Below are 57,671 nucleotides of genomic sequence, written 5' to 3'. Positions count from 1 at the left end.
TTCACTCCGGACGGCCAGTTCTTCGACCACGACACCACGCACGGCAGGCTTCGGGCCCACATCAAGGAGCTGCTGCGGCACCAGTACCGGATCAGGCTCGGCGGGGAGGAACTCGTCGTCGGCCTCGACCTGGAACGTGCCGACGTCCTGCACCAGCCGGACGGCCCGCCGAACACCCCGGCGATCAAGCAGCGCGGCTACACCCAGACGGACGAGGAGGAGAAGCGGGAGACCGAGCGGTCCAGCGGCCTGAGGGTCACGCTCGGCCCGGAGGCAGGCGGGGAGTCCGACGAGGCCAGGACCTCCGGCGCCGCACCGGTAACCCTCCACGACCGGGAGCACGGCCGGAAGAGTTCGGCGCAGTCGGGCTCCACCGACGAACGCAATGCGGAACGCCCGAAGGGCACGTTCCGGAACTACCGGTTCCAGGTCAGTGCCGTCGTCTACGGCCCCTACGGCACGGTCAGGATCCGGGTGCCCGACGGCCTGATCGGCATGCTGCCCGTCGACCCGAGGACGGGCGCACTCGAGGGCGGACTGGAGATGGCACTCCAGCACCGTGGGATGCCGTCGGCGGCGGCGGACGAGAGGCGTCACCGCACGCCGACCGGAATCCACACTCGGCATCCGGAGATACCGAACGAGGACCTGCGCAAGGCCGTCGACGGGCTCAGGCACGCTCCCATCGCCGCGGCGCTGGCGGCCAACGGGCCGACGACGCCGAGGAGAAGCCGGGATTCGGCCGAGTCCGACGGCAGTGGACGGTCAGCAACGGTTCCGGCCGGTGCATGGGCCGCGAGGAACGCACCCCGGGCACGCAATCGCCAACGCCGTGGCTGACCGGTCCCCCAGTGCCCAGCCGTGGACCGTGATCCCGTTGGTGTGGCCCCTTCCACGGCCGGACCGGCAGCAGCACGACCGGCCGTCGCAATGTGCCGTCGCCCGGACGAATCGACAGCACGCACTTCGATTACGTCGAAACGCACTGCACGGTTCAGTCCTTCCTGGAATTCAAAAGTAAAGGCACGCACGGAACACGGCCGAGTACCTGGAGTACCTGGAGCACATGTGAATTCCGTCGTCTGCGTCGGGACCCGGAGGAGTGGATTGCCTGCGCCCTTGCCGGTAGTGCAGGCTGTACTTCCGTTGGACGTGTGGGCTTCATCCCCATGGCCGACCGGTGCACTTAGGTTGGCCGTATTCGAGAACGTGAGGCTCAACGTTCGTATGCGATGACCACTATCCCCCCACGGAAGCATCTCGATACAGGCGCGGCGCGTCCTCGTATGACGGTCTCGACTGATAGCGATGTCCGTGCTTCCCAGTCCCACGGAGCTTTGATGACGCGTCAGTCGATTTCAGTCAGGACGGACCCCGAAGGCGATGCGTACTCCGACGGCGTCCGGCACCGGATGTCCGAGGCAGTGATCGATCTCTCCGCGGTCGCCCACAACACCCGTGTTCTGGCGAAACGTTCGCGCGGTGCCGCCCTGATGGCGGTGGTGAAGGCCGACGGCTTCGGTCACGGCGCGGTGCAGGTGGCACGCACCGCGCTCGCCCACGGCGCCACCTGGCTGGGCGTCGCCTCTTCCCCGGAGACGCTGAGGTTGCGCGAGGCGGGGATCACGGCACCGATCCTGGCCTGGATGCGGCTGCCGGGCGAGGACGTCACCGAGACACTGCGACGGGACGTCGATCTGTCGGCCTCCTCCCCCGCGCACCTGGCGGGGATCGCCGCCTGCGCGGAGAAGGCCGGGGTACCGGGCGTCGTCCACCTCAAGGTGGACACCGGACTGGAACGCAATGGCGCCGGTTTCGCCGACTGGCCTCAACTACTGGAATCCGCGGCGGATTTCGAGCGCCGGGGACTGCTGCGGGTGCGCGGTGTCTGGTCGCATCTCGTCCACCCCGACGATCCCCGCCACGCGAGTGTGCCCGGTCAGATCGAGGCCTTCGAGACGGCGGTGTCCCAGGCCCGCACCGCGGGACTGCGACCCGAAGTGCTGCACCTGGCCAACTCGGCCGCCGCGCTGGCGGCACCCGCCACCCACTACGACCTGGTGCGCGCGGGACTCGGCCTGTACGGGGTGGAGCCGGTCAGGGGCGAGAGCTTCGGGCTGCGCCCCGCGATGACCCTGCGCGGCCGCGTCATCATGAGCCGGCGCGTCGAAGCGGGCACGGGCGTGTCCTACGGGCACGAGTACGTCGCCGAGCGCCCGACCGCGCTGGCCCTCGTGCCGCTGGGCTTCGCCGACGGGCTGCCCTTCCGGGCGTCGCGCTCGGCGGAGATCCTGGTCGGTGGGGTCCGTCGGCGCGTGGCGGGCCGGATCGCGATGGACCAGTGCGTCGTGGACACCGGGAACGAGCGGGTCGCGATCGGCGAGGACGCGGTGGTCTTCGGCCCGGGAGAGCACGGCGAGCCCACAGCCGTCGAGTGGGCCGAGTGGGCCGGAACCGTCCCGCACGAGATCCTCACCGGCATCGGCCCCCGCGTGCCGCGCCGCTACCTGCATGCCGAGGCTCCGGCCGCCGCGCCGCGGGACACCCGTATCCGCGTCGTGGTGCTGTTCGGCGGGCCCGGCGGCGAGCACGAGGTCTCCTGCGCCTCGGCCGCGGGCATCGTCGGCAAGCTGGACCGTGCGCGCTACGCGGTGCAGCCGGTCCGGATCACCAGGGCCAGGGAATGGGTGCCCGGCCCGGCGGACTTCCCCGAGGGCGCGTACACGGCCTCGGACCTCACCGACGTCACACCCAGCCGGGGCATGAGCGCCGGGGACAGTCTGCGCTCGGTGCTGCCGCACCTGGCAACCGCCGACGCCGTCATACCGGCGCTGCACGGTCCCTTCGGCGAGGACGGCACCGTGCAGGGTCTGCTGGAGGCCGCGAACGTGACCTACGTGGGCAACGGCGTGAGCGCGAGCACCATCGCCATGGACAAGGACGCCACCAAGCGCATCCTGCACTCCGTGGGCCTGCCGGTCGCCGACTGGACGCTGTTGCGGGGCGGGGGCGGCACCCCGTCCGAGGCGGAGCGCCTGCGCCTGGGACTGCCCGCCTTCGTCAAACCCGCGCGCGCCGGCTCCAGTATCGGCGTCACCCGCGTCGAGACCTGGGAGGGTCTGCCCGCGGCACTCGAATCGGCCCGCGCCTGGGACACGAAGGTCCTGGTGGAGGAGGCGGTGTCCGGCCGGGAGATCGACATCGCCGTGCTGGAGCATCCGGACGGCAGGCTGGAGGCCGGGCCGCCCCTGGAGATCACCGTCCACGGCGGACAGCCGTTCTTCGACTACGAGGCCAAGTACGAGGACGAGGCGACCAGTTTCACCATCCCCGCGCGGCTCGACGACAGCGTCACGGCGGAACTCCAGCGCATGGCCGTGGACGTCTTCGAGGCACTGAACTGCTCCGGCCTCGTCCGCGTCGACTTCTTCCTGCGCGACGGCACCCGGCCCGTGGTGAACGAGGTCAACACCTTCCCCGGCTTCACCGCGGCCTCGCAGTACCCACGCATCTGGGCTGCGGCCGGCCGGTCCTACGAACAGCTCCTGGACACCCTGGTGGGAACCGCCATCGCCCGGACCACCAGCGGTTCGCAGTGACCGCACCCCGACCGTCCGTCCCGGCGCCGACCGCGAGCGCGCCGGGACCGGGCCGCAGGTACGAACTCGACGCGCTGCGCATCGTCGCGGCCGTGTCGGTGGTGCTCTACCACTACACGTTCTCCGGCCCGGCCGGCGGACTGAGCGACCTCTCCTTTCCCCGGATCGGCCGGGTCACCCGCTACGGATACCTCGGCGTCGACGCCTTCTTCATGGTCAGCGGCTTCGTCGTCCTGCTGAGCGCGTGGAACCGCACCCCGCGCCGGTTCCTGGCCTCGCGAGCGTCGCGCCTGTACCCCGCCTACTGGGCGGCGGTCACGCTCACCGCGACCGTGTGCGTCGTCCTCGGCGCGGGCCGCTTTCCCGTCTCCGGCATCCAGTACCTCGCGAACCTGACCATGTTCAACGCCCCGCTCGGGGTCGAGAACGTCGATGTCGTGTACTGGACGCTCTGGGCGGAGCTGCGGTTCTACGGTGTGGTCCTCGCGCTGATCCTCGTCGGACTGACCCGACGGCGTGTCACGGGTGCGCTGTGGCTGTGGCTGGGCGCGGCCTGCGTGACGGCCTCAGGGGTCCTTCCCGCACCCCTCTCACGGCTGCTCGAGGTGCCGGTGCAGTCCTCCTGGGCGCACTACTTCGTGGCCGGCATGGCACTGTGCCTCGTCACCAAGTACGGCCCCACCCGCTCCACCGTCCTGCTGGTCCTCGGGTCCTACGCCCTCGCCCTCCACCACGCGACCGGCTTCGCCGCCACCGTGGCCGACCGCTACGACGAGCCGCTCAGCCCGGCCGTGGTCACGCTCGCCGTCACTCTGGTCTTCCTGGTCATGACGGGCATCGCGACGGGCTGGACCCGGCGACTGGGCAGAGGGTGGTTCGTGCACGCCGGGGCCCTCACCTACCCGCTCTACCTGCTCCACGCCCACACGGGCTTCATCCTGTTCAACCTCTTCGCGGGCACCGTCGAACCCCACGTCCTCCTCACCGCCGTGATCACCGCCATGTGCGCCGCCGCGTACGCCCTGCACCGGCTGGTGGAGAGGCCGCTGACGGGCGTGCTGCTGGACCGGCTCCAGGGGAGTCCCGGACGGCGGAAGGCTCGGCACAGTCGCGGGTGAGGGCGGCCGCACGTAGTCAGCTCACACACCCTACGAGAAAAGAAACTTCGCACCATGCATGTGACGGTGATCGGGTCGGCGAGCGGAGTCTCTCCGCAGGAACGCGCTCTGCGCGACCTCTACCTCGTACACGGCCCGGCGCTCTACGCCTATGTATTGCGCCTGCTGGGCGGCGATACCCATCACGCGGAAGACATCATCCAAGAGACCCTGTTGCGCTGCTGGAAGAACGGATACCTCGCCGACGACGAAAAAATGGCCGTACGCCCCTGGATGTTCCGGGTGGCCCGCAACCTGGTCATCGACATGCGCCGTATGCGCGCGGCACGCCCGGTCGAGGTAGGCGGAGCCACCTGGCTCACCGAGTTGGCGGGCGATGCCGACGAGAAGGAACAAATACTGTCCTCGATAGTGATCCACGACGCGTTGAAGGAACTTACGCCGGCACACCGTGAAGTGCTCCAGGCGACGTTCTTCGCGGACCGCTCCGTCCAACGGGCGGCCAAAGTGCTCGGAATTCCACAGGGTACGGTCAAGTCCCGCGTGCACTACGCGTTGCGCAGCCTGAAGGCCGTGTTAAAGGAACGAGGCGTGCACCCGTGAACGCCGAGACGGTGACAGAACAGCCAGTGGCACCCCCTCTCCATCCCTTCCGGCACACTCTCTTCCCGCACTCACTCATCCACCTCAACGGCCCCCGCCGGACAATGGTTCAATCCGTCACCCCGGAGTCAGGGGGGTCTGCCCGTCACACTCGCCCTTGCGACAGGAACACATGTGAAGACAGCAGTCGTCCCCCGATTCGAGGTGTACCTCTCCGACGACGGCCTGGCCGAGATCGACGGCGAACGCATCGTTCCCGAACCCGGCCACGCCGTCCAAGAGGCCGTGCTGAACCGGCTCCAGTGGCTCGCTCAGCAGCACGCCGCTCCTGTGACAGCCACGGTGAACGGCAGCGCCGACACCGTCCACTTCGTACTGGAGATACTCCCGGACGGCTCCAGCCGCCTCATCGACGACCAGACCGAAGAAGCGCCGACACCGGAATCCGAAGCCGCTCCGGCCAGTGCCGTCGCGGCAGTGGACGCTGCGGTCCGCGGCCCGGACTCCTCGGTCGTCGCGGCTGCGATAGCGCGCGCTCGCGCCACGGCCACCGCCAGTCGGGCCTCCGCCGCGGACCGGAGACTCGCACGTGCGGCAACCGGCTACCTCTCGCAGGAGCACACAGCGCAACTCGCGCACATCCACGGATTGGAAGCCGAGGGAAGGGTCCACGAGGCGTTCGCCGGCGCCACAGCCCTGCGTGAAGCTCTGAGCGATTCGCTCGGGCCCGAACACGCGGGCACGGTCGAGGCACGTGCCGTCGAGGCCTACCTCGCCCATCTCCACGGAAGCCATCGCGAGGCGACGATCCTTGCCCTCGGCGTGGCAAGGATCCGGTGCCGCTCCGGCGATGAACGGGCGCCGGCGGATGTGGCACGCGCGACAGCCGCCTGGCGACGGCTCGACGACCGACAGGCACTGCTCACGCACGGCACCGAGCTGCTCCACATGTGGGACGCGCTGCAGTCCCGGGACCAGCTCGCGCCCGCCTACGAGGAAATCGCGCAGCACGTCCGGGACCAGGTGGCTCACTTGTCCGGCGATCGGACAGACGGCAGCGCGGGCGCCGGCGAGTCGTCGTTCCTGTGATCACGTGTCGTACGTTCGGAGGATCCTGAGTGCCGACCGCGGCTGCCGGAGAGGGCCGAGCGGGTGCGGGCGGAGACATGCATCGGGCTGGCCCCAGACCTCCCGCGGCGTCGCGACAGTACGGTGGGGCCGGCCGACCAGATCGCCCTCGATCTCGTCGAGGCGATGCCGGTCGAAGGCCAGGGTCTGCTGCTCTGCTCTGCGATGTGTGTGGGCGGGAGGTCCGTCAGCTCCGCGTTCAATCCAGCCATTTGGTCATGGCGTCGAACACTCTGCTGCCGTCCAGGTCCGCGAGGGAGAGCGCGGCGAGCTCGGTCGCGGCGTCCGACGTCTGCCAGCGGAAGCGGGGCGTATCGGTCGTCGCGGCCTCGATCACGACGTCCGCCGCTGCCTGGGCGGCCTGCCCCTGTGCCATGCTGGCGCTCGCGGTGTCGAAGAACCTCCCCAGCAGTTTGCTGTAGGGGCCGTCGGAGTCGGACAGCGCCCGGGTGTCGAGGTTCACGAGGATGCTCGTCAGAACGGATGCGGGCTCGACCACGCTCACCGTGACCCCGAACCGCGCCGCCACCGGCGCGAGGGACTGCATCAGACCTTCGACGGCGAACTTCGAAGCGCAGTAGGCGTCGAGGAACGGCTCGCCGTGCACGGCGCCGTTGCTGGTGACGCTGACGATGCGCCCGGCGCCCGCCGCCCGCATCGACGGCAGCACGTGCCGCGTGAGTGCCGCGGGCCCCAGGAAGTTGACGTCGAGCTGCTGCTGGAGGGCGGCATGGTCCAGCTGCTCCAGCGTCCCGACCACCGCCCGACCGGCGTTGTTGACGATGACACCGATGGGTCCGACATCGGCCGCCACCGTGTCCAGGCACCGACGGGCGCCGTCGAGGTCGTTGAGGTCCAGCTGCCGTACGATCAGGTCGACACCCTGATCAGTGGCCTCATCCAGCAGGGCTTCGGCCTTGTCGGTGTCCCGCATGGTCGCCACGACACGGAGGCCCTTCCGGGCCAGCCCCACGGCCGTATGCAGGCCGATTCCGCTGGACGTTCCGGTCACCAGCGCGACTTTCTCACTCACTTCGAATTCCCCATTCATTATCACTGGAGCCAACGTTAACGGGCACAAGGAGGCGTGCGGAGTGGGAGTTCTTCTTAACACTGCCAGGTGAATTGGGCAGCCTGCGGCCGAGGGCACGAAAGAACGGGACCAACTCGGTTGCCCGCCGTCCGCATTCGGCATGAAACGGCCCAGCCTCACGACCCATGTAAACCACACGTAGTCTGTCCGTCTCGGCGGCCACGAATTGGCTGCGCGTACCCATAACCCACTCGCCCGGCTCGGTGAACTCACCTTCCAGGCCGACGACGAGACCCTCGACCGGGAAATTCGTGCCCATACTGCGGCTACGTGCGGCCATGGAGCACGGCACGATCACCGTCGTCGACGAGGTTCGGGACAGCCGTGGGCCGCGCGCTCCTCGCCGTACGCGTGGTGGTCCGCATGACCGGCAAGGACGGGTCTGTCACCAACGGAGAGTCCCATCTCGTCGGTCGTCTCGGTGACGACGGCCGCCTCGTCAAGGTGGCCGAGGTCTGACCGGGGCCGGAGCGGCCGGGTGCTCCATCGCCGCGGGTGGTCGTAGTCGAATCCGGTCCCGGTCCGGAGCTTGGCCACGGCCACCGGCGGCGCGGGCCGCGTCGGGAATCGGTGGACGGGATCTCACCGGCGAACGGGCTGAGTGGGTGGTTCGCGAGCAGTTTGACCGGCACCGGTCGAACGAGGCGTCCCACATGGCAGCCCTCGCGGAATCCTGACTGGGCCCGAGCCGGTCCAGGCTCGGCTCAGGCGTCAGGGCGGACCACTCCGAGGATGGCCATGGAGGCCACCGGCGAGACGTACACGTTCCGTCCGGGTCGAGGCGCCTGGATGATTTCCCCGCCTCCGATGTAGATGCCCACGTGGCTGGCGTCGGCGAAATAGATGATCAGGTCACCCGGACGCATGGACTTGATGGGTACACGCTCAAGACGGCGCCACTGCTCCTGGGATGTGCGGGGAATGACGACACCGGCGTGCAGCCACGCCTGAGACGTGAGTCCCGAGCAGTCGAACCCGTCCGGACCTTCCGCACCAGACGTACGGCTTGCCGATCTGCGCTGCGGCGAAAGCGATGGCCCTCCTGCCCGCCGGGCCGGCTTCGGTACCGGCGTGCCGAAGGTTCCCGGCCTGTACCCACTTCGCCTGTGCCTCGGCTGCTTCCTGCCGCTCCAGCGCGGCGAGATCCCTACGCTGTTCAGCGGCGAGCCGGGATTCCGTCAGCTTCGCGTCGGCGATCCGCTTCTCGATCTTCTTGCGCTGCACGCTCAGCGTATGACGGCTCGTCTCCACACGCTTCAGCTCTACCGCGGCGGCCGCACGTCGGTCACGGACCGTTTGACGGGTGGTGGCCAACGTGCTGATCAGCTTCGCGGTGGAATGCTGGGCCTGCCGCGTCCGTGAGGCGGCTTCCAGCGCGCGCCGGAGATCGGGCGTCAGGACCAATTGGATCTCGGCCGGCAGGCCACCTCCGCCCCGGTACTGAGCGCGCGCCGCAGCTCCCGCCTTCTTCCGTAAACCGGCCAGTCGTGCCTCAGCCGTCTTGACCTGTGCATCGAGTTCGCGGAGGCGTTTCCGCTGCCGACTCAGTTTCCCCTCGACGGCGTTGTACTTCTCCGTGGCCACTTCCGCGTCGTGGTACAGCCGTTGCAGTTGTGCATGCACCTCGGTGAGTGTCGCCGGCGGTCCCGGTTCGGCCCGTGCGGGAACCTGGACCGTGGCAGTGAGCGCGCACGCCATTGCGATGCCTCCCATCGTGCGGAGACCACGTCCGCGCTGTGTCCGAGTCATCTGGGGCAGCTCCATGTCGCGATGAAACCAGTACCCGCACAACGGGCCGGAGCACTGACTGGTTCAGCACTCAACTGTGGAACATGTCAACACGGGATTGGTGAACCTCCCGGCGTGTGGATCCGTTGAAGGGCGAGCAAGCGCGCGGACATCCACCGCACCTCTTCGGCCAGTCCAACTCCTTGGGGAGACACGCCTATGCGCAGACGTACCTCACTTCTGCTGGCTCTTCTGTTCGTCATCGCCGGCGTGACGGGCACCGCCCTCGCCGTGCGGACGGACGGCTCCGGCGGAGCCGCCACCGGGGGGTCACCCGTCGCGGCCACTGCCGACCACACGGTTACGTTTCAGAACAAGTCGAACAGTCGCATATGGATCGGCAGTACGGTGAACGCCGACGGTTCAGCCGCTCTGTCCGGACTGCCCACGCTGGGCCCCGGCCAGTCCGCGACCATCACCATCCCCGAGCATCAGGGTGCCGGGCACTGGCGCGGGAAGTTCTTCGCCCGCCAGGGGTGCAGTGGCGAGGAGGGCAGCACCTTTCACTGCGACGTGGGCGACTGCGGTCCTTACGCCGACCGCTGTTCAACCGGGGAACAGCCCACCAGCCTCGCGGAGTTCAACTTCGACCCGGCCGAGGCCTCCGCACCCTGGTACAACGTCAGCTACGTCAACGCGGTATCGACAGCGGTCACGATCACACCCGACAACGTGGCGTCCCCGACCGCCGGCGAGTGCGCGGCTGTCGGCTGCGCGAAGGACTTGCTGTCCGTCTGCCCGCCCGACAACCTGGTGAAGGCGCAGGGGACCGGTAAACCCCTGGTGTGCGTGAGCCCGAACCGGGACGCGAAGACGCCCTACAGCGACGCGCTCAAGCGAGCATGCCCCACCGCCTACGGGTGGTCCAAGCATGACGCCGAACCGGGCAACACGGTGGTGCGCCAGTGCTCGCACTGCACCGGCCTGACCGTCGCCTTCCACGGCGGCGGCGCGGCTCCGCAGGACTCCCCCAAGGCGCAGGCGCCTGAACCGGCCCCGGCCGAAGGCGACGGCACTGAGCGGCGTCTCAGGGACGTCACGGGTAAGAAGCGGAGTCTCACCAACGTCTCCGGAACCGGAAAGGGAGTGGGGGTCACTCCGGGCGACGGGGTGACGCAGGCGCTGAAGGACTCGGGTGTGTCCTGGTACTACAACTGGTCGTCCACCACGGGGCCGATCACCAGGCCCAAGAACGTCGAGTACGTCCCGATGATCTGGGGTGCCGACGCGGTCACCGACTCCGCTCTGGGCCAGGCGTCCCGGGAGGGGAAGGCACTGCTCGGATTCAACGAGCCCGACCTGCCCGCGCAGGCGAACCTGACTCCTGAGCAAGCCCTCGACCTCTGGCCCCGCCTGCAGTCCACGGGCCTGCGCCTGGGCGCGCCGGCGGTCGCTTTCGGGGGCGACGTCGCCGGAGGCTGGCTCGACCGCTTCATGCGCGGAGCGGCAGAGCGCGGACTGCGCGTGGACTTCATTCCGCTGCACTGGTTCGGCGGTGACTTCGGCCCCGACGCCGCCAATCAGCTGCGCGGCTACCTGAAGGCCGTGCACGACCGCTACCACAAGCCCATCTGGCTCACCGAATACGGTCTGACCGACTACACCCGGGGCGAGCCCCGCTATCCCACTCAGCAACAGCAGGTCGACTTCATCAAGTCGTCGTCGAAGATGCTGAACGAGCTGGACTTCGTCGAGCGCCACGCGTGGTTCGCGCTGTCCACCGCCACCAGCCGGACCGGCCTGTACGACGGGAAGTCCGCGAACGCCAGCGGCCGGGCCTACCGCGAGACCGGCTGAACGAGCGGCCGCTCGACGGCCACGGCCCGTTCTCCGCAGGGCACCCGCGCTCCTGCGCCCGCCGAGGCTCGGCGCGGGTGCCCCAGGGTCCGGTGGGCCGCCCGCCCCGGGACCCGGAATTGAACCCCGGTCCGGTGGCCGTCGTTGTCGTACTGCGAAGCCTTGACGACGTAGGCGAGTCCGGTCGTGCCGCAAGACGAGGAATGTCAGGAAGGAAGCCGACATGAGCCTGGACGACGAACCCATCCGGGACGGTCACCACGCCGAGCCGACTGAGGAACCGGCGTACATGAGTGAACAGGAGCCTCCGCGAGAGGTCCTCGACCAGTCGGGGCACTTTTCCGTGGTCGTCTCCGACGACGGTTCAGCCACCCTCAACGGTCAGCCGGTTCCGGTCGCCGAAGGAGAGCCGGCCCACGCGGCGATTCTGGACATTCTGCATAATATCGCCAGTGACTTGGGTGAAAGCGTCACCGCGGCTATATCCGATCCAGGCGCGGAGTACACGGCCTTGGTGGAGATCTCCCCCGACGGCTCGAGCCGGCTCCTGGACCAGGAGGAACCCGCGCCCGAGGCAGAACCTCCGCCCGCACCCGTCGTCAGCCCCGGCACTTCGTCCGAGCGATACGAGGACGAGGAGGATCCCGCATCGGCGCCTTACAAGGACGGCATCGTCCCCTCTCCGGACGACGGGCCGGACAGGGAGGAGCCACGAGCCGCTCCGTCCTTCCTGGGGATCCGAAGGCCCGGCAGCCCCGATGGCGTCCGAGGGGCGCGACAGTCGGGTGACGAGTACAAGCATCAATCACTGCTCAACAAGCCGTTTGTGATGGGTCCCGCGGCACTGGTGGCCGCCGCCATCGTGATTGTTCCGATTCTGGTGCTGGGCAGCGATGGTTCGGACGAAGACGGCGGAGCCCGGAAGGCAGAGGCAGGGACGAGCAGCGAGACGGGAACCCCGCTGGCCGCGGAGGAACCCCCTCCTACCGTCTCCCTGACCCCCAGCACGCCGTCTGCGTCACCCAGCCCTAAGGCGTCGGCATCGGCGTCCGCGCCCACGCTGAAGGAGTCGCCGCCCGCGCCCCCGGTGAAGGCTCCGGAGCCCACTGCGGACCGCCGCCCGACGACCACCACCGCCACCAACGAGCCGCCTCAGGACACCGCCGCTGCCGCCGTGCGGCGCCTGGCCAAGAAGGCCTCCTCCAGCCCGCACATCTGCTACCGCGCGTACGTCGCCGGGCAAGGATGGCAGAAGCCCGTGTGCGACGGCACGATGGCCGGTGGTGACCTGCCGATCAAGGCCCTGAACATCGCGACAACGGGTGTCGGCGGCACTGCCGCCAACGCCTTCACCTACAAGTCCGGCTCCGCCGACGGCCGCGGAGAGTGGAACCAGTGGACACGTGTGGTGGGTGACGGCAGGGACAACTACATCGGCCGCCCGAAAGCCGACGCTCCGAACATGCTCGGCTTCGCCATCAACATCGGCAAGGGGCAGCTGTGCCATGTCGCCCGTTCCCGCGACAGCGACGGGGGCAAGCGTGCCTGCGTCAAGCCACGTCCGGCCTTCACCTACAGCGGTTCCCTGCTCAACAAGGCATGGCTGCGCGCCGTCGAGTTCACAGTGTGACCTCCAAGATCACTGAACCCGCTGGAGACCTGAACCGTTGGGGTACACAGCACCACCAATCGCCAACAGGAAGGTGGAACTGAGCGTGCCCCCTCAGCAAAGGCATCCCGCGGGACACAACGAGTGGCAGGGACCCCACGGCGGGTATCCGTCCTCGCAGATGGCAACTGCCGAAAGCAGGCGTCGCCAACAGGAAGAAGGGCTACACGCGGCAGAGTACGCAAATCCCGGATGGGACTTCCACGGGCCGCGCACCGACTCACCGCGTAGGGGACAGTCCGGCAATCCGTCCGCGGGACAGCCGGCAGTGGGCACTCCTGCGGCCGGCTTGGCCTCGCAGTACGCAGGACCGCGCAACTCTACTGCCCCTGCCGCAACTCGCCCCACGCCCTTGTCTCCCCTTGAGCGCATCACCCGCGCGGCGTTCCCGCCGCAGGGGCCGGCCCGTCCCGAGGTAGGAGTCCCTCAGGCCCTGCCCGTCAACCCGGCAGTGAGGGTGACCGCACCCACGGCAAGGGCCACGCGTCACCTCCCCCCGCCACTGCGGATAGGCATCCCGCAGGCCCGACCGGGCAGCCACGTTGATCCGACCTCGAACAGGCCCTCGCCCGTAGGGGACCAACCTCTCGTATCACCCCTGGGTTCAGCACCCAGCAGGGCGTCAGGCGAATGGAGTGACTCACCCGTCTCACCCCTGGAGACGTCAGCCAGGCAGTCGCCAGACGCTCGCGAACCCCGGCCGGTCGCACGACGCAACCCCGTTGCCGGCGCACCGGCAGGGGCCCTCACATCATCGACTCCGGCACGGCGGGGAGGGTCTTCACAAGGAGGGTCCGTGCCAAGCCTGCCTCGCTTCTACGCACAACAGTCGACACATCGACGGGGTCCCACCGGATCCTGAGTCACCGGGTGCGTCGGACCAACGACTCGGCCGGACCACGACACTCATGAAGGACCGCGGTCATGCCAACGATGCCAACGGAGCCTTCCCAGAGCCCCCAGGGTGAGGCGGAAGCCATGCCCCCGGGGGACGCGGGTTCGGCACCGCAGTTCATCCTCTATCTGGACGGTGCCGAATACGGCCGGGCTCTGCGCCAGCTGACCCTGTGGGTCCACCACGTGCTGCTGCCCGTGTACGGGGGCGAGGTCACGTCCTCGTCCCTGTGGTGCTCCACGTGGTGGGAACACCCGGAGGCCATCGCCAGGCTCCACGGGCTGTGGCTCGCCTGGGGCGACCTGACCGGTCCGGGTTCCGACACTTCGGGTCCCGCCGTGTGGCACCGCGACCATCTCGGGCCGGTCATGCAGACCCTTCGAAGCCCAGAGGGCACCTTCGCCGGGTGCAAGCCCGGGAGTCACCGCAGAGGAGATCCCTTCCCCATCGGGGAGGCGGACCCCTTCGCACCGGGCCCTCCCATCAGGGAGGGATGAGTCCGTCCACCGTCCGCCGATCCGGACCTGACAACGCTGAGCCCTTGCTTCCTGGCACCGGTGCCAGGAAGCAAGGGCTCAGCCGCTGCCCGGGTTCCCACCCGGCCGAGGCTCACCTGGGTGGGGCTGCCTCTCTCTCCCAGACCGTCCGCCCTCGGGGCGACCCCGAGGTGTCCGCGCCCCGGGTCCAGCGCCGTGCGGCGCGTTCGGTGATGGCCGCCGTCTCGGCCTTGGCGGCTGCCGAGATGACGTCGGCGCCCGGCTCCTTGTACCAGGGGCGCAGCCGGATCAGGGCCGGTTTGACACCCGTCGCGAGGAGCAGCGCCGTGCCCTTGGGCAGGGCGCGGATCCTGTCGGGCGGCAGAATGGACTCCTGACGGTAGGAGTACGAACGCGACGTGCCGTCCTTGCTCTTGGAGACGCTGGGCGTACGCACGTCGTGCTGGCCGACCAGTGTGGAGATCTTCTGCACGAAGTCGGCGTCGTCGAGTCCGGCCCCCAGCAGCTTGACGGTCGCCGCGCTCCACAGGGCGTCCATGCCCACGTCGCCCCACACCCGGGCGCCCTGTCGGTAGCTCTGCAGCAGGGTGACCACGTTGATGCCGCGGGAGCCGAAGTGGGAGTAGAGGTCGGGCAGGTCGGAGATGCGGCAGACGTTGGCGGCCTCGTCCAGGACCGCGGTGAGCGGGGGGTCGAGCCGGCCACCCATGCGCTCGGCGGCGACCACTCCGGCCCGCATGGTCGCGTCCGCGATGCCGGCGATGACGCCCGCCGCGGAGCCGCCGCCGTCCTTGGAAAGGAGATAGAGGGTGTCGGTGCCGGTCACATGGTCCGCCGGGCGGAACTCCGGCGTGCGGGGGTCCGGCGTGACCCAGGCGAGGATCTCCGGGTCCAGGAGGCAGGAGACGGTCTGGCGGGCGGTCTCGTAGATGCCGTCGCGTGTCTCCACCGCGCCCCGGACGGTGCCCTGCAACTGCTCCGCCATGGCGGCGAGGTTCCCGTCGCGCAGCAGGTCGACGGGGGCGCGGTCGGCGGGGTCGGCCAGCCAGCCGAGGAGGTCCTGGACCGACGCACCGCCGCGGGACGCCGCGAGGAAGAGCGCGGTGAGCGTGTTCTGCGCGGCCGAGATCCAGAAGTCCTTCTTCGCGCTGTCGTCGTTGACGGAGGCGACGAAGTGTCCGGCGAGGCGGCGGGCCGACTCGATGGTGTCGCACTCACCGAGGATGTTCCACCACATGGCGCGCGGCGTGTGTGCGATGCCCTGCGGGTCGAAGATCCAGACGTGGCCGGCCTTCTCGCGTTCGGCCCGGGTGACGGCGTAGACGTCGGACTTGTTCGAGGTGAGCAGGACGGCTCCCTGTGCACGCAGCACGCGGGGGACGGCGATTCCGGTCGACTTGCCGGCGCGGGGTGCCATGAGGTCCAGTTCCACGTCTTCGTAACTGCTGCGCAGTACCGGCCCTTTGGGTTCCAGCTCGCCCAGCAGGTTGCCGGTCTCGTCGGGGTGCAGTTGCTCGCGTCCCTTGAGGCTCGGCCGCAGTTCGCGGGCGCGGGCCTCGATGCCCTTGGGGCACATGGCTGCGAGTTCGCGGCGCCCCGCCAAGCCCTTGGTCGCCCGGCCCGACGCGTTCATGAAGCGGTGGGCGAGAAACGCGGCGGGAAGCGAGAGAGCGGCCAGAACGCCGAGCATTCCGGCGTAGACAACACCTGCCGGGGTGCCGGGCCACAGTGGTGCCGGACCGTCGCTGACCAGGGTGGTGAAGGTCGAGACGGCGAACGGCGGCGCGTGCCAGCCGTCTCCGGCGACCGCGGCGCCCAGGGTGCCGCCCCCCCAGGCGATGGCGCCTACGACCAGCGCGGCTCCCGCCACCGCGGCGACGGCACGGAACAGCTGGTCGTGCGTGTCTCCGCCCAGTCCGCGGCTCATGCGTGCCTCCGGGTGGAAGGGGCGGGAAGGCCGGGGGGCAGGTCCGCACCGGGCACGGTGCGGACGCCCGACTCGGCGGCGCGCGCCACCTCCGCCGTCGCGCGCGCCGCGGCCTGTTCGACGGCCTCCTCGTTGGTCGTCCACCGTGTGTTGGTGTTGTGCAGTCGGCGCTCGGCGTCGGTGATGGCGACGCGGATGGGGATGCCCGGCCGGCCACCCACCTTGATGAGGAAGCGGCCTCGGCCCGGCGGTTCGTTGTTGTCCCCGGACACTCCCCATCCCGGTGGTGACGACCAGGAGGAGACCAGCTCGATCTCCCGGCGGGACAGGCCCACCACCTTGCCGAGGTCCTCCATCTCGGCCTGCGGCAGTCCGGCGCAGACCACCATGCCGGCCCGTTCGACGAAGCCGCGGGCCTTGGCCCGGTCGGCGTCGGTGCCGAGGGCCTCGGCGTCCTTCAGAGTGTGGGTGATCTTCGCGTCGCCGAGGCCGAGTGTGCGGTTGAGCCGGGTGAGGGCGTCGATGCGGTCGACGATGCCGGAGGCAGCGCGCAGGGGGCGCCACAGTTCGTCCAGCACGGTGAAGAACCATCGCCGGGGGGCGAGCCCGGCGTCCGCGAGGGCGTGCGAGGCGGCCACCGTGCCGAGCCCGTCGGACCAGGCGGCGAGCATCGCGGCGGCGGTCAGCTGGGTGTCCGCCTCGCCGATGCCGGAGATGTCGATGCACACGGCAGGCGCGTCGGGATCGATGTGGGTGGACGTCTCGGAGGCGAAGGTGTCTCCCAGGGGCCCGTCGAGGATGCCGAGCAGAGAGCGGTGCAGTGGGTCGACGGCGTCCCGGTACCGGGTGTCGTTGCCGCGGTCGAGGGTGACCGAGCGGACCCGGGCGGGGCCGTCCGTCAGGACCTGGAGTACGTCCGGGAGCAGTACGCTGCGCCCGGGTGGTGTCTTGTCGCGCAGGTGGTGCAGGACGGCGGAGAGCACCGACTGCTCGTGATCGTCCATGGCCCGGCCGCGGACGATGGTGATCAGGGCGGCCACCATGTTCAGCACGCGTCCGTGTGCCTCGGCCCTGAGTACCTCCCCGGCCTTGCCGCCGATTCTCGTGGCGGCCGCGCCCATGGCCCCCGGGTCGAGGACGTTGATGCCGCCGCGTCCGCGGCCGATGGAGATGACCTGACCGCCGAGCGCCCGGACGGTGTCGGCGTAGTCGGGTTTGAGGTCGCCCAGCACCAGGGGGACCACGCCGGTCGCGGCGAGTCCGATCAGCATCCGGTTGACCAGCGTGGACTTGCCCAGTCCTGGCATGCCCAGCATGAACAGCGACGGGTTGGATATGTAGCGGGCCCGGGTGAACCAGTTCATCGGGTCGCCGCAGACGGTGGCGCCGGTGAACAGGTGCTGGCCGAGCGGTACGCCGGTCATGGGGGATCCGGAGCCGGCTGCGAAGGGCCACATGCCGCAGGCCTGGACGGTGGTGGCACGCCACATCGTTGGAGGGTCCAGGTAGCCCACGCGCCCGCCCCCGGGGCCGTACCAGCCCCGCGAGGGGACGAACAGCTCCTTCGGGCGTGGGGCGGGTTTTGCGGCCTGGCCCCGGGATCCCCTGGCCCGCTGCCCGGTCGACGCGCGCCCGGCGCCCTTCCCGGCGGGCACGGACGGCCCGGTTCGGGGAACGGGACGCCCGGACAGTTCGGCCATGAGCCGCGCACGTGCCTCTTCCTCGGCGAGTTGGTCCTGCCGCTCCGCTCTCTTCCGGTCGCGACGGCTCACAGTGCCTCCTGCACTTCGTGCGGGACGAGGGTCTGCTCCCAGGGGAGGATCCCGGTGGGAAGGGTGCAGGTGAACGCGGCCGCCTGCATCCGGTCTGCGGGCCGCATCAGCACCCGCGAGGCCGCGGTGAGGTTGCGCACGGTGGCGGTGGCGTCGGCGAGTTGCTCGTTGGTGTCGACGGTGACGGTCAGCATGAGGGAGAACTCCACGAGACCGGCGCCCGCCGCCTCCTCCGCCGCGGTCTGCTCGACCGCTCGCACCTCGGACGCCGCACGGGCCTTCATCATGCCTCGTCCGGACGAGGCCATGAACTGGGCGCTGCGCCGGTCGGACTCGACGATCCGGGCCGAGGTGGCCGGATCGATGGGCCGGTAGACCAGTGCGACCCGTTTGCGGCGGGTTCCGGACGTCGCCTCCAGCAGTCCGCGCAGCACCGAGGACTGTACGGTGCCCCGGGGGGCCAGCGTCATCAGCCAGGTCCGGGAGACCGCGGAGTCGTGCTGGTAGCTGCTCACGGTCTCGACGGCCGCGGCCGGCCCGGCGTCGGCCCACTCCAATCCCGTTCCGCCGTGCTGTGCACGGGCGTTGAGGACATCGGCGGCGACGGCCGGATCGTAGGCCACTCGGACCACCTCGGCGATCCGCTCGGCGGAGAGCGGGTACGCCGACCCTCCCCCGGCCGCGACCAGCCCGCTGAGCAGGCCGGGAATGCGGATGGCCAGGTCGTCGATCACCTCTGCCTTCGTGTGCTTTCGTCCCGCTCGCACGCCGTAGGTGAGCGTGATGTAGGAGTGCATCTCCGACGACGCGGTCGGATAGCGCTCGACGACCTCCTCCATCACCTCACGGGCGACCGGCGGCGCGTCCGACTTGACGCGGGGAAGCACTTCGTTGGCGAGCCGGGTGCCGGGGTCGGGCGCCGTCTCCACGATCATGGACGCACCCCGCAGTTCCGGTTCGTGGGCCAGCCGTGCGAGCCACTGGCCCCACAGCGCCACCCAGACGTCGACCTGTTCGGCGTCCACGAGCGAGCCGCCGTCGGGGTCGCAGCCGAGCACGATGGTGTACAGGTTGCGGGACGGATGGTGCAGGACGCCGAAGGGGCGGTCGTACGCGTCCCTGCCCTCGCTCGCGGTGACCTTGTTGAGCATGCCCGGTGGACGGAACCGCCCTCCGGGCCGGGCGGACAGAGGTCCGGAGACGTAGAGGTGGGCGCCCTTGGCCTTCCGCCGCCGCCAGCCGATGCGCAGGGTGATGAGCTGGTAGACGTTTCGGCCGTCCTGGGTGCGGATGGTGAGGGGCGCAAGGACGACCGCCATCGGAATGCACACGATCACCGCCGCGGACAACGAGATCAGCGAAGCGAGGAGGGTGATCACCAGACCGCCGAAGACACCGACGGTCCCGACCAGTCCGAAGGGTCCGAGTCCGGCCCTTCTCGGCCGTCGCCAGTTTCCGTAGGTGGGCCGGGGTGCGGCTTCGGTGGACATGGATCCTGCTTTCCCTTCGTGTCATGGGTGGGGCGGACCGGGCGGCCCCCGGGGTGCGTACCGCAGGCCCGGGGACGGCCGGTTGCTCGGGACGCGTCAGGTGTTGTGACCGCGATTGCCGTCGGCGTCGTCGAGGGCGCTGCCGGTGACCTGCGCGATCTTCTGCGTCGCGGTCAGGGCCGCCGCGACCCCCGACGCGGCCTTGGACACCCCTCCCGACGGTTTGCCCGACCCGCCGGGGCCGGTGCCGCCGGAGTCCCGACCGCCGGGGCTGCTGCCCCCGTCGGCACCGGACGCCCCGGACCTGCCGCCGCTGCCCGAACTCCCGCCGCCGCTGCCACCGGGTGCCCCGGATCTGCCCTCTCCGCCCGAACTCCCGGCACCGTCGGCACCCGGTGTCCCGGATCTGCCGGGCCCGGCCGAACCCGCGCCGGAGGGACCCCGGCCTCCTCCGCCGGCCGCTCCCCCGCCGCCGGACGCGGCCATGCCGGCGACCGCACGGGCACCGGTGGCCGCGGCGCCGAGCGCCATCGACATCCCGGCCGACGTGGCGGAAGCACCGCCCAGAGCCGCGGTGGCGGGCACGATGAGTTTCAGCAGGGCAGGCAGGGCGACAGCGGAGAGCAGCATCACGGCGATACCGGCGATGCGTTCGACGGCTGCGGGATCCGCGACCTCGCTGCTGACATCCGGCTCCTGGGACGAGCTGATCATCGCTTGCCCGGCGAACATCACCAAGGCCGTCGCGGGTTTGTACAGCAGCCAGGCGATCATCCACCCGATGTGCTTGCGCCACCAGCCGGTGCCCCAGTCCGTCATCGAGGCCGCAGCCGCCAGCGGCAGGGTACCCAGCAGCAGGATCATGACGCCGAGCCGGATGTAGAGCAGGATGGTGTGGATGATTCCGGCGATCAGGAGCAGGAAGGCGAGAATCAGCAGCAGGAACGAGTTGAAGGTGCCGGTGTTGCCGCACCCGCCGATGTTCTCCAGCAGACGTGAAACCCCTGCCTTGAACAGGTAGTTGGAGTAGTCGTCGGAAATCGCCGCCGCCGCGGTGACGACCGTGGTCGCCGCGGTGGAGACCAGGATGACGCGGAGGATGCCCTTCAGCGCCGTCTGGCCGGCCTGGCCCCGGCGTTCGATGGCCATGCGTGCGGCGGCGAACAGCAGCGAGCCCACCGCCAGCCACACCACGATCCACTGGGACTCGGCATTGACCTCGGAGGCCGTCGTGGTCCCCGACAGGGTCGGCACCTGCGTCGTCAGGCTGGCGAACACGGAGACCGCCGCCCCGAGGACGAACTTCGCGATCAGGTCGAGAATGGTCCCGATCGGGTTGCCCAGGAAGTCGAAGAAGGCCGCTACGGCGTCGAAGAAGCCGTTGCCCTTGGCGCAGCTCATGTCACCCCTTCCACAGGACGTATCCGCGGGGGTTGGCCACGGGGGACGCCTCCGAGTGCAGCGCGCCGTTGGGCGAGGGCAGCACCTTCCAGTCGCCGCCGCTCCACCGCATGCTGAAAGTGCTCGCCGTGTAGCCGGAGCTGGTCCTCATGAGCAGCTCCACCTCCGCCGCCGAGTCCGAGTACGAGGTCACCGAGAAACCGGCCGCCTTGGCCACGGACTCGCCGGCGCTCCCGCGGACCGTGTCCGGCTCGATCTCCCTCATGAACTCGAAGACGTCCCGCCCCCGGCCTGCCACGATCTGCCGGTCGAGCACCGTTCGCCAGTGCTTCTCGGAGATCTCGGACGTGATGGTGTGCGCGGCCAGCACGGCACCGAGGGGCGTGTGGGCGAAGCACCACCACAGCTCCTCGTCCATCCGGGTGGGACCGGCCTCCGCCGAGACCGGCACCCGCACGAGGCCCACCATGTGCCATGTGATGCCTGTGGGCGGGTTCTTCGGCACCGAGCCACCGCTGTCGTCGGTACGGCACCCTTGGGGCCGTTCGCCGCTGCGGAGTTCCGACGCGTCCGGAACGCTGCCGCCGGCCGTGCCGGCCGGCTCGTCCTCGATGGTCGTCAGCGCCGCGACACCTCCCACCAGGAAGGTGAGGGTGACGAAGACCGCCGACATCTGCCACCCTCGCTGCCGCCAGTACGGCCCCGAAGGGTCGGGCCGTCTCTTCTTACGCCTGAACACGTTGGTGTCCTCGCCCCGAGCCTCAGGCGAAGACGGCGCTGATGATGGGGCTCGCGGTGGCGACCAGGATGCATCCGCCGAGAACCATGCCGAGACGACTCATGTGCTCGGAACTCTCGCCTCTCTTGGCGGAGATGGCCATCATCGTTCCGGTGATCAGCACACCCGCGACTCCAGCGGCGGTACCGGCCCAGGCCACGAGGCCCAGCACGGTGTCGACTATGCCGGTCAGTTCCTCGGGGGCTGTGCCCTTCGGTTCCGGTACATCAGTCTTCGGACCCGGTTCGTCGGCGGCCAGGAAGTTGGCGGCGTGGAAGAGCAAGGACATGAGAACTCCGAGAGTTTGGCGCCCGGCACGAGTCGCAGGCACAGGCAACGGGGGACGAGCGTGGGACCACGGGAAAGGGATGTTCGGACTGGCGGCACCGATCACGTACGACCCTCTACTTGGAGGACGACGGCGCGTGCAGGGACAGGTCTCCGAGGAACTCGACCAGCGGACCGGCCGTCGCGGCGATGACACAGGCGAGGGCCACGAAGAACACGCCCCTGAAGTGTTCGCCGCCTTCCCCGGGATCCCCTCGGCGCAACTGCAGGGACATCTGCATGCCCACCACGAGGAGCCCGAAGACACCTCCTGCCGTGACACACCAGGCGATCAGGTTGAGGATCGTGTACCCGTCGGCCGAATCGGGTGTGTATGCGGCCACCGTCAGAGACGGCTCGGGAATCGGGACACCGCTCATGAAGCGGCTCCGGCGCGGTTGACGTCGGCGCCCACCAGATCGGCAAGCCTGGTGAGCTGCACGGGCAGGGTCTTGGGCGAGCGGTCCAGACGCCACGCGGGAATCCACGGCACCCGATGCACGTGCACGACGGAGCGGATCACCCTGATACGGCTCAGCAGGCTCAGCGGCAGCCGCCCCGGTGCGTCGGCCATCAGCACCACGGCCAGCAGGTCGACCTCGTCCGGCACGCGGTCGTCACGCAGCTCCCCGAGGGCCTGGGAGACCGATCGCAGACCGTGCGCGCTGGTCCGGCCCACCAGGACGATCCGGTTCGGCTCGCCCTCGGCGGGTTGCGGCCAGCGCTGCCCCAGGTCCGCGCCGCCGAGCAGTTCGGCGAGCGACGTCGCCCCGGCTCCGCCGTGCGCCTTCACCCACCCGACCGCGTGACGTGACCGTGTCCGGCCCGGGATGTACCGCCTCGGTGCACCGCCCGGCCCGCGCTGCGGGCCACGGGGGGCGGCCTTGACCCGCGGTGGTGCGGTGCGGGGTGCGGAGCCTCCTGCAGGCCCCGTCTCCTGATCCGTCTGGGCGTCCTTCGGCCCCCGCACCCAGGTGTGCGGGGCCGACGACATGGCCGGGGAAGGCCTCATCTTCTTACCCGCCTCCACTGCTCACTCGAGTTGGCATCACTGCGAAACGCCCTGTGCTACGGCGATTTGAACCACATCGCGCTTGATTCCGTTTGGGTTGCCGGGGCCCAAGGCTCGGCATGCACCACAACGGTCCATGTGGCTCCGACGGTTCAACACAGGGAGAAGAAGTCTCGGATGAGTGCAGGTTCGGAGGGCAGCGGGAGCGGCGGAACCTCCACCACCGTCAGGAACACCGCTGTCGCCAGTGCGGGCCTTGGCTGCATGTTGTTCCCGGTCGCGGTGGGCGGCGGCGCGGTCATCGTCTTCATCTTCGGCGGTCTCGGCGTACTGCTGGCCCCCCTCATCGCACTGATCCTGTTCTTCGGCGGTGGCGGCGGCGGAGGCCAGCCGAGCGGCGACGACGCGGCCGTATCCCTGCTGATCGTCCAGGGCAACGGCAAGGTGGACTTCGAGGAGAACACCGTCTCCGAGGATCTGACGGACCCCATCGAGGAAGCGGGTCAGCTGTGCGACCCCATCAGTGCGGTCGTCATCGCCGCCCAGATCGAGACGGAGTCCGGATTCGACGCGTCAAAGGTCGGCCCCGACGGCAGGCTGGGCATCTCACAACTGCCGCCCAAGGTGTTCAAGCAGTACGGCAAGGACGAGGACGACAACGACGAGACCGACGCACTCGACGCGGCGGACTCGACCCTGGCGCAGGGCCGCTACATGTGCGACCTGTCCGACCAGGTCGACCGGGCACGGGACAGCGGGGCGGTCGAAGGCGATCACCTGGACCTCGTCCTGGCCGCCTACCACATCGGTATGGACGCCGTCATCGCCGCCAAGAAGGTGCCCGCCACGAATGACGTACAGAACTACATTCTGAGCATACGTTCGAAGTTCCCCTACTACGCGGGTATCGGTGCGCCGCCTCCCACGGCCACTTCCGACGACGCCGACCCTGATGACGATTCCGGTGACGGCGACGAGGAGTTGCAAGAGGACGGGGACGACAAGGAAAAACCGGAGCCCGAAAAGGGATCGTCCGGCGACGGGAAACCGGAGAACAAGAACCCCGACAAGGGGGACTCCGCACATTCCCCGGTCAGCGAATCCCAGTTCGACAAGATGTTTCCGAACCGCAATCCCTTCTACACCTACGAGGGACTGGTATCGGCGATGTCCGCCTATCCCGACTTCGCCAACTCAGGCAGCGACACCCTGAAGAAGCAAGAGGCCGCAGCCTTCCTGGCCAACATATCCCATGAAACAGGAGGCCTGGCGCACGTCGTGGAACTGAACACGGCCAACTACTCGCACTACTGCGACGACACCAAGTCGTACGGCTGTCCGGCCGGCCAGGACGCGTACTACGGCCGGGGCCCGATCCAGCTCAGCTGGAACGTCAACTACAAGACTGCCGGGGAGGCCCTCGGTATCGATCTGCTCAACAAACCCCAACTGGTCGAGAAGAACCCGACCGTGGCATGGAAGACCGGGCTCTGGTACTGGAACACCCAGAGCGGTCCCGGCACGATGTCCGGCCACTCGGCCATCGTGGACGGAGCCGGATTCGGCGAATCGATCCGCTCCATCAACGGCGCGCTCGAGTGCGACGGCGGAAATCCGAGCCAGGTGGAGAGCCGTATAGCCAATTACCGACGCTTCACACAGATTCTCGGGGTTCCGCTCGGCAACCGCCTCACCTGCTGACCCCAAGGCCCACCTTTCGGTACATGCACCGACGCTTCACCAGAAATGCCACGTGATCACTCACACCTGTTGAGACCAACATTCTGAGAGGTGGACTCAGTGCCCTCGCCAGACACGCAGGAGAACAGCCCACGAACCAGCGGCGTCGCGAGTAAAGCCTTCAAAAAACTGGGTTCGGGAGTTCGGAGGATCGCCAATTCTCGCGCCACGATGTACACCGGGCTGGGAATGATGGCTCTGGGCGCGGCAATGAGTCTGACCGGCATCGGTGCCATCGCCGGAGGACCACTGCTCCTGGCCGGATCCGTTGTCGCCGGCGGATCGTTCCTGGCTCGGAGACACACGGCCAAGCAGGCCATGGCTCGGCAGCACGACTCCCAGCCACACCACCAGACCTTTCAGTACCCAGGCCCAGGACAGCACATCGGCGACGGTTTGCAGAACCTGTCCAAGGTTCTCGCCGACGTGAGCGCCGCTCTTGGCGTTGCGGCCCCGGCACTTGAAGCGGCGCAGCAACGCAGCCATTTGAGCTCCACTACGGCCCTGGGAGACGCTTCGATTGAGCGAGGGACTTCGTCCCTCGAAAGGCCGGGCGGAGATCCTCTTGCGCACTCGCCAGCGAGAACGACGGTCATATATCTCCTGAACCAACCGAACGCCCCGACACCACCCCCGCACGAGCGACAGCCGTCGAACGAGTCGGTCACCTGGCCGGACCGCAGGGCCAGTACCGCTCCGGAGGTGTCACCGGAAGACTCGGTGTCTCTCTACCAGAGTGACGCCGCCTCCCCGATCCACGGCAGCCAGAACGAGCAGGGACTGCTGGGCCGAGCAGGTCAGGCTGCGCTCGGATACTACGCGCCCAAAAGGGATGCGGTTTCGAGCAATTTGTCCGGTGCCCGTAGCGGCGCCGCCGCTCAACAATCCGTCGCTTCAAGAGCCTCTACGCCTCAGACCGAGCAGCGGCTCTCTCGATAGGCCCGCACGGTTCGTCACGGGCTGAGCGCGCTGCCGAGGCCGTGCCCCTGCTGCGTCGGCAGCGGCGCTTTCCCACGGCGTGGGGCGGCACTGGCGGGCGCGGGAGCCGGTTGTCCGTCACGAGCTCGGCCCGGTGCCTCTCACGTCACAACGGGCAAACATCGATGCCGAGTTCAACAATCACAAGGGTCGGCAGACCCGTGATCCTCCGGTCGCCGGTGATCGCTCTGCGAGCCGCGTTCCCCATGCTTCAGCGACCCGGCGCGTTCCTCTGCCGTGGCGAGGGTGCCTGGTAGGCGTAAGGCATGTTCGCGGGGTGTGTGGAGTGCTGTGCCTGATGAGCCGGCCCGTACGCGGCGAGGTTGTTTCGATGCGCTGGGTTTTCCGACCGAGTCAAGTAGCCGGCGTAGGGGTTCTGGTTGCCAGGATTCACTGATTGGCTTGGAGGCTGAGAGTACTGCGGTTGTTGGGGTGCGTAGGCGGATTCCATAGGAAGGCGATTTTGCGGTGCCCGGGGTGTCGGCGCATCTCCTCCAAACTCCCGGAGAAGCTCCGCAGCCACCTCCGCACCTCTCCCCTGGCCCTGGGGGTACCCCGACCCTAGAACTTTGTAGGCGGATTCCACGGAGAAGGTAATCTGGGGTGCCTGGGGTGTCGGCGCATCTCCTCCAAACTCCCGGAGAAGCTCCGCAGCCACCTCCGCACCTCTGTGGGAGGGGTAGCCCACCGACTGGTGAGACTCCCCGTAGCCTGCGGGCCGGGCATACGCGGCATTGTGCTGTGGTGTTGCGTCGGGATACGCCTGAGGCCACTGCCTGGACAAGCCCCCCGCGTCCCAGCGTTGTGCGTTCAGTTCACCCCCATCGACAGACTGCCGCGGCTCGGGGGCGACCGGCCCGTGGTCCAGATCCGTGTGTCCATGCGCAAGTCGCTCGTTCCGCGCCGCCACGGGCTGCACCCCAGGACCGCCAACGGCACCCGCCGTCGTCCCAGCCTTCCCGCCCATGACACCTTGCCTCTTCGCGCGCATATAGCGAGCATTGGCCTCCTTCAGTCCCTCCACGCGCTTGTCATACGCCTCTTCTGATTCACCCACCCGACGCGGAAATTTACGAGCCCGCTCTCGCTCGTATTTCAAATACCTTGCTCGGATTTCCTCCTTATCCCGCTCCAAATCCTCTCTCGTTTCACCGCCCGGCCTACGACGTTTTTGCTTTCCCGAAGGTACCAGCCGCTGTTCCCGGCCCGCTTTGGTGTATGCAGTCATACCGCTTCGCAGCTCGGTTAGTCTCGCTGCGTGCTCAGCCTCAGTCTCCCCTTCCAAGGGCGCAAATTTTTGCCTGTACGCTACGTTATACGCTACTTTCATTTCCCTGAGTTTGTCACTTTCGGCTGCGTTCAAAGGTCGCTGCCTCTCGTCTGCGGGCTCAGAGGCGTTCTCGAAGTCGAGGAACACACTCATCTGCTCGTCGGGCGGCTGGTGGGATGTCATGCGCGGGCTCCGGGTGGTTGGTGTGCCGTGGATGTCTGTCCTGCACAACGGAGCGGATCTGGGGCTGGTTCATCCGGTCACGGCACGGCTATACGAATGAGGCGTCACATGGACCGGGCGTGGAGGGGCAGTTGACAGGGCCGCAGTCCCGGCCGCGGGCTGGTGTTCCAACCGCGGGGACAGCTTCGGCCGATCCCAACCGGCACCGACCCCGCACCACCGACCGGTACCAGCACACCGTGATCCGCACAGCCGGCCAGGCCCCAGCGGCCCGGGAGTCCTTCGAAGCTGCTGTCCGCGATCGGGACACAGCGCCTGGAACTGCCGGGCCGCATGGCCGTGCTAGCCGCGGTGCAGGTAGGCCCTCGTCACGGTCTGACGGACCTCGTTGCCGGCCGCGTCCCGGGCGGTGACCCGCAGCGTCACGAACGCGTCGCCACGTACGCGTGCGGGCTTGACGACGGTGGCGGTGAACCTGCCCCCGCCCCGGGCCCTGGTGGGCACCGCGGTGAAGTGTGCGCCGTCGTCGTAGGAGACCTCGACCCGTGCCCCGGCCCCGCGCGGCGCGGGCAGCCCGTCCTGGTGTCGCACCGTCAGGTCGAGCCGGTAGGCGCGGCGCGGTCCGACGCTGTTGTGCGCGTCGACCGGCACCCCGTAGTCCACCTGCAGCAGGGGCAGCGGCTTCGCCCCGGTGGTCGAGCCAGAGCGGAACGACCAGGCCGTGTCGGTGGCCGTGGCGTACCGCCAGTCGTCGGAGGTGCGGCTGGTCCGCAGCCGGAGCCGGTAGTCGGCGGCCCCGGACGGCACCTGGACGTCCCGCCAGGCGTCCGCGAGGTCGGCCACCTTCGTGCCGTCGCGCTCGAGTTCGGCACGGACCGTGTCTGGGGCCGACGAGGCGGTGCCCGGCCCGCCGGGAAGGCCGGGGGCCTTGATCAGGCGGGACCAGTGACCCGTCCCGGAGTCGGTGAACTCCGGTATCCACAGCCTCATCACGTCCCCCTCGCGGGTGGTCGCCGGCACGGCTCCGCCCTGGGGGATGGCGGGCCGTACGACCGCGCCCTGCCAGGTCTCACCGGACCGCTCGCCGGCCCGGTATGTGCGGGGCGTGTCGCGCAGGCCGATGTCGAGGGGCGAGTCGATGTCCGCCACGGTCCTGTGCAGGACCACGTGCTGCCACTGGGTGTCGCCCGCACTGACGTACTCGGTGCGGGTGAATCCGGTCGGGACGTGCCGGGGGAACTGCTGCCAGGCGTACTCCTGGTACGGTCGCCAGGAGTAGCGCTGCTCCGTCGCCCAGGGCAGGCCGCCGTTGTCGGCGTACACCGAGCGCAGGACGGCGCTGTTGCGGCGCGAGACCGTGTGGGTGACGTGCCGCGGAATGCCCTGCGAGGACACCTGGACGACGTCGTAGAGGTAGGGGCTGCGCGGGGTGCCGGTGAACGCGATCATGGTCCGGTGCCGTTCGATCCGCTTCAGCAGGTCCGTTCCGTCGGTGAGGCCGACGCGCATCAGCGGCACGCGCGTGCGTGCGCCGTGGGGTGTCCACCGGGTCCAGACGTTGTCCCCGTCGTGGACGATCAGAACGCCGCGGGCGCCCGCGGCGGCGGCCGCGTCGGTGATCTCCTGATCGCGCTTCGCGTCCGCGGCCTGGGTGAGGACGGCGAGTCTGCCCCGGGCGCCGCGGAAGTCCGGGTCGGCGTTGGTGCCGGCGGCGACGGCGGTCAGCCGTGCTCCGCGTCGGTCGAACAGGGCCGAGGTCGGCTCGTAGTAGAGGTTGAGGTCGCGGGGGCCTGCGACGACGTCGGCCCGGAGCAGCGGGGCCACGAGCTGCCAGCGGGAGGTGAACTCGAAGCTGCCGTCGGTGACTTGCCCGGTGGGGCTGACCCGCAGCTCGCGGACGGCGTCGAAGGCCATGAAGTGGTCGGTCCAGCCGTGGCCGTCGATCTCCCGGTGCGTCTGGTAGCTCAGGACGCCGCGCTGTTCGGCGGGCCGGGGGGTGCGGATGTCGACCTTGGTCGTCCTGCGGGGGTCGAGGACGACGGTGGTGTCCTTGGTGACCCTCGACCTGGGGCAGGACGACGTGGTGGATCGTGTCGTGCTCGCCCGACTGGTCCGTGGTGTAGTCGGACACCTGGTAGGTGCCTTCCTCGACTTCGGCGACACCGTTGTCCAGGTCGGTGTACGGCACGTAGCCCTCGGCGCCGTGGATCACGGGGACCGTCTGGCCGGGGCGGCCCTCCAGGTCGTAGGAGACGACCCGGAGCTTGTGCACGGGACCGCGTACGCGCAGGCTGAGCGTGGTGTGGACGACGGTCCGGCCGTCGGCGGAGGTGGCCGTGAGACGGCCGTAGTAGCGGCCGAGTTCGGCGCGGGAGGGTGCCACGGTCAGGGGCACCTCGGCGGTGCCGCCGGCCGGGACGGTGAGGCGTGTCGTCGCCGGGCGCACCGCGGCGGGACCGGCCTCGCGGCCGCCGGCGGTCGCCAGCCGGAGGTCCAGGTCGAGGGTGACGTCGTCGTCCGAGTGGTTGGCGTAGCGCACTGTTCGGGTGTGGGTGCCGGTGTCCTCGGTCTCGTAGACGCCCAGGGCCTGGGTGCCGGTGGCGACGACCGGGGTCCGTACGGCGGTTGCGAGGTCGATGCGGCCGCCGCCCTGTTCGGTGACGCGCTGGCCCGGCATGGTGCGGGCGGTGCTGATCAGTGCGTCCTTGAGGCGCGGTGCCGTCCAGTCGGGGTGCTGCTGGGCGAGCAGCGCGGCCGCCCCGGCGACGTGCGGCGTGGCCATGGAGGTGCCGGAGGCGGCGACGTAGTGGTCGTCGACCACGGTGCCGAGGGTGGTCCCGGCGGCGCGCGCGGCGACGATGCCCACGCCGGGTGCGGTCACGTCGGGTTTGACGGCGTCGTCGCCGGGGCGGGGGCCGCGGCCGGAGAAGTCGGCGAGGGTGTCGTCCCGGTCGACCGCGCCGACCGTGAGGGCCGCGTCCGCGGCGGCCGGGCTGCCGATCGTGCCGGTGTCGGGGCCGCTGTTGCCGGAGGCGACGACGAACAACGTGCCGGAGGACTCGGAGAGTTCGTCGAGGGTCTGGCTCACGGGGTCGGTGCCGTCGCTGGGCACGTCGGATCCCAGGGACAGGTTGACGATGTCGGCGCCCCGGGCGACCGCCCACTCCATGCCGTCGATCACCTGCGACTCGCTGCCGTAGCCGTCGTCGCTGAGGACCTTGCCGATCAGTAGGTCGGCGCCGGGTGCGACGCCCTTGCGGCTGCCGTGGGAGGCGGCGCCCGAGCCGGCGACGGTGGAGGCGACGTGGGTGCCGTGTCCGTTCCCGTCGCCGGTGCCCGCGTCGGTGGAGAAGTTCTCGGCCTCGGTGATGCGCCCGGCGAGGTCGGGGTGGCCGGCGTCGGCCCCCGTGTCCAGGACGGCGACCTTGACGCCGTCGCCCCGGTAGCCGGCCTGCCACGCCTCCGGCGCGCCGATCTGCGCGGTACTGCGGTCCAGCGTGGCGTGCACCCGGCCGTCCAGGCGGACGCGGGGGGTGGCGGCCGCGGCGGACACCTTCCCGGGTTCGGGGGCCAGGCGTTTCCAGAACGCGCCGAGGTCGTCGGCCGGTACGCGCAGGGCGTCGGCGCCGATGGTCTCCAGGTGACGGGTCCGCGTACCGTCGGCGGCGAACGCGGTGAGCCGGCGCGGGGCGGCGTCCCCGGGGTTCAGGGCGTGCACGATCAGCGGCAGGGTGTCCGTGTGGGCCTCGTCGTATCCCTGGGCGAGCAGGGAGGTGACGTCGAACAGGTCGCGGTCCAGGCGCCCGGTGGCCAGCAGGGCCTTCGTGTCGTCCGGGAGGACCATCAGGCGGCCGTCCTCCTCGACGGTGCGGAAGACCACGTGCCGGCGGCCCTCCCCCGGTGTCACCGAGGCCGTGTGCCGGCCGCTCGCGTCCGTCGTCATCGTGACGCGGTCGCCGGTGATCAGGCGCACGGTGGCACTGGCGTCAGGTCCCCGGGACGCCGGTCGGGCGCTCGTGGTGTGTGTCGGCGGGCTGCCCCGGCCGTCCGCCGCGACCGGGGGCGCGGCGGACCCGGCGAGGGCGAGACCCGTCACCGCGGCCGCCGCGAGGCGCATCCGTCTCATCAGTTCTCATGCCTTCCGTTGTGCGTGCACGGGACGTTGGTGCCGCGGACGATCACTGGTCACCCGTCGGCCGTGTGCCGTACGTCTGCACACCGTCCGTCGCCGCCCCCGCCGATGTCACCGGTTCCTCCCTGGCGTGGATGGGACATGGCGCAAGGACGACATGTCCCGCACAGCAGTTGGACGGTCTGCTCACGGCTCGGCCCCGGACGCGCGCTCCGGGATCCCCGCGCGGGGCGACGGTGTGAGGCGCGGCAGGAAGAACTGCACCAGCGGGCCGATGGCCAGGGCGTACGCGACGGTGCCCACTCCGGCCGTGCCGCCGAGCAGGAAGCCCACCGCCAGGACCGAGAGTTCGATGCCGGTCCGGACCCCCCGCAGGGAACGGCCGGTCCGACGATGGATGCCGGTCATCAGGCCGTCCCGGGGCCCGGGACCGAAGCCCGCGCCGAGGTACGCGCCGCTGGCGACGCCGTTGAGGACGATCCCCAGGGCGAGCAGGCCGACGCGTGGCACGAGGCCCTCCGGGGAGGGCAGCAGCCACGAGGTGACGTCCACCGTCGGGCCCACGACCAGGACGTTGCTCACCGTGCCGAGCCCGGGCCGCTGCCGCAGCGGGATCCACAGCAGCAGCACGACCGCGCCCGCGAGCAGGGTCGCCGTTCCGAAGGAGAGGCCGGTCCGGTCGGCGACGCCCTGGTGGAACACGTCCCAGGGGTCGAGACCGAGAGCGGCATGGACCATCAGGGCCAGGCTGATGCCGTAGAGCACAAGGCCGGCGTAGAGCTGGCAGACGCGGCGGAGCAACACGATCACCCTCGGAGTGGAAGGGACGGGCCGGGCGGGGCGGTCAGGCGAGGTCGAGTTGCCCGTCGAAGACGTGGGTGACCGGACCGCCCACCCAGTAGGAGGCGCGTTCGGTGTGCGGCATGACGGTGAGGGGGATTCCGGCGCGATTGTGCACGGTCACCCGCCCATCGGCCCCGGCCGGTCCGCGGCGCGCCGCGACGACCGCGGCGGCCACGGCACCGCTGGCGCAGCTGAGGGACTCCTCCGGCGCGCCGCTCTCGTGCGTACGGACCGTCAACTCGCCGTCCCCGCACGGCTGGACGACGCTGATGTTGGCGCCCGCCGCCGCGGGTTCCCGCGCGCGCAACCGCCGTACCAGGGCCGCGAAGTCGATCCGGTCCACGTCGTCGACGAGCGCCACGAGATGCTCCGCCCCGACGCGCACGGCGTCGAAGCCCACGTCCTCGTCCTGGCACCGCTGTACGACCCACTCCGCACGGACCTCGCCCGCCTCCACGGTGACCCGGACCTGGGTGCCCTCGACCACCGCGTCGTGTGAGACGCCCGCCATCACCAGGCTCATCGTGTTCCACCCGTGGTCGAGAAAGGCGCACCGGGCGGCACAGCGCAGCGCGTTGGCACAGAGGGTGGCGACCGAGCCGTCCGGGTTCACGCACAGCACGTCCAGCGCGGCGCAGTCCTCGCCGGCCTTCGCGCTGACCACCAGGCCGTCCGCTCCCACACCGGTGCGGCGCGCGCACAACCGGGGGCCCAGCGCACGCCAGTCCCGGTCGTCCTCGGCGCCGGTGACCAGGAGGAAGTCGTTTCCGGACCCGTGCATCTTGCGGAAGCCCACAGTCATGGCGGTCCTCCTCTCCTTCCTGTCCTTCCTGTCCTTCTCGGCCGGTCGCGGCGGCAGTTCAGTGCACCACGCGGTCCAGGGCACTGGCCCTGAGCGCGCGGCTCTTGCGCAGGTCGCGGACGACGAAGGCGCGCTTGAGCCAGCGGTCGGTCCCGTCCATCCGGCCGGGAATCTCCCGGCGCCCGTGCACCGCCTTGAAGTTGTCGATGAACAGCAGGTCCCCGGGCTCCAGCACGGTCTCGCGCAGTGTGTTGTTGACGGCGTTCCTCAGCCGGCCGAAGGCCTTCTCCGCGTCGGTGTCGTCTCCGAAACCGGCGACATAGTGCGGGTGGACCCGCAGGTAGGGGCTGTCGGGGTCGCCGAAGAGCGCCGGTACGCGGTCGGGCCGCTCGAACATGCGCCGGACGCGGGCACGGCTGCGGGCGGACACCTCCGCGCGTGCTCCGGCACGCTCGGCGGCGTCGTCCTGCGGCCGGCCCAGCCCCCGGTTCGACTCGTCCGGGAGAAAGGCATAGGCCGGGCGGAAGAGGTGCTCGCGGGTCTCGGGGTCGAGGTGCAGCTCGTCGACGGCGGCGTAGGTGGTGGGTACGGCGTCGTGGTTGCGGACGCAGAGCAGGGCGACGTAGTCCATCCGCTCGGGATGGAAGGCGGTCTCGGTGTGCCAGTGGAGCTGGTCCGTGCTGGTGCCGAGCTGGCCTCCCTCGTTCCCGGCGATGGGCAGCACCTGGTGGATCATGCGGCCGTTCTGCTCGGTGGCCCAGGCGACGGTCTCGCCGAGCAGGTGGGAGCAGAGCTGGAGGTAGATGTCCTCGCGCCGGGTGCGGGCGCGGGCACCGTCGTCGTCCCAGTGCGGTGGGGTCGCGCCCACGGCCGCGTCGTCGATCTTCCGGCCGCGGACCAGGCAGATCGGCTGGGCCTCCTCCAGCCGGAACCGGACGAGGCCCCTTCTCAGGGAGGTGGGCAGCCGGTGCGCGTGGACGGGGAGGTCCCCCAGGAAGTCCGCGCCCTCCAGGTCGGCGAAGTGTCCGTCGAGTTCCGCGACCAGAGCCTCGACCGCCGCGGTCTCCTGCTCCGACAACCGGATCTCGTGCATGGGTGAGGTCCCTCTCTGTCGATGCGCCGGTGTCCGCCCCTGGGCTTCCTCGCTCCGTCCGAGGCGCCCGCGGGGCAGCCGGTCTCATACTGCCCGGGACGGGTGGGGCGGCCGTTGTCACTTCCTTGCACGCTCATGACGGGCCGGGTGGACGGCCGGGTCAGCGGGTGCAGAGCGCGGTGTCGAGGGCGGCCTCGATGTGCTCGGCGGCCGGAAGGGAGGTGGGCAGCGCGGTGACGGCGACGGTGGCCGCCCGGCCGTCCGCGGTCACGGCGTTGCGGGTGGTGTAGCCGGGGGCGTTGCCGCCGTGGGTCCAGGCGTAGCCGCCGCAGCTGAGCTTGAAGGTGGCCAGGCCGAGGCCGTAGTGGCCGTCGCCGACGGTGTCGAGGTCGGGGGCGTCGACGGTGGTCTTCATCTCCTTGAGCTGGGCCGGCTCCAGGAGCTTGCCGTCGAGGAGCGCGGTGAGGAAGCGGTTGAGGTCGCTCGGGGTACCGACGAGCGCTCCGGCGGCCCAGGCGGCGGAGGAGTCCTGCTCGGTGACGTCGGTGTACGGGGTGTTGGGAGCGGTGGCGAAGTAGCCGTGGGGGTGGCGGCCCTTGATGGTCTGGTCGCCGACGCCGGGCCAGTAGGTGTGGCGCAGGCCCAGCGGCTTGATGATCCGGTTGGTGATCTCCTCGCCGACGGGGCGGCCGGTGACCTTCTGCACGAGGAGGCCGGCCACGACGTAGTTGGTGTTGCTGTAGCTCCATCCGGTGCCGGGGGCGAACAGCGGCTTCTTGGCGAGGCCGATGTCGAGGAGTTCGCGGGGTTCGAAGTAGCGGTGCTGCTGCTTGGTCAGGTAGTCCCGCACGACCTCCTCGTCGTAGTCGGCCAGTCCGCTGGTGTGCTGGAGCAGCTGCCGTACTGTGATGTCGTGGCCGTCGATGCCGTCGCCGCGCACCAGGCCGGGCAGGTACGTCTCGATCGGCGCGTCGAGTTCGATCCGGCCCTCGCCGACCAGTTGCAGGACCACGGTGGCGGTGAACATCTTGGTGTTGCTGGCGATGCGCACCTGGCCGTCGGTGGGGACCTTGGACCCGGTCTTGAGATCGCCCACGCCGGCCGTGTAGTTGCGGGTGCGGCCGTGCGGGTCGCTGAGGGAGGCGAGCGCGCCGGGGAAGCCGTCGTCCTTCACCAGTGACCGAAGGCTCTTGCGGACGGCGGCGTCGGTCCGGCCCCGGTCGGCGTCCTGGCCGTGTGCGGCCGGGGTGGCGGACGTGTCGTTCGTCAGGGCGTCGGCCGCGGGCACGGTCAGGGCGAGGGTGGCGACGACGCCGCTCAGGGCAGTCAGGGCGTGACGACGGCGAGGCTTCTTGGGCATGGCGGTCTCCTTGCGGGACACGGGGCGGGAGGGCGGGGTGAGGTGGGTGGGGCGGGATGGGGTGAACGGGGTCGAGGTCAGCGCGTGCACAGGGCGGTGTCGAGGGCCTTGTTGACGGCCTTCACGCCCTCCAGGTCCGAGGGCAGCGCCGTCACGGCGACGGTGGCCGACCGGCCCTGGTCCGTGATGCCGTTGCGGTTCTCGTAGCCGTCGAAGTCGCCGCCGTGGCCCCAGGCGACGCCACCGCAGCTCAGCGGCATCTCCATGAGACCGAGGCCGTAGCGCCAGCCGTCGATCAGCCCCTTGGTCTCCACCGTGGTCCGCATCTCCTCCAGCTGGGCGGGCTTGAGGAGCTTGCCGTCCATGAGCGCGGTGAGGAAGCGGTTGACGTCGCTGGGGCGGGCTACGAGCTGCCCCGCCGCACCGGCCCAGGAGGGGTCGAGCTCGGTGGCGTCCGTGAGGGGAGCGCCGGGCCGTTCGTACGTGTAGCCGTGCGGATGGCGCTCGCGGATGGTCTGCTCGCCCTCGCCGGGCCAGTAGGTGTGGCGCAGGCCCAGGCGCTCGATGATCCGGGTGGTGATCTCCTCACCGATGGGGCGGCCGGTGACCTTCTGCACGATCAGACCCGCGAGGGTGTAGTTGGTGTTGCTGTACTCCCAGCCCTTGCCCGGGGGGAACGACGCCTTCTCCTTGAAGGCCAGGTCGAGCAGGTCGTAGTCGTCGACGAAGGTGTGCTGCACCTTGGAGAACTCCGGCATGGTCCGTGTGTAGTTGGGCAGACCGCTGGTGTGCTGGAGCAGCTGCCGCACGGTGATGTGCCGGCCGTCGATGCCGTCACCGCGCACCAGCCCCGGCAGATAGGTCTCCACCGTCGTGTCCAGACCGATTTTTCCCTCGCCCACCAGCTGGAGGACCACGGTCGCCGTGTACAGCTTGGTGGTGCTCGCGATCCGGATCTGGCCGTCGACCGGAACCCTGGACCGCTTCTTCTCCCGGTCACCCACCCCTGCGGTGTAGTTGCGGGTGTGCCCCTTCTCGTCGCGCACCGAGGCGAGTGCGGCCGGGAAACCGTTGTCGCGCACCAGGCCGTCCAGGCTCCGCCGGACCTCGGCGTTCGGCCTGGCGGCAGCAGGCTGGTCGGCGCTCGCCGAGGGCAGCCACAGGGCGACGGCACCGCCCAGGACCGCGACGGCGGTGACCGCGGTGACCGACCGCCGGCGGAAACGGGACTTCGAAGCACGGTGCTGAGACACGGGGGGTACTCCCTGCTGGACGCTCCTGCTGACGTGCGCCAGCCTCCCGCGCAAGCCCCGTGTGGATCGATCCCGTGCGCTGCCGAACCGGGGTAGCGCAGGCGCTACCGCGCCGGGTGGGGTCTCCCGGAGGGGCGCCGGTGTCCCGGCACCCCTCCGGTCGCCCGGCGGGGGGTCAGTCCGTGGTGTAGGGCAGGCCGGGGTAGTCGAGGCGGGCCTGGCGCAGCTGTGCCTCGTAGGCGTCCGTCCAGCCGAACGCGGTCTTGGCCCGGGCGGTCAGGTCGACGCCCGCCGCGCCACTCCAGAAGTGCACGAACTCGCCCATGTTCATGCTCTTCGCGAAGGCGCCGTTGTGCTGGGCGTAGTGCTGGGAGACCAGCGAGAAGTAGGTGGCGAGGGCCTTGCTTCCGCCGTGGTTCTGGCGGATCGGCAGGAACCAGTTCCGGAACCAGGCGGTGCCCGGGCGGGGGAAGTCGTCCGTGTTGTCGATGACCTGGGCGTAGAAGCGTTCGGCGTCGGCGGTCAGGCCGGCGCCGAGGTAGGCGTCGTACTGGTAGATCTCCGCCCACTTGCTGTCGCCCCACAGCCCGAAGGCGGGCGACCCCTCGACGCCGCCGGAGGCGCCCTCCACTATGTGGGCGATCTCGTGCGAGATGACGTTGCGTATCGTGCCGTCGTTCTCGTTCCAGTTGCCGGACCCGACGTCGATCACGTTGCGGTAGTCGTGACTGCCGTCCAGGACGGTCGACGGGTGGCCGCCGCTGTACTTGTCCTTGTGGAAGACGGCGACCAGACGCCCGCTGCTGAAGTCGCCGTAGGTCCGCTTCGTGTACGTCCACAGCCGGCTGACGTAGTCGTTCAGCCACGTCTGCGAGCGGTCCATGTCCTTGTCGAAGTAGATGACGACGTCGTTGGCGTCGTACACCTTGGTGAGCAGCTGGTCGTGCTCCAGCCAGTGCTCCTGCCAGGTCGCCGGCAGCGCCGAGGACCCGGTCGTCGCCCGGACCACGGGCGTGTACGGGGACGCGCCGCCGGTGTTCTGCGCGCGCAGCCGGTAGTGGTAGGTGGTCTTCTCGCGCAGTCCGAGGTCGGTGTAGCCCGTCGTGGCGGGCGGCAGGGTCTTGGACCAGTTCCAGTCGGTGCCGTTCTCGGAGCGCTCCAGTCGCAGCGCCTGCTGGTTGCGGGAGCCGCCTGCCCAGCTCAGCGAGATCTGGTCGCCCGAGCGGGCGGCGGCGGTCAGGGCGGTGGGTGCCTCGGGAGCGGCCGCCGAGGCGGCGATGTTGGTCGTCCCGGTCAGCTCCCACTCGGCCAGCTGGGTCGACGTCGCACCGTGGTTGGCGGCGATGGCCAGCTGGTAGTACCGGTAGTAGCCGGGACTGGTGAGGGAGTAGGACTTCTTCTGGAAGCGGTCCGTGAACCGCTGTCCCGTCCGGGTGTCCAGCGCCGTCCAGTCCGACCCGTTGTTGGAGCCGCGCAGTACCCAGTCGCGCGGGTCGCGGTCGGCGGCGTCGTTGGCCGAGGTGACGGTGTACGAGGTGACCTTCGACCGTCCCTCGGTCCGGTACTGGAGCCAGGTGCTCGTGCCCCAGCCCAGATACTTGGTGTAGGGGCTGTTGTCGACGCTCCGGTCGTGGCCCTCCGCGCCGTCCTTGCCGTGTTGGTCGGTGACCGTCCCCGGCAGGTCGGTGATGTCCGCGACGCCGATCCTCAGGTCCCTGACGGGTGAGTAGCCGGACGGTTGGCCGTCCGTCCCCACGGCACGGACGCGGTAGCTGTACCGGACACCCGCTTTGAGTCCCTGGTCGCGGAAGGACCGGGTCCGGGCGTCGGCGGTGCCGATCTGCGCGAAGGCCGAACCGTCCTGCGCACGTTCGATCCGGAAGCCGGTCTCGGTCCCGGAGCCGTCCTTCCACTGGAGCAGGCCCGTCGCCTCGCCGTCCAGGGAGGCGGTCAGGTCCCCGGGGGCCGATGGAGCCCCGGGGGCCGATGGAGCCCCGGGGGCCGATGGAGCCCCGGGGGCCGCGGACCACAGCTCCCACTCCGCGAGCTGGAGGGCCGGGGATCCGTTGTTCCGGGTCACGGTCAGCCGGTAGTAGCTGTACGCCGTCGTGGCGGCGACGGAGAACTCGCGAGTCTGGTGCCGGCCGGAGAACCTCTCGCCCTGACGGCTGTCCAGGACGGTCCAGCCGTTGCCGTCCTGCGAGCCCTCCAGCGTCCAGTCCCGCGGGTCGCGGTCGGGGGCGTCGTTGGCGGAGGTCAGGGTGTAGCGGTCGAGGGCGGCCGCGGTCGTGGACCGGTACTGCATCCACGCGGACGCGCGCGGTGTGTAGTACTTGGTGGTGACGTCGTTGTCGATGAGCTTGTGCTCACTCTCCTCACCGGTCCCCGGGTACTGGGCGGTGAGGACGCCGCCGTTTCCGGTGAGGTCGGTGTCCGGCTCCGCCGCGACGGCGGCCGGTCCCCCGGCCAGGAACGTCGCACCGAGACCGGCGGCGAGCAGGAACGCCGTCGAGGTCCGGGCTCTGTGCCGTCCGCCGGTGGGGGTGCCGGATTCGGTTCGGGTGCCGGTTCGGGGAGAACGCAAGGCTAGTCCTTCCGTGAGGTAGGTCTCTGACCATTCCTCAGCCGGAACGACTTGGCCGACGGTTCGGTTCACTGCCCCCGTGAGAACGTTGCCCCACGGTTCGGGGAAGCTGGAGCCGGGTGAGATACGGCGCAACCATGGCCGCTCCAGCGCGAGTTGCCGGTGCCCGCCGGTCAACTTGTCCCGAAGACGGCCGAGTCCGAGACCGACCGGCTCACCGACTCCCCTACTTTCCCCATACGACGAAAGGTGCCACCGACATGGCCAATACGAACGAGACGGACCTGCCGGACAACTGGGGCCGATGGGGAGCGGACGACGAACTCGGCACCCTCAACCTCATCACCGACGAGGTTCGCGCCAGAGCCGCCGAGGAGGCGCGGACCGGCCAGTGGGTGTCACTGGCACAGCCGATCACGCCGAACGCGATGTTCTTCAGCCCGTTCTCGCCCGAGACGGTCGATTCGTCGCCGGTGCAGCAGATGGTGTCCCACACCGGTGGACCAGTGGCCTCCGATCTGTCGGTGGTCTACAGCCACCACTGGAAGTCGACGCACCTCGACGCCCTCGCACACTGGTCGACCGACGGCCAGGTCTATCCGGGCCACCCGAGGGAGCGGGTCGTCACCCCCGTCGGCATCACGCACGCATCGACATCCGCTTTCGCCGCCGGGATAGTGACACGTGGGGTCCTGCTCGATCTGGCCGTCGAAGGCCCCCTTCCCCCCGCCTACGCGGTGACGTCACACGACTTCGAACAGGCCGAGAAGCGGCAGGGAGTCACGGTGGAGTCCGGTGACGCACTGGTGGTCCGACTCGGCTGGACGGGCCGCGGGCCCCAGGACACACCGAGCCCGGGGATCAGCATGGACGCGGTTCGATGGATGCACCGCCGAGGAGTCGCCATCGTCGCCCCGGACAGGGGCGACGCGCATCCGCCCCTGGACCCGGACGAACCCTCCCCGCTGCACGGGGTGGCGCTCGGCCGGATGGCGATGCCTCTGATCGACGTGCCCCAACTCGATGACCTCGCGCAGTTGTGCACGCGACTGAAGCGCTACAGCTTCCTGCTCACCGTCGCCCCGCCCCGCATCCACGGCCTGACCGGCGTACCGGTCAACCCCATCGCGATGTTCTGACCTCCCTCAAACAACTCGTCGCGACAATCTCGGCACCGGCACCCAATGCGACGAGACCCCCCGAGGTCCGCGGCAGCACAGATCACCGGTTCTGAACCAGCTCCGGCCAGTCGTTCACCGGCAACAACGGCTCCCCGCACCTGCAACTCGAAGCCGTCCGCTTCCCGGCCGACGGCAGCGGCGGTTTTGTCGGCCTTCGCCGATGTGCCGGGCAGGCCCCGGTCACCTACCACGGGGTGGGCGCACGGGCCGGCCCGGCCGACGTCCGCCCGTGTACCGACGACGTCGCCGGTGATGAAGCAGTTCGTGGCCGAGGACAACGAGCGGCAGACTCAGGTGCTGCGCATGTACCTGCGGTCGGAGGGACACGACGCGACGATCGTGCACGGTGGCCGCGTTGCCCGCAGTACCTGTCGTACGCGGGCAAGCGAAAGACAACGTTCGGCCAAGGGCCTGCGGGGAGTATTGGTTCCATTGTCCCGATCCGGGACGGGAGAGATGCCAGACGACCGGCGGCACACGATTGGGCACCACCCATGCACGGGACCACGGAGGCGGACGTCCGCCGCAGCCGCACCCGGCGGCCTGTCCCGGGCGCCGACCGCGACAGGTTCGTCCGGGACATCTACGACGCGTACGGACCCTCCCTCCGGCGCTACGCGGCACGGCTCCTCGGCGGCGACGCGCACAAGGCGGAGGACATCCTCCAGGAGACCGCCGTCCGCGCCTGGACGCACTCACACCTGCTGAACGGTCGTGAAGAACACCTACGGCGGTGGCTGTTCACCGTGGTCAGAAACCTGGTCACCGACCATCACCGGGCCGCGGCGCTCAGACCCCTCAACCTGATGCCCGCGGAAGCACTCGACGCCGTCTGGGAGATCCCGGACCACACACTCACCCTCCACGTGGTGCACAACGCGGTGTTGGACCTGAGCGAGCAGCAGCGAGCCGTGATCGGGCTCATGTACTACCTGGAGTACACGGTGGCACAGGCCGCCGAGTACCTCGGCATCCCGCCGGGCACCGTCAAGAGCCGCGCCTTCTACGCCGTACGCGCACTGCGCGAGGCGCTGAAGGACGGAGAAGGACACCACGCCTGACGGGGCGGCCGAGCGTCCAGGACGCTCGGAGAACTTCCTCCCCGCCCGGTGAACCGAACCGCCGGGCGGGTCGTTGTGCGGGATGTGGGAAGCCGGGTGCCGTACTCGCCTGTGGGGGCGGGCACACCCGGCTGGGGACACCGCGCGCGGTTGCCGGCCGCGCGCGGGCACGGCCCTGGCGGATCCATGCCGTGTCCGCCAGGGCCGAAGGCATGCCCGGACACACACCGTCGCATCGCCGGTGCCGATGACAGGACCGGTCCGCCGGTTCACAAAGGCAGCGTTATGCCCAGCTCACGCATTGCGATCGACGGGGGCCCGCCCTCCGAACGTTGCGTCTTGTAGCCCCTGATGCGGGCGTCGAGGGTGCGGGGGTCGACGGCCTCTGCCGGTGCGCCCTTGGTGTAAAGGCCTTCGGGCTCGGCATCGCGGTCGTGGGGCAGCAGCCAGAAGACCCGCCGCCGGAACGTGCCAGAAGAACGGGACGCCTTCGCCCTGGGGCTCAGCCGTGCGTATCCGACCATGCGCCCGTCGCGGTGGTAAGCCGGCCTGCCACCGCGGGAGGCCAGCCGGTCGAGGCTCTGGCGGACGTAATCGAGCGGCGCGATGTCCTCCAGCCACACGAGTTCGGTCTCATGGCTGATCTCATCCTCAGTGATCAGGGAACTCATGCCGCCGCTTCCCTCTCTTCCTCGGTGAGCAGACCAATGCCCGAGTAGTGCTTGCGCTGGTTGGACAGGATCATCTCCTTCGGCGACGCCAGCCCGACCAGTTCCCGAGTGCGGGTGGCGAACGCGCGAGAAGTCATCGCGGGCGCCCCCTCATTCTGGCACCACACACGATACGCGGCGTACAGGGCCGTTTGCTCGGCCCGCAGTTCGCTGCCGAGGCGGCAGCACTCGTCGTAGAACCGGCCCGTGTGGTCCTCCGTCTCGGCGTAGGCCGTGGTGGCGATGCGGACCCGTTCGGGGCCGGTCAGGTCGCGGTCGCCCGACAGGTAGCGGCGCGCCCCGTCGATGAGCCACCCGAGGATGCCCGGACCCTCCTCGGTGACGAGGATGTCGGCGAGATTGTCGATCTTCCGGTCGTCGGACACCGTGCGCTCGAAGGGGAGCAGACGCATCCGACGCCAGAACGCGAAGCCACCGGTGCCCACTTCGGGGCGGTGGTTGCCCAGCAGCCACAGCTTGTGCGTGGGCTGGAAGCTGAAGAAGTCCTGCCGCATGCGACGGGCCTTGATGCGGTCTCCGCCGGTGAGCAGCTTGACCCGGGCCTCGTCGAACTTGTCGCCGTGCTTGACCTCGGAGCAGACGATGACGCGACGGCCGTGCAGTTCCGCGAGGTCCGTCGGGTGGCCCTCGTAGGGGCGGGCCATGAGGAATCCGGGCGGGGCCGCGTCGGCGTAGTCGCCGAGGAGTTTCATCAGCACGTCCAGCAGGACGCTCTTGCCGTTCTTGCCGTAGCCGAAGAGGAACGGCAGGACCTGGCCACCGACGTCTCCGGTGATGGAGTAGCCGAGCAACAGCTGGAGGTAGGCGATCATTTCCCGGCCCTCGGCGTCGTCGCCGAAGGTGTCGGTCAGGAAGCGGATCCAGCGCGGTGTGGGACCGTGGTCCGGCCCGACGGAGGTGGACCGCGAGTGGAAGTCCTTGTTCGGGTCGGGCTTCTTGATCAGGCTTGTCCGCAGGTCGACGATGCCCTCGGGCGTGCACAGGGCGTACGGGTCGGCATCCAGCAGGGCTGCGCTGAGGACCATGCCGGGGGCGGACTTCGCCTGCGCGAGCATCGCGTTCATCCCCGTCGTGGACAGCGCCCGGCGTCGGTGCGTCTGCATGGCCTGAGCCGTGTGGATGCCGCGCGGGTCCTGGACGGTGATGGCCTCCGCCAGGTCGCCGGCCGCCCAGAGCACGGTGTCGTCCTCGTCCATCTGCCAGCGCGTGGCGTCCCAGCGGTACCAGCCGATCCCGGGGACGTGCCGGTAGTCACGGCCGTAGAGCTTCACGAAGAGCTTGGCGTTGCCCCGGTCGGTGAGGGTGTCGGGCAGAAGCCCCGCTGCCAGCGCCTCGCCGTATGCCGCCGACTGGTTGCCGGACTGCACGGGCAGGGGCACCGCCTGGCCCTGGGCACGGATCTGCGCGGCAACGGCTTCGGGGTCGAAGAGAACCTCGTTACGGAGCGATGTCATGGGCACCTCCCCCGTAGGGGCAGAGGGCATTCGCGGCTCGTGGACCGGGCACCGTGAACGGTCTTTCCGGTCCGGTCAGGGCCACGGGGTCCGCGTTGTAGATGCCGGGCAGGATCCGGTCCCGGCCGGGGGCAGGGTTGGGCCGCTTGGCTTTGCTGGAGAAAAATCGCAGCTCAACGAACACGCACACCCCTCATAAGCGACCGAAGCGACTCAATGACAGACACAGCCTAACCAACGCTCGGCACGAGCTCGTGGAACGTGATCCCGAAGGACGCGGCCCGCCGAGGGGACCGCCCAAAACGCGGGCGTCCTGCAGCGACTGAATGAGAATCAGCAGCGACTGAAGGCCGTTCAGTCGCTGTCTCCAGCCTCCGGAAAACCGCAGTTCACAGCCCTGCAACGGCCGAAACAGCGACTGAAGCGACTGAAGGTCTCTATATATGACGCACACGCGCACACATGAGGACGTCATATACCCGAACCTTCAGTCGCTTCAGTCGCTGCAAGCTTTTGACAACCCGCCTGACCTGCGTTTATCTCCATTCCCTCGCAGCGACTGAACGGTCGCTGAGTCGCTGTTCATCAGTCGCTGCCTCTGTTCCGGGCAGCGACTGAGCGACTCAGGCAACGGACAACAGCAGGGAAGGGAGAGTCTGTGTGCCGGAACGCCCTGCCCCGAACCGCAGGACAGCGCGACCGCAGTTCCTGCACGGGGGGGGCGGCCTGTGGTCCCGCCCAACAGGCAGGACGTGGCACTGGACCCCAGACCGGCTCCCGACTTCAAGGGGTTACCCAGAGGTGAACAGCAAATGAAGCCCGCGGAGCTACTCCTTGCTGGTTCCGCCCCCGGCCGGCTCGGCAACACCGAGCCGCAGGTTATCGAGTCAAAAGGTGGCTCCGCCTCCCCGTACACCCGGTTCCTGGAGGAGAACGGCGAGGGTCTGCACCTGGTCGACTCCCCCGAGCCTGCCGTATCCAGGCCGATGCCCGACCTGCGCCGCTACCAGGACGAAGAGCCCGCCGGGAATGCCGGAGCATCAGTGTGGTGCGTGCCAGGGCTGGATCGTGAGCGACCGACGACGGCGGGCAGCAGCGACTGTAGCGACCGAGGCCATGGACAGGGCGGGCGGCAGGTCTGCACAACGTGGATACGCGACCACGACACCCGGGCCGAGGCCGACCCCCGTCTACGCCCGGGAAAGGGCACGCTGTTCGAGATCGAAGACGTGGGCGTGTTCCTTGGCCTGGACGTCGGCAAACCGCCCACAACGGGCCACGGGCTCGCCCCGGTCGGGTAGAAGGTCCTAGACAAGGCAGGTCTTTTCAGATCAACGCGTTGTATCGTCTGTCCACGCCAAGATCTCCGCGGCCCCCCGCCGGACAGCTTCTTCCTGGTCCCCGGCGAGCTTCCCGCAGGCCGCCGCGAGGTCCGGCACACCGTCCGGTCCCACGAGCGCGTCATGCACCCCGGTCTGCAGCCAGTCAGCCTGGTTGCCGTCAGCCTCGGCGACCGCGAGAGCAATGAGCCTCACGGCGGCCACCGACCCCATCCGGGCCAGGGCCTCTGCCGTCTGTCGAGTCACCGCCGTGTTCTCGACATCGAGCAGCAGCCCCACCAGCACTTCCGCAACCTCATGAGCGTCAGCGAAGGGAGCAAGCTCAAGCCCGGCACGAACACGCTGCTTCCACGAAGGCGACGAGGCCCCAGCCAAGGCCGCCTTCAACCCACTCATGGCAGCATCCCCCGGGTCAGGCGTCGCGACGTCCCGGAAGGAACTGGTCCAGGACGACCGCGAGGAACTTGGTGTGGTCCGGAAGGCCGGACTCCCGCACCAGGCGGTCGATGATCGCCCGCTGCGCCTTGGTCGGCTTGTACTGCAGTTGGACGGGGCCGAGGCCTCGCAGGTCCGAGTCGTCGGGCTTGACGGTGACGGCGAACAGCTTGGACTGGAACTTGGGCGCGCGCCGCGCGTCCTCGACGACCTGCGCGAGTCCCCTCTCGGCGGCCGCCTCGACGGCGACCAGCACGATCTGAGTGTGCGTGATGTCGTTCTGCTTGCGGTACTTACGGAACCGCGCTGCCACGTTCTGGGACACGTAGAAGCCGACGGGCTTCGCAGTGTCCGCGTCGTTCAGCTCGGGCTCGGGGTCCGGCTCCCGTACGACCTCGCGGGCGGGCTGTGGGATCACCGTCGGTGCGGCTGCCGGGGCCGGCATCGGGGTCACCGGGGCGGCGGGCCGGCTCTGCGCGGGCGCCGGGGCGGCCCATCCGGCGAGTGCGCTCGACGAGGCCGCCGAACCACCGCCTCCGCTGAACAGATTGCCGACGCCCTCGTCCGACATGCTCTGCTCCTCGTCCGAGTCCACACGCTTCTTGCCCTTGGGCGGGGTCATGCGGCAGCTTCCTTCCTGAGCTCAAGTGCCCTGGCGAACATCTCTTCGGTGAATCCTTCGTAGTCGGAGACCAGCCCGTCTACCGTCTCCGGAATGCTCCGGTCGCCCTCCCGGCGCCGATCGGCCAGCTCCTGAACCAGCAGCCCGCGCTTGCGTACGAGGCGCGCCACCGACTCCGTGTGCCCGATGAGGTGCTTGAACATGTGGGCGTCCTCGCCGAGCACCTTGTGAACCTGTTGCCGCACATCGGCATGGATACCCGTGTACGTACGTCCCGTGTCGAACAGGAGTACGCCGAGAAGCTCCAGGTGTGGGTTGAGCTGGCTGACGAACCTGACGTAGGAGAACTCCAGGCCGATCTGCGCAAGCCCGTCCTCGGCGCCGCCGTCACTCTTGACCGGGATGATCAGCCACCGCGCGGTGGAGAGAGCGAGTCGTTGCAGCGACGGGTTCTCGGGCGGGGTGTCGAGGATGATGATCTGGTACTCGTGCGCGATCGGCAGCAGGCACATCAGCAGCCGCAGGTACGCCTGGGGGCCTTCCTTCGCCAGCAGCGTGTGGAAGAAGATGCCGAACTCGTCGCCGAGGGCCGGACCGCCCATGACCACGTCCAGGTTCTCCCTCACGCCTCGCCGGGGCGTGAGGGGGGTGCCTGTACGCATGGACTCGAGGAGCCCGGCTCCCCCGTCGTTCCACTCGGCCCGCTTGTAGCCGAGCTCGCGCGCGATGTTGCCCTGTGCGTTGCAGTCGATGATGAGCGTCCTGAGCCCACTGCGGGCCGCTTTACCCGCGGCGTTGGCCGACACCGACGACTTGCCCACACCGCCCTTGCCGTTGCCGAACATGAAGATGTGCGACAGCGAGGCCCACGGGATCTGGGGCAGGTGCTGCTGGCTGTCAGGTGCCGCGAAGGGACTGGCCATGGGTCCTCTCTCAGTGTCGTTCAGGTCCGGAGGAATTCGGGTGGGAGCGGGAAGGCTGACCCGCGATCGAGCGGCAAAAAGTCCACTTTGACGATGTTTGCGCGGGCGGAAATTCTCTCAGAGCGATTCTGAGCCTCAAAACGCTCGACCCTGATGCCGAGTACCCCCCAGCACCCTCCTTGGGGAGTTGGCAGAGCCCTCCAACGCTCCATCCGGGCAGGTGAGCGGGGTGTCTGATGATGGGACTCAAATGCGGTTCCCCGCATCTCCACCCGCTTGCCTGCCTGTTGTCCTACAACTCGACTCAGCGATCGCTTCACCAGTGGTGACTCCAGCAGGGTTCACATCGATCACGCCCACAGGTTCGTTCATCTCCAGTGAAGTTACGGCACAAAGCGATGCACAGGCTACCAGGGTGATCATGCCACGGGTATGCCAACACGCCCAGGAGCGCATGCGAACGCCGAGAGACGCACGGGTGGTGAGGTCGGCAAGCTGGCCGGCCCACCCGTCGGCCGACGCTTCCGCATGGCCGTCTGCCCGCCACCGCGCCGCGAGCCCAACCGGCAACCCGTCAGGCGTATCGACCTACCCTCCAGGCTACCTACCTGTTGCCTTCTGAGTCCGCCACGGAACGGGTCGATACACGGTCGAGCCAGCAGACCTTGCCCCCTGAAGGCAAGTCGGCCCGCAAGCCACTCACCCGAGTGCCACCCTCCCCTGAATCCCTGTTAGCCACCGAGTCATGCGGCCAGGTACCCAGCAAGCCCGCACAGTGGCTTCCCACTCCCCCGCCGGTCATGCGACGAACCCGGCTCGCAAGCCTGCGTCCACTCAGCCCCACAGGCCACTTGACACCCCCACCCGCGTCCTCGCAAGCACCCTTCCCAGCCTTCCCGCATACCGGCTGACGTACATGAGCATCTGCCCACCAACAAGCTTGCGGGCCCGAAATCACCCCACCTGGCTCGCACAGAACCCGACCCATGACCAGGCAGCCGCGCTCGCATGGCAGCCTGCCCGGAATCGAGTGCGTTGGCGAGCCACTCCCCCGACCTCCCATTCGAGTCGCAACGAGGTGACCTACTTCGCATGCCAGCACGCACTTTGGCACGCACGGGGATTGACTCGACAACACACCCAAATCCTCATCCCCAACAGTGCTTGCAGTGCTACCCGTTTCCCGGCACTCCAGCATGCTTGCCAACGAACGGCCGCTCACTCCTCGCTGCCGGTAACGATACGGACCTGCATGCGCACCATTGAGCATACCTGGCATCCACCTTGCAACGTGACAGCCTGTCAAATAGGCACCATGGTCGTTGTCAAGGTGATGATTCAAACGAGACTCCAGATCTTCGGTCCAGCGTCGATCAGCGCTTGGGCACACACGTCCAGCAAGGCAACCATTAGGGCTCGCATCGACGTTTGTCTGCAAGCTTGCTCCAATGTTTGCAGTGCTGTTTGTTCATGCAGGTCAGACTAGGCATCGATGTCGTTGCACAGTCGTCACTGTAGGGGTAGTGACGCCAGGCCGTCCAGGATGAGGAGCCTGTGTTGAGGAGACGTCAGGGGAGTCCGACAGTACTTACGGCTGACCGCTCCGGACCGACACGGCAGGCGTCTTCGTGTCATCGCTTACTCCGATCCGGCGAGTAGCGGACCACCGCTCCTTCATACCCAAGCTGCGCCGGACTCCGTCAGTGCCTTCACGATCTATCGGATGCCGGAAGCACTCGCATGGGGCAGACCACTCAGCGCTCAAATTCAGCACAGGGCATGACCTCTGCCCATCGTCGAGCAACGGGTGCTCGAAGCCACGCACCTCCCGCACAGCGCTGGCGGCCATCAGGTCGATGACTCCACTGCTCAGCCCTTGCGCAGACATGGCTGGAGATCGGACACACGATATGAGTGCGAGGACCGAGGTGTGCCCCGACAGCAAGTCCGCCGGCGAGAGCCTGCGCGTGCTGCGACCCATTCGGCCAACAGGGCAGTTCCACCCTGCCGATCCACACGAGCGGCCGATCCGTGCGGCGGATCTGGTGCCCCGGCAGTCCTGATCACGCGGAGTCCAGCCGTTGCCGCTACAGCCGCTGATCTGCGATCCAGGGTGAGGTGCGGGCGACTCCGATGCACCGCACCGTCTCAGACCGCGGGACTCTCGGTCATCCGGATCTCGTCCGACAAGCCGCATCATGACCGGATCCTCGATGCCTTCCGCATGGGTCCGCAGCCACTCGATTGCCCTCCAGAGCTGACCCAAACAATCACGAGATCGACCAGGACTCTCCTCCAAGATGGAATCTCACTCGCAGGATGAGGCTCGCGAAGCTCAACCGGGCATGACGCATTGACCGGTCCAGCAAGGCTGAGGTAGGCCGGGCCCACAGTGCGCGGTACGAGACTGTTCTCTGCAGGTCGGCCATCGACTCTGTGTCAGGGACTGTGACTCGCTCGCCGTGACACCGGACGGTCACACGACCGCCAAGATGATCCTGAGCCGCACGACGTCCCGTTCCTTCGGCGGTACACCGCAACTGCTTCCGGGGCGTCAGATCGATCTCCGTACGCTGCACCTGCCCGGGCGGGTGCAGCGTCATAGGCGTGGCTACGAACGGCAGCTGACGTCGGCGAGCCGACGGAGCCGGGGGAGTGGTACTGCGGAGACTCGCGTGCGGACACGTCCGCAGCCGACGCAGCCATGGACCTGGCTATCCGCATACGCCACCTCGGATTGGGATTGCCTCTCCAGCAGCATGAGCTTGACGGCCGCGGAAGCATGGCTGTGGCGCTCCTGCTCGCGGTGTGGGCGAGGCTGCGGCCCTGACCTCTCGACTCGGCACGGGCTTTCAGGCAGCGGCGTAAGGGAGCTCGGTGTGGGGGAGGAGCGCCCGCTCAGCAGTCACCGGCGGACCTGCTGCCGCCGGACGAACCTGCCCGAGGCCCTGACCGGCCGCGGCTCCGGAAGCGGCCCGGGAGGGTTTCAGGGGGCGAGGATCGGCGATTTCGCTCCGCGCTCTGAGAGGCTCTCACAGAAGTCATTGAATATTGGACTATTCGATTGGGTCAGTCCGCCGCGAAGTCCAGGAGACGATCGGAACCCACAGCGTCCGGGCCTGGACACCGCCGGGTTCGGGGACGGGGGGCCGCTGTACCCGCGGGTGCGATGGAGCGCTTCCAGTCGTACGGCTGGCCCAGGCCGGCGCGGCGTGAGCTTCCGGGGAAGAGAGGGTTGCTGGAGGAGGAAGCGGGGGAGAAGCTGGCGCCCGCTGGCGCCACCGCCAGGTTCGGGCTGTCCACGAGCAGCGCTGACAGGTCCCACTTCAGCAAGCCGCCGCTCATGGCGACTAACTGGCGGCACCGGCCGGTCCGCAGCCCAAATCCAGCGCGGCCTTCGTGAACGAGCGGCAGGTGATTGCGCACAGCGCTGGCCGGGGCGGGACCGGAGCGGCCGTTCTCGCTCCAGGGGCCGGGGAGAGTGGGGCGGTTTCTCTGGTTCGTCCTGCATGAGCCGGGTGCTGAAGGCGGGTGAAGTCGATGTCGTGGTGTCGTCCGGTGACGCATCGACGCTCGCTCGCATCCATGCGGCGACGTCGGGGCCAAGGGCATCCACCATGGACTCTTCCGGGTCTTGTGCTCGGCAATCTTGGTTGGCTGGGTGTCCGAAATGCGGGCCCATCTTGTTCCTGACGACCTGTGGGAGCGGGTGGCCCCGCTACTCCTACCCGCTTCCGAGCGGCGCCACTGTGGGACTGGACCGAGGCTGGCGTCTGGCCACGCCTGCACATGCCGCCTTGCTGACCGGGCTGCACCGCGCCGAGCTGTTGGACCTGGACGACTGTGCCGCGGACGGATCGCACATCCGGGCCCTCAATGGGGGACCACTTTGGACCCTCACCCGTCGACCCCGACCGCCCTGGCTCCAAGCACCACCTGATCGTCGACCGGCACGGAAAAGCGCTCGCCGTCACGCTCACCGGCGGCAAACGGCACGACGTCACCCAGCTCCTGCCCCTGCTCGACGCGGTCCCGCCGTTTGGGGAGCCCGGGGAAGCCACCGCCGCAAGCCCCGACGTCTGTATGAGGACCGGGGCTACGACTTCGACAAGTACCGCCGCCTGCTGTGGGAGCCGGGCATCAAGCCGTTGACCACCCGACGCAGCGCCGCCCATGGTTCCGGACTGGGCGAGGTGCGCTGGGTTGTTGAGCGCGCATTCGCCTAGGGCGCGTATTTGGTTGTGATCAATAGGTGGTCCGGGTGAGGTGCTCGGGCCAGATAAGGTGCCCCCGAAGTCAGGCACGGGGGGATCTCGTTGGAGCGACGGAAGCTGATCGGGATCGGGGCGGGGCTGGCGGTCCTACCCGCCTGGTGGGCCCTGCGTCAGGTGGCGAACGGGGCCAAGGGGGACTGGCACACCGGCACCGCACCGCTGGAGCGGGCGTTCCCGCTGCTGGGCCCGCTCACCGACGCCAAGTGGGTGAGCAGCCGGGACAACGATCGGGGCATACCGTCGCCGGAGCTGGTGATCTCGGGCTTCGTCCGGCTGGCACCGGGGAAACTTGCCGAGCTGACGGCGGCCCACGCCTTCGTCTCCGAGGGGCCGGCCGATGACTTCTCCTCGTGGTTCGAGAAGCTGCTCAAGGGCGAGGGGCCGGAGAACCCCCAGTGGGTCCGGTCGCACGAGCTCGACCGCGACGGCAGCGGCTACTCCACCAAATTGTGGTTTGACCGTCGCAGCGACACCGTCCGCTTCTGGGCACTCAACCCGTACGGCTAGGGCGCGTCGATTGTGATCAATGGGTGGTCCGGGTGAGGTCTTTGATCCAGATCATCGCGGCGCGCAGGTGGAGGCCGGCGAGGGAGCTCTCCGGGGTCTTGTCGTACCGGGTGGCGATGCCCTGCCAGACCTTCAGCTTGTTGATCAGCCGCTCGACGGTGTTCCGCTCCTGGTAGAGACCGGCGTCGTGACTGACGGGACGGTCTCCCCTGGAGCCCTTTTTCCTCCGGTGGGCGGCCTGGTCCCGTTTCTCCGGGATGACCGCCTTGATGCCGCGTCGGCGCAGGTGGGCGCGGTTGCCGCGCGGCGAATAGGCCTTGTCTCCGGCGACTGCGTCCGGCCGGGTGCGGGGACGGCCGACGGGCCCGCGGACCCGGATCTTCTGCAGCACGGGGACGAACTGCGGGCTGTCAGCGGCCTGGCCTGCGGTCAGCACGAGGGCCAGCGGGCGGCGGCCAGATGGACCTTGCTGGTCTGCCCGCCCCTCGAGCGTCCCAGGAGGGTGGCCTTCAGCCGGAGTTTGCGCCGGGGCCGGAGGCGGCGTCGCTCCTCCCGCCCGTGGGCGTCCCCGGTGTCCTGCCCGCTTTGTTCCTCGCGGCCGCCCCCTTTGACCTAGCCTTCTCCTCCTCGGCGGCGGCCTTCTCCAGGGCGGCGAGCACGTCCTCGCCCAGGTGCATCCCGGCCGCGACGTGGTGAGCGCGCCCGGTGGTGGAGTCGACGCTGACAAAGCTGCACCAATTCAAACGGCTCCGCACCCGCTACGGGCGACGCGCCGATCTCCACAGGGCCTGCTCGAACTGGCCTGCAGCCTCACATGCCTCCGCCTCCCGCAGACCTCGCCGCCGGGCCGCGCTGACCCGCGCGTCCTCGCCCCTCATTTCCTGCGGCCAGCGGTCATCAATGACAGCCGCCGCCTCCCGGCAGGCGCTACAGGCGTTCTCCCGCTCCGGCAGCCACCAGTGATCCGAAGGCGAGACATACCGCCGGCTAGCTGGATTCCGCACAACATCCTGTCGAAGACGCCGAAGGCGTGGGAGACATCGGCGGGAAGGCCGTCGGCGACAGCCCTCTCCCAGCGCGTCCCCACGGGCAAGTACGGCGGCCGCGAGACCTCGAACCACTCGCCACCCACACGCGTGACGGCATGGCACCAGGAACAGGACCAGATCTCCTCTTGCGGCACAGCCGGCTGCACCGGCCATCGCCACATCGGCCTTCCACACACATCGCACTCCACGGGCGGATACTCACACGCTTCCGTGTGGGCCCCAACCCGCTGACACGGCGCGACTTATCAAACACCCCCGACGGGACAAAACGCTCTTTACGAAGATCCCGCACGGCGCCATGCGGACCCGTACCCGCAGTCTGCCCCCGACCATCTTCGGACCCGGTTCCGGCAACAACGGTTCAACCCACAACCACCTTGGTAGGGCCAGTGAGCGGGGGACGCGTCCAAGCAGCTGCCGCGTCTGCATGCGAGCTGCCTCTCCGGCGCCCGTAGACGGCTGTTGACAGGGCGGCAGATGCCGTAAGAGGGGGTTCTTGCGGTCTGGGCAGTGAACGGGGCCCAGAGGGGCCTTCAAACGGCTTCTGGGCGGCTTGCTTGCCCCCTGCCGGGGGCTCGGCGTCGCTGCCCGCCGGGCGGCAGGAGGCCTGCTTGCCGCCGCCGGACGGGGCACGGGGCTGGAGACGCTTCGGTCCCGTTCAGTCCCGCTTCAGTCCCGTCCTGGAAAAGCGCAGGTCAGGGAGCTGCTCAAGCCAAAACTGCGGGCCCAACGGGACTGACGGGACTGAACCCCCTTGTTCCTCAATCGTGTGCGTGTGCGTGTATGCGCACGCGTGTACTAAAGAAAAGGGTTACGTACGTACGTAGCTTATAAGGGGCGACCTCAGTCCCGTCAGTCCCGTGATCGTTTAGCGCAACGCTCTGACCTGCACTTTCCTCCACGGGACTGAACGGGACCGAAGAGCAGCGGGACTGAACGGGACCGAAGAGCACCTCCACCCGCCCCCGCCCCGCCCCGCCGGCTGCGGGACTGACGGGACTGAAAATCCGCGACACAGCAGCGTCTCTCCGTGTGAGGGAAGTAGGTGCGCTAGTCTCGTGGCTTCAACATGAGAAACTCAGTCCCTTCAGTCCCGCAGTTGGCCGGGCGCAACCCTCTGACCAGTGAGTTTGTGAAGGGGCTGGGCAAGGGAAGACGACCGACGCTCGACAAGGACGATCAGTGGTGCGCCAGCCCGCGACAAGCCCGCTGCCCCGGCCGGGGGCTGTCGGCACGGTCAGCGCTGTCGCCGTGGCCCGCTGGTGTGCAGGAGCGGGCTGGCCGGTGCATCCCCTTGCCCCCCGGCAGAAGACCCCCGCGGCCAACTGCGAGACCTGCCGCCAGGACCGCCATGCGCCGGGAACCTGCCCCTGCATCGCTCAGGGCCGCTGGTGTCACGGCTTCCACGCCGCCACCACGTCCTCCGAACGGATCGACGCCTGGTGGGGGGATCACCCCAGGCTCGGCGTAGGCGTGTCCTGCGGGCCCGCGAATCTCGTCGTGATCGATGTGGACGCGCACGCCGCAGAGGTGCCCGACCGCTCCCGGCTGCTGCCGGGCATTCCCATTGGCCCCCAGGTCAACCTCACCGGACTCGCCACGGGCTTCGACACCTTGGCACTCCTGGCCGCACTGCGGGGAATGCCGAGCCCCACCGAGGACGCGGAGACACTGCGCGTACGGACCCCGTCGGGCGGGCTGCACATCTGGTACCGCAATCCGTATCCACAAACCCGTTACCGCTCGTCCACCGGCTCCAGTCCGAAGACCGCGCTGGCCTGGCAGGTCGATGTCCGGTCCGACAACGGGTACATCGTCGCCCCCACGACACGCACCGCGGCGGGCCGGTACGAACCGGTGGGGGAGACCCGGTACCCGGCCCCGCTGCCGGAATGGCTCGCCGCCGAACTGTCGCGCACCGGCCACACCCCCGCCCCGGCCGCCCCCACCGTGGCCGCCGGCCGGGTCGCGGCTACGCCGCTCCCGGTCCGACGCCCGGCCGCCAAGTCGGCCATCCGTATCCTGAACCCCCTCCTGGAGGAGGTGGCGCAGTGCGCGGCGACTCCCGAAGGGGCGAGCTTCACCGAGAAACTGAACCGGGCCGCCTACGCTGCCGGGGGACTGGTTCAGGGCGGACACCTGAGCGAGGCCGAAGTGCGGGACTTGCTGCTCCAGACCGCCCGACAGGCCCGCCCGCACCAGGAACGCCGGAACCTGACCATCATCGAATCCGCTCTGTCCGCAGGCGCCCAGCGCCCGTTCCACCCCCGAGGACGCTCATGAGCAGCGCCGAGCACGGCCGGTTCGACGCCGTCGCCGCCGCCGAGCAGATCCAGCAGCAGAGCTTCGACCTCGAGCTGCCCGCCAGCCGTCCGGCCCCGTCCTCGGGACAACCGAGTCTGCCCGCGCAGCAGACCGAGGCGCCGAGCGTCGCGGTTGCCGACAGCGGCGGAGTGCCTCTCGGACTACTGCCCGACGAACTGACCGACCGGGCCAACGCCAAGCTCTTCGCCCGCCTCTACAGCGACCGCTTCCGGCATGTGGAGGGACTCGGCTGGTACTCCTGGGACCAGTACCGGTGGAAGCGCACCGGCGGTGAGAAGACCGCGCTCTGGGCGGCCGGCGACATGGCGGAGCAGATGCCGGGCACCGACCCGCGCGGCGTCTTCAGCCCTCGCGAACTGGCCCAGCACCGCAGGCGCACCCAGTCCACCGCCGGGATGAAGGCGCTCTTGCACCAGGCCCAGGCGGCACCCAGCCTCAGCCTTGACCCGGACGTCCTCGACGGCGACATCTACGCTCTGTGCACGCCTGCCGGGGTCGTCGACCTCAGGACCGGCGACCTGCGCAAACCGGACCCGGTTACCGACATGCACTCGCGCGCCACCACGGTGGCCCCGCAGAAGATGCCCATCCCGCGTTGGGACAGCTTCCTGCGCGACACCTTCGGCGACGACGACAGAGGGCTGGAGACCACGCGCTTCCTGCACGTCCTGCTCGGCTACTCGATCACGGGCGACGTCGGCGCGCAGGTCCTGCCCTTCCTGTACGGCTCCGGCGCCAACGGCAAGTCCGTGCTCCTCGACGTCATGACCCAGATCCTCGGCGAGTACGCGAACGCCGCGCCGCCCGGTTTCCTCATGGAGAAGGGAAAGTTCGCCGAGCACTCCACCGAGCTGACCGAGTTGCACGGCCGCCGCATCGTGGTGTGCAGCGAACTCAAGCCCAACGACAAGTTCAACGAGGCCCGCGTCAAACTGCTCACCGGCGGCGACAAGATCACCGCCCGGCGCATGCGCCAGGACTTCTTCAGCTTCACGCCCACCCACAAGCTCTGGCTGCTGGGAAACCACCGTCCGGAGGTCGGCACCGGCGGGCACGCCTTCTGGCGCCGGATGCGGCTCATTCCGTTCGAACGCGTCGTGCCGAACCACCGCAAGATCGACAACCTGGCGGTGGAGCTCGTGCGCGACGAGGGCCCCGGCATCCTGTACTGGCTGATCGAAGGTGCCAAGCGCTACCTGGACACCCGCGACCCGCTGCACGGCCCGTCCACCGTCCGGCTGGCCACGGCCGCGTACGAGACGACCGAGGACCACATCGGACGCTTCATCGGCGAGTGCTGCACCAAGGGACAGGACGGCAGGCCCAACCCCGACCTGCGGGTCGAGCAGAAGCTGCTGTACGAGACGTACTGCCGCTGGTGCGCGGAGGAGAGCATCAGGGCCGCGTCCAGCCGCGCCTTCGCCAGCCGCATCCGCCAGGAACTGGGTCTCTCCTCCCCGGCCGAGATGATCAAGAACAATGACCGTAAGCTCTATCCGGGCCTCGCCCTGCTGCCCGACCCCGCGGGAGGCGGCCGGTGAGGATCGCAGACGCCCTGGGCCGGTGCGGTTCCTGCCCGTACCATGGTGTGGGTGACCACCGTGCGAACAGTGGCCGACGGGGGCAGAGAAAAACTGGTGTGATCGCCACACAAGCAGGCCGGTGCGCGGCCGAAGAAATCGAGGAGGGTCCGCGGCCATGAGTTCGATGCTCCAGGACAACCAGCTCACCGACGAGGAAGTCGTGGTGTGGCTGGAGAGCACGGAGAACCTCGACTACGTGCGCCAGGCCCTCGACAAGTCGACACGGCGACGCGGCAAGCCGCGCTACGAGCGCGACGGCCGCATGGTCGGCTATGCGAACCTCATGCCCGACGCCGGCAAGGACCCCGACAGCGGCCTTTTCGAGCGACGCACGTTCTTCCTCCTCCCGCATGACCGTCCGAACAACCCGACCGGTCCCTACGAAGTGGGAGCACCCGGCGAGGCGGTGGACCCACGGACCATCTCGCCCGGCCGGGTCGGCATGAAGACGCCGCGATCCCAGAGAGGCTGTGCTTCCGAGACCGTCGCGTCGTGATTGCCGCCCGGCGACGACAGCGCTGACCGGACACAGGGCGCACCGTCACGTGCACGTGTCGTCTGTCGTCGCCGAATCAGGGCGTGGAGGCAGGCGGCCAGCAGATCGGCGGCTCGCGGCGTCCCGGCACTGGCTGGCCATGGCCACGCAGTACGCGCCAGGCCGACACCGCAGACCTCACCAACCCGCTCCCGTCTCGTCCTCCCCGGGCGTCAGGTCGGCACGGAGGGACCCGCGCTGTGGCCATCCCGAGTGGCCCAAGACCGCGTAGCTGCCTCCGGGTTGTGCCTCGTACCAGCTCGACCGGATGGTCGCCAAGTGGCAGGTTCGCAGGTTCGGACCACGCCCGAAGGCGGCGGCCATGACCGCCGCCCCGGTCCCAGATGAGGGAGCCGCAGAGACGGTTCAGGTCTTCTCGGCTCGGCCGTACGGCTCGGCTGCCAACACACCGGTCGACTTGGGTGGTGGGGGTTGCGGGCGGAGTAGACCGGTCGTATAGTCCTGGGTGTCGGAACGCGACAGACACCGCAATTCCCGGAAGGGGAAGGCATCATGGGA

The 57,671-nt window shown here is 69.2% G+C and carries 41 protein-coding genes and 5 pseudogenes (1 of these 46 running past the window's edge); 20 read left to right on the top strand and 26 right to left on the bottom strand.

The window, feature by feature from the left end; genetic code table 11:
- From ACFV9J_RS35530 to ACFV9J_RS35510, 5 genes are all read left to right on the top strand, one after another.
- On the top strand, positions 1–840 hold the final stretch of the coding sequence (locus tag ACFV9J_RS35530) for a hypothetical protein (RefSeq protein ID WP_385361553.1). It extends 4,557 nt beyond the left edge of the window; 840 of the gene's 5,397 nt are visible here — the last part of the coding sequence; its start codon lies off the left edge, out of view; the stop codon is at positions 838–840.
- Positions 841–1,412: 572 nt separating this feature from the next.
- Complete coding sequence (gene alr, locus ACFV9J_RS35525; RefSeq protein ID WP_385361551.1) at positions 1,413–3,599, top strand: alanine racemase; 2,187 nt, start codon at positions 1,413–1,415, stop codon at positions 3,597–3,599.
- A complete protein-coding gene (locus ACFV9J_RS35520; RefSeq protein ID WP_385361549.1) occupies positions 3,596–4,717 on the top strand; it encodes an acyltransferase family protein in 1,122 nt (373 codons plus the stop codon). The genes alr and ACFV9J_RS35520 overlap by 4 nt, the downstream gene beginning before the upstream one ends.
- A 54-nt stretch (positions 4,718–4,771) precedes the next feature.
- A complete protein-coding gene (locus ACFV9J_RS35515; RefSeq protein ID WP_385361547.1) occupies positions 4,772–5,320 on the top strand; it encodes a sigma-70 family RNA polymerase sigma factor in 549 nt (182 codons plus the stop codon).
- A 174-nt stretch (positions 5,321–5,494) separates the two neighbouring features.
- Positions 5,495–6,409 carry a hypothetical protein gene (locus tag ACFV9J_RS35510; RefSeq protein ID WP_385361545.1) on the top strand — a complete coding sequence of 305 codons (915 nt, stop codon included), beginning with the start codon at positions 5,495–5,497 and terminating at the stop codon, positions 6,407–6,409.
- Between the two features lie 238 nt (positions 6,410–6,647).
- Here the strand turns inward: ACFV9J_RS35510 and ACFV9J_RS35505 are convergent, their stop codons facing one another.
- Positions 6,648–7,481 (bottom strand): SDR family NAD(P)-dependent oxidoreductase, encoded by an 834-nt coding sequence (locus tag ACFV9J_RS35505; RefSeq protein WP_385361542.1) that lies wholly within the window; start codon positions 7,479–7,481, stop codon positions 6,648–6,650.
- Between the two features lie 384 nt (positions 7,482–7,865).
- Between ACFV9J_RS35505 and ACFV9J_RS35500 the strand changes: the two genes are divergently transcribed.
- Positions 7,866–8,000, top strand: a complete 135-nt coding sequence (locus tag ACFV9J_RS35500; protein ID WP_385361540.1) for a hypothetical protein — start codon at positions 7,866–7,868, stop codon at positions 7,998–8,000.
- A 245-nt stretch (positions 8,001–8,245) separates the two neighbouring features.
- Here the strand turns inward: ACFV9J_RS35500 and ACFV9J_RS35495 are convergent, their stop codons facing one another.
- Positions 8,246–8,482 (bottom strand): NlpC/P60 family protein, encoded by a 237-nt coding sequence (locus ACFV9J_RS35495; RefSeq protein WP_385361568.1) that lies wholly within the window; start codon positions 8,480–8,482, stop codon positions 8,246–8,248.
- Positions 8,427–9,305, bottom strand: coding sequence for a coiled-coil domain-containing protein (locus ACFV9J_RS35490; RefSeq protein ID WP_385361537.1), 879 nt, complete (start codon positions 9,303–9,305; stop codon positions 8,427–8,429). The genes ACFV9J_RS35495 and ACFV9J_RS35490 overlap by 56 nt, the downstream gene beginning before the upstream one ends.
- Before the next feature lie 183 nt (positions 9,306–9,488).
- Here ACFV9J_RS35490 and ACFV9J_RS35485 point away from each other — a divergent pair, with 183 nt between their 5' ends.
- The 3 genes from ACFV9J_RS35485 to ACFV9J_RS35475 all read left to right on the top strand — a co-directional run bounded on the left by ACFV9J_RS35485 (position 9,489) and on the right by ACFV9J_RS35475 (position 14,187).
- Positions 9,489–11,126 carry a glycosyl hydrolase gene (locus ACFV9J_RS35485; RefSeq protein ID WP_385361535.1) on the top strand — a complete coding sequence of 546 codons (1,638 nt, stop codon included), beginning with the start codon at positions 9,489–9,491 and terminating at the stop codon, positions 11,124–11,126.
- Positions 11,127–11,349: 223 nt separating this feature from the next.
- Positions 11,350–12,756 carry a hypothetical protein gene (locus ACFV9J_RS35480; RefSeq protein ID WP_385361532.1) on the top strand — a complete coding sequence of 469 codons (1,407 nt, stop codon included), beginning with the start codon at positions 11,350–11,352 and terminating at the stop codon, positions 12,754–12,756.
- Between the two features lie 1,017 nt (positions 12,757–13,773).
- Positions 13,774–14,187, top strand: coding sequence for a DUF4913 domain-containing protein (locus ACFV9J_RS35475; protein WP_385361530.1), 414 nt, complete (start codon positions 13,774–13,776; stop codon positions 14,185–14,187).
- A 112-nt stretch (positions 14,188–14,299) separates the two neighbouring features.
- On the opposite strand, the gene ACFV9J_RS35470 is transcribed toward ACFV9J_RS35475, so the two are convergent.
- The 8 genes from ACFV9J_RS35470 to ACFV9J_RS35435 form a co-directional block, all read right to left on the bottom strand.
- On the bottom strand, positions 14,300–16,114 hold the full coding sequence (locus ACFV9J_RS35470; RefSeq protein ID WP_385361528.1) for a type IV secretory system conjugative DNA transfer family protein: 1,815 nt from the start codon (positions 16,112–16,114) through the stop codon (positions 14,300–14,302).
- The gene (locus ACFV9J_RS35465; RefSeq protein ID WP_385361527.1) at positions 16,111–17,604 is read right to left on the bottom strand and encodes an ATP/GTP-binding protein; all 1,494 of its coding nucleotides are present in this window, start codon (positions 17,602–17,604) and stop codon (positions 16,111–16,113) included. Before ACFV9J_RS35465 ends, ACFV9J_RS35470 begins: the two co-directional genes overlap by 4 nt.
- Before the next feature lie 278 nt (positions 17,605–17,882).
- A complete protein-coding gene (locus ACFV9J_RS35460) occupies positions 17,883–19,376 on the bottom strand; it encodes an SCO6880 family protein (RefSeq protein WP_385361524.1) in 1,494 nt (497 codons plus the stop codon).
- Positions 19,377–19,472: 96 nt separating this feature from the next.
- Positions 19,473–20,777: a hypothetical protein gene (locus tag ACFV9J_RS35455; RefSeq protein ID WP_385361521.1), complete on the bottom strand. Its 1,305-nt coding sequence runs from the start codon at positions 20,775–20,777 to the stop codon at positions 19,473–19,475.
- 1 nt (position 20,778) lies between these two features.
- Entirely contained in the window at positions 20,779–21,450 is a 672-nt protein-coding gene (locus ACFV9J_RS35450) for a hypothetical protein (protein WP_385361519.1), read from the bottom strand.
- An 88-nt stretch (positions 21,451–21,538) separates the two neighbouring features.
- Positions 21,539–21,844: a hypothetical protein gene (locus ACFV9J_RS35445; protein ID WP_328661722.1), complete on the bottom strand. Its 306-nt coding sequence runs from the start codon at positions 21,842–21,844 to the stop codon at positions 21,539–21,541.
- A gap of 115 nt (positions 21,845–21,959) precedes the next feature.
- Positions 21,960–22,262, bottom strand: coding sequence for a hypothetical protein (locus ACFV9J_RS35440; RefSeq protein ID WP_385361516.1), 303 nt, complete (start codon positions 22,260–22,262; stop codon positions 21,960–21,962).
- Positions 22,259–22,675, bottom strand: coding sequence for a hypothetical protein (locus tag ACFV9J_RS35435; RefSeq protein ID WP_385361514.1), 417 nt, complete (start codon positions 22,673–22,675; stop codon positions 22,259–22,261). The genes ACFV9J_RS35440 and ACFV9J_RS35435 overlap by 4 nt, the downstream gene beginning before the upstream one ends.
- Positions 22,676–23,071: 396 nt before the next feature.
- Here ACFV9J_RS35435 and ACFV9J_RS35430 point away from each other — a divergent pair.
- Together ACFV9J_RS35430 and ACFV9J_RS35425 are read left to right on the top strand one after the other, a co-directional pair.
- Positions 23,072–23,743 (top strand): annotated as a pseudogene (locus ACFV9J_RS35430) (transglycosylase SLT domain-containing protein); the annotation flags it as partial.
- A gap of 132 nt (positions 23,744–23,875) precedes the next feature.
- A complete protein-coding gene (locus ACFV9J_RS35425; protein ID WP_385361566.1) occupies positions 23,876–24,595 on the top strand; it encodes a chitinase in 720 nt (239 codons plus the stop codon).
- 96 nt (positions 24,596–24,691) lie between these two features.
- Here the strand turns inward: ACFV9J_RS35425 and ACFV9J_RS35420 are convergent, their stop codons facing one another.
- The 9 genes and pseudogenes from ACFV9J_RS35420 to ACFV9J_RS35380 form a co-directional block, all read right to left on the bottom strand.
- Entirely contained in the window at positions 24,692–25,120 is a 429-nt protein-coding gene (locus ACFV9J_RS35420; RefSeq protein WP_385361512.1) for a hypothetical protein, read from the bottom strand.
- Between the two features lie 2,287 nt (positions 25,121–27,407).
- Positions 27,408–28,979 carry a hypothetical protein gene (locus ACFV9J_RS35415; protein ID WP_385361571.1) on the bottom strand — a complete coding sequence of 524 codons (1,572 nt, stop codon included), beginning with the start codon at positions 28,977–28,979 and terminating at the stop codon, positions 27,408–27,410.
- An 814-nt stretch (positions 28,980–29,793) separates the two neighbouring features.
- Positions 29,794–30,909, bottom strand: a pseudogene (locus ACFV9J_RS35410) (S8 family serine peptidase); the annotation flags it as partial.
- A gap of 474 nt (positions 30,910–31,383) precedes the next feature.
- A complete protein-coding gene (locus ACFV9J_RS35405; RefSeq protein ID WP_385361564.1) occupies positions 31,384–32,004 on the bottom strand; it encodes a YitT family protein in 621 nt (206 codons plus the stop codon).
- A 37-nt stretch (positions 32,005–32,041) separates the two neighbouring features.
- Complete coding sequence (dapF, locus tag ACFV9J_RS35400) at positions 32,042–32,842, bottom strand: diaminopimelate epimerase (RefSeq protein ID WP_385361510.1); 801 nt, start codon at positions 32,840–32,842, stop codon at positions 32,042–32,044.
- A gap of 58 nt (positions 32,843–32,900) precedes the next feature.
- Positions 32,901–33,935, bottom strand: coding sequence for a guanitoxin biosynthesis L-enduracididine beta-hydroxylase GntD (gene gntD, locus ACFV9J_RS35395; protein WP_385361508.1), 1,035 nt, complete (start codon positions 33,933–33,935; stop codon positions 32,901–32,903).
- A 160-nt stretch (positions 33,936–34,095) separates the two neighbouring features.
- Complete coding sequence (locus ACFV9J_RS35390) at positions 34,096–35,295, bottom strand: serine hydrolase domain-containing protein (protein ID WP_385361506.1); 1,200 nt, start codon at positions 35,293–35,295, stop codon at positions 34,096–34,098.
- A gap of 77 nt (positions 35,296–35,372) precedes the next feature.
- Positions 35,373–36,548 carry a serine hydrolase domain-containing protein gene (locus ACFV9J_RS35385; RefSeq protein WP_385361505.1) on the bottom strand — a complete coding sequence of 392 codons (1,176 nt, stop codon included), beginning with the start codon at positions 36,546–36,548 and terminating at the stop codon, positions 35,373–35,375.
- Positions 36,549–36,723: 175 nt separating this feature from the next.
- On the bottom strand, positions 36,724–39,132 hold the full coding sequence (locus ACFV9J_RS35380) for a fibronectin type III domain-containing protein (RefSeq protein WP_385361503.1): 2,409 nt from the start codon (positions 39,130–39,132) through the stop codon (positions 36,724–36,726).
- Between the two features lie 260 nt (positions 39,133–39,392).
- Here ACFV9J_RS35380 and ACFV9J_RS35375 point away from each other — a divergent pair, with 260 nt between their 5' ends.
- Both ACFV9J_RS35375 and ACFV9J_RS35370 read left to right on the top strand, forming a co-directional pair.
- Positions 39,393–40,271, top strand: coding sequence for a cyclase family protein (locus ACFV9J_RS35375; RefSeq protein WP_385361501.1), 879 nt, complete (start codon positions 39,393–39,395; stop codon positions 40,269–40,271).
- A gap of 536 nt (positions 40,272–40,807) precedes the next feature.
- Entirely contained in the window at positions 40,808–41,374 is a 567-nt protein-coding gene (locus ACFV9J_RS35370; protein ID WP_385361499.1) for a sigma-70 family RNA polymerase sigma factor, read from the top strand.
- Between the two features lie 269 nt (positions 41,375–41,643).
- On the opposite strand, the gene ACFV9J_RS35365 is transcribed toward ACFV9J_RS35370, so the two are convergent.
- Positions 41,644–42,045, bottom strand: coding sequence for a DUF6009 family protein (locus tag ACFV9J_RS35365; protein ID WP_385361496.1), 402 nt, complete (start codon positions 42,043–42,045; stop codon positions 41,644–41,646).
- On the bottom strand, positions 42,042–43,559 hold the full coding sequence (locus tag ACFV9J_RS35360; RefSeq protein WP_385361493.1) for a phage/plasmid primase, P4 family: 1,518 nt from the start codon (positions 43,557–43,559) through the stop codon (positions 42,042–42,044). Before ACFV9J_RS35360 ends, ACFV9J_RS35365 begins: the two co-directional genes overlap by 4 nt.
- 812 nt (positions 43,560–44,371) lie before the next feature.
- On the opposite strand from ACFV9J_RS35360, the gene ACFV9J_RS35355 reads away from it, so the two are divergent.
- The gene (locus tag ACFV9J_RS35355; RefSeq protein WP_385361570.1) at positions 44,372–44,860 is read left to right on the top strand and encodes a hypothetical protein; all 489 of its coding nucleotides are present in this window, start codon (positions 44,372–44,374) and stop codon (positions 44,858–44,860) included.
- 30 nt (positions 44,861–44,890) lie between these two features.
- On the opposite strand, the gene ACFV9J_RS35350 is transcribed toward ACFV9J_RS35355, so the two are convergent.
- From ACFV9J_RS35350 to ACFV9J_RS35340, 3 genes are read right to left on the bottom strand one after another with little or no spacing between them, the layout of a single operon-like run.
- On the bottom strand, positions 44,891–45,295 hold the full coding sequence (locus ACFV9J_RS35350; protein WP_385361491.1) for a hypothetical protein: 405 nt from the start codon (positions 45,293–45,295) through the stop codon (positions 44,891–44,893).
- A 16-nt stretch (positions 45,296–45,311) separates the two neighbouring features.
- Positions 45,312–45,956 carry a hypothetical protein gene (locus ACFV9J_RS35345; protein ID WP_385361489.1) on the bottom strand — a complete coding sequence of 215 codons (645 nt, stop codon included), beginning with the start codon at positions 45,954–45,956 and terminating at the stop codon, positions 45,312–45,314.
- Positions 45,953–46,879 (bottom strand): ParA family protein, encoded by a 927-nt coding sequence (locus tag ACFV9J_RS35340; protein ID WP_385361487.1) that lies wholly within the window; start codon positions 46,877–46,879, stop codon positions 45,953–45,955. Before ACFV9J_RS35340 ends, ACFV9J_RS35345 begins: the two co-directional genes overlap by 4 nt.
- 3,699 nt (positions 46,880–50,578) lie before the next feature.
- Between ACFV9J_RS35340 and ACFV9J_RS35335 the strand changes: the two are divergent.
- Together ACFV9J_RS35335 and ACFV9J_RS35330 are read left to right on the top strand one after the other, a co-directional pair.
- A pseudogene (locus ACFV9J_RS35335) lies at positions 50,579–51,102 on the top strand (transposase); the annotation flags it as partial.
- Positions 51,103–51,195: 93 nt separating this feature from the next.
- The gene (locus tag ACFV9J_RS35330) at positions 51,196–51,660 is read left to right on the top strand and encodes a hypothetical protein (protein WP_385361485.1); all 465 of its coding nucleotides are present in this window, start codon (positions 51,196–51,198) and stop codon (positions 51,658–51,660) included.
- Between the two features lie 16 nt (positions 51,661–51,676).
- Here the strand turns inward: ACFV9J_RS35330 and ACFV9J_RS35325 are convergent.
- A pseudogene (locus tag ACFV9J_RS35325) lies at positions 51,677–52,391 on the bottom strand (IS5 family transposase); the annotation flags it as partial.
- On the opposite strand from ACFV9J_RS35325, the pseudogene ACFV9J_RS35320 reads away from it, so the two are divergent.
- The 4 genes and pseudogenes from ACFV9J_RS35320 to ACFV9J_RS35305 all read left to right on the top strand — a co-directional run.
- Positions 52,360–52,484: pseudogene (locus ACFV9J_RS35320) on the top strand (IS5/IS1182 family transposase); the annotation flags it as partial. The pseudogenes ACFV9J_RS35325 and ACFV9J_RS35320 overlap by 32 nt on opposite strands.
- A 1,476-nt stretch (positions 52,485–53,960) precedes the next feature.
- Entirely contained in the window at positions 53,961–54,992 is a 1,032-nt protein-coding gene (locus ACFV9J_RS35315) for a bifunctional DNA primase/polymerase (RefSeq protein WP_385361562.1), read from the top strand.
- Positions 54,989–56,575, top strand: a complete 1,587-nt coding sequence (locus tag ACFV9J_RS35310) for a phage/plasmid primase, P4 family (protein WP_385361483.1) — start codon at positions 54,989–54,991, stop codon at positions 56,573–56,575. Before ACFV9J_RS35315 ends, ACFV9J_RS35310 begins: the two co-directional genes overlap by 4 nt.
- Before the next feature lie 157 nt (positions 56,576–56,732).
- The gene (locus ACFV9J_RS35305) at positions 56,733–57,113 is read left to right on the top strand and encodes a DUF6009 family protein (protein WP_385361480.1); all 381 of its coding nucleotides are present in this window, start codon (positions 56,733–56,735) and stop codon (positions 57,111–57,113) included.
- Positions 57,114–57,671 lie beyond the last annotated feature (558 nt).

The sequence above is a fragment of the Streptomyces sp. NPDC059906 genome (assembly GCF_042730645.1).
Taxonomy (GTDB): Bacteria; Actinomycetota; Actinomycetes; order Streptomycetales; family Streptomycetaceae; genus Streptomyces; species Streptomyces rubrogriseus.
This window is presented reverse-complemented; position numbering and strand designations above follow the sequence as displayed.

Coding starts and splice junctions, on each gene's coding strand:
- ACFV9J_RS35355 (WP_385361570.1), top strand. CDS start 44,372: ATGAAGCCCGCGGAGCTACTCCTTGCTGGTTCCGCCCCCGGCCGGCTC.
- ACFV9J_RS35310 (WP_385361483.1), top strand. CDS start 54,989: ATGAGCAGCGCCGAGCACGGCCGGTTCGACGCCGTCGCCGCCGCCGAG.
- ACFV9J_RS35465 (WP_385361527.1), bottom strand. CDS start 17,604: ATGTGGCGTGCCACCACCGTCCAGGCCTGCGGCATGTGGCCCTTCGCA.
- ACFV9J_RS35515 (WP_385361547.1), top strand. CDS start 4,772: ATGCATGTGACGGTGATCGGGTCGGCGAGCGGAGTCTCTCCGCAGGAA.
- ACFV9J_RS35360 (WP_385361493.1), bottom strand. CDS start 43,559: ATGACATCGCTCCGTAACGAGGTTCTCTTCGACCCCGAAGCCGTTGCC.
- ACFV9J_RS35375 (WP_385361501.1), top strand. CDS start 39,393: ATGGCCAATACGAACGAGACGGACCTGCCGGACAACTGGGGCCGATGG.
- ACFV9J_RS35480 (WP_385361532.1), top strand. CDS start 11,350: ATGAGCCTGGACGACGAACCCATCCGGGACGGTCACCACGCCGAGCCG.
- ACFV9J_RS35460 (WP_385361524.1), bottom strand. CDS start 19,376: ATGTCCACCGAAGCCGCACCCCGGCCCACCTACGGAAACTGGCGACGG.
- ACFV9J_RS35475 (WP_385361530.1), top strand. CDS start 13,774: ATGCCCCCGGGGGACGCGGGTTCGGCACCGCAGTTCATCCTCTATCTG.
- ACFV9J_RS35450 (WP_385361519.1), bottom strand. CDS start 21,450: ATGTCGGCGGTCTTCGTCACCCTCACCTTCCTGGTGGGAGGTGTCGCG.
- ACFV9J_RS35340 (WP_385361487.1), bottom strand. CDS start 46,879: ATGGCCAGTCCCTTCGCGGCACCTGACAGCCAGCAGCACCTGCCCCAG.
- gntD (WP_385361508.1), bottom strand. CDS start 33,935: ATGCACGAGATCCGGTTGTCGGAGCAGGAGACCGCGGCGGTCGAGGCT.
- ACFV9J_RS35490 (WP_385361537.1), bottom strand. CDS start 9,305: ATGGAGCTGCCCCAGATGACTCGGACACAGCGCGGACGTGGTCTCCGC.
- ACFV9J_RS35365 (WP_385361496.1), bottom strand. CDS start 42,045: ATGAGTTCCCTGATCACTGAGGATGAGATCAGCCATGAGACCGAACTC.
- ACFV9J_RS35440 (WP_385361516.1), bottom strand. CDS start 22,262: ATGAGCGGTGTCCCGATTCCCGAGCCGTCTCTGACGGTGGCCGCATAC.
- ACFV9J_RS35415 (WP_385361571.1), bottom strand. CDS start 28,979: ATGGCCTTCGACGCCGTCCGCGAGCTGCGGGTCAGCCCCACCGGGCAA.
- ACFV9J_RS35470 (WP_385361528.1), bottom strand. CDS start 16,114: ATGAGCCGCGGACTGGGCGGAGACACGCACGACCAGCTGTTCCGTGCC.
- ACFV9J_RS35455 (WP_385361521.1), bottom strand. CDS start 20,777: ATGAGCTGCGCCAAGGGCAACGGCTTCTTCGACGCCGTAGCGGCCTTC.
- ACFV9J_RS35420 (WP_385361512.1), bottom strand. CDS start 25,120: ATGGCTGCGTTGCTGCGCCGCTTCAAGTGCCGGGGCCGCAACGCCAAG.
- alr (WP_385361551.1), top strand. CDS start 1,413: ATGTCCGAGGCAGTGATCGATCTCTCCGCGGTCGCCCACAACACCCGT.
- dapF (WP_385361510.1), bottom strand. CDS start 32,842: ATGACTGTGGGCTTCCGCAAGATGCACGGGTCCGGAAACGACTTCCTC.
- ACFV9J_RS35390 (WP_385361506.1), bottom strand. CDS start 35,295: ATGCCCAAGAAGCCTCGCCGTCGTCACGCCCTGACTGCCCTGAGCGGC.
- ACFV9J_RS35345 (WP_385361489.1), bottom strand. CDS start 45,956: ATGACCCCGCCCAAGGGCAAGAAGCGTGTGGACTCGGACGAGGAGCAG.
- ACFV9J_RS35305 (WP_385361480.1), top strand. CDS start 56,733: ATGAGTTCGATGCTCCAGGACAACCAGCTCACCGACGAGGAAGTCGTG.
- ACFV9J_RS35485 (WP_385361535.1), top strand. CDS start 9,489: ATGCGCAGACGTACCTCACTTCTGCTGGCTCTTCTGTTCGTCATCGCC.
- ACFV9J_RS35370 (WP_385361499.1), top strand. CDS start 40,808: ATGCACGGGACCACGGAGGCGGACGTCCGCCGCAGCCGCACCCGGCGG.
- ACFV9J_RS35445 (WP_328661722.1), bottom strand. CDS start 21,844: ATGTCCTTGCTCTTCCACGCCGCCAACTTCCTGGCCGCCGACGAACCG.
- ACFV9J_RS35350 (WP_385361491.1), bottom strand. CDS start 45,295: ATGAGTGGGTTGAAGGCGGCCTTGGCTGGGGCCTCGTCGCCTTCGTGG.